At 45.2% G+C, this 57,671-nt stretch carries 47 protein-coding genes and 3 pseudogenes (1 of these 50 running past the window's edge); 24 read left to right on the top strand and 26 right to left on the bottom strand.

The genetic code is table 11. The annotated features are described in order from the left end of the window. The first annotated feature begins 72 nt into the window (after positions 1-72). The gene (locus IQ257_RS00775) at positions 73-1,560 is read left to right on the top strand and encodes a sensor histidine kinase (RefSeq protein WP_193882458.1); all 1,488 of its coding nucleotides are present in this window, start codon (positions 73-75) and stop codon (positions 1,558-1,560) included. Here IQ257_RS00775 and IQ257_RS00780 read toward each other — a convergent pair. After that, positions 1,550-1,735, bottom strand: coding sequence for a hypothetical protein (locus tag IQ257_RS00780; protein WP_193882456.1), 186 nt, complete (start codon positions 1,733-1,735; stop codon positions 1,550-1,552). The two genes, IQ257_RS00775 and IQ257_RS00780, sit on opposite strands and share 11 nt — an antisense overlap. A gap of 227 nt (positions 1,736-1,962) precedes the next feature. Here IQ257_RS00780 and IQ257_RS00785 point away from each other — a divergent pair, with 227 nt between their 5' ends. After that, the gene (locus IQ257_RS00785) at positions 1,963-2,415 is read left to right on the top strand and encodes a DUF2267 domain-containing protein (protein WP_193882455.1); all 453 of its coding nucleotides are present in this window, start codon (positions 1,963-1,965) and stop codon (positions 2,413-2,415) included. Positions 2,416-2,700: 285 nt separating this feature from the next. On the opposite strand, the gene IQ257_RS00790 is transcribed toward IQ257_RS00785, so the two are convergent. From IQ257_RS00790 to IQ257_RS30605, 4 genes and pseudogenes are all read right to left on the bottom strand, one after another. After that, positions 2,701-3,069 carry a hypothetical protein gene (locus IQ257_RS00790; RefSeq protein ID WP_193882453.1) on the bottom strand — a complete coding sequence of 123 codons (369 nt, stop codon included), beginning with the start codon at positions 3,067-3,069 and terminating at the stop codon, positions 2,701-2,703. Positions 3,070-3,099: 30 nt separating this feature from the next. Then, positions 3,100-3,303 (bottom strand): annotated as a pseudogene (locus IQ257_RS31320) (papain fold toxin domain-containing protein); the annotation flags it as partial. 162 nt (positions 3,304-3,465) lie between these two features. Beyond that, entirely contained in the window at positions 3,466-5,895 is a 2,430-nt protein-coding gene (ppsA, locus tag IQ257_RS00800) for a phosphoenolpyruvate synthase (protein WP_193873049.1), read from the bottom strand. A gap of 490 nt (positions 5,896-6,385) precedes the next feature. Continuing rightward, positions 6,386-6,514, bottom strand: a complete 129-nt coding sequence (locus IQ257_RS30605) for a hypothetical protein (RefSeq protein WP_265586106.1) — start codon at positions 6,512-6,514, stop codon at positions 6,386-6,388. A gap of 81 nt (positions 6,515-6,595) precedes the next feature. On the opposite strand from IQ257_RS30605, the gene IQ257_RS00805 reads away from it, so the two are divergent. Then, the gene (locus IQ257_RS00805) at positions 6,596-8,335 is read left to right on the top strand and encodes a serine/threonine-protein kinase (RefSeq protein ID WP_193873050.1); all 1,740 of its coding nucleotides are present in this window, start codon (positions 6,596-6,598) and stop codon (positions 8,333-8,335) included. Positions 8,336-8,541: 206 nt separating this feature from the next. Here the strand turns inward: IQ257_RS00805 and ureG are convergent, their stop codons facing one another. Continuing rightward, positions 8,542-9,138, bottom strand: a complete 597-nt coding sequence (gene ureG, locus IQ257_RS00810; protein ID WP_193873051.1) for an urease accessory protein UreG — start codon at positions 9,136-9,138, stop codon at positions 8,542-8,544. Between the two features lie 15 nt (positions 9,139-9,153). Continuing rightward, positions 9,154-9,750, bottom strand: a complete 597-nt coding sequence (locus IQ257_RS00815) for an HD domain-containing protein (protein ID WP_193873052.1) — start codon at positions 9,748-9,750, stop codon at positions 9,154-9,156. A 137-nt stretch (positions 9,751-9,887) separates the two neighbouring features. Between IQ257_RS00815 and IQ257_RS00820 the strand changes: the two genes are divergently transcribed. From IQ257_RS00820 to IQ257_RS00840, 5 genes are all read left to right on the top strand, one after another. Then, positions 9,888-11,999: a thioredoxin domain-containing protein gene (locus IQ257_RS00820; protein ID WP_193873053.1), complete on the top strand. Its 2,112-nt coding sequence runs from the start codon at positions 9,888-9,890 to the stop codon at positions 11,997-11,999. A 311-nt stretch (positions 12,000-12,310) separates the two neighbouring features. Beyond that, positions 12,311-13,801, top strand: coding sequence for a tetratricopeptide repeat protein (locus tag IQ257_RS00825; protein ID WP_193873054.1), 1,491 nt, complete (start codon positions 12,311-12,313; stop codon positions 13,799-13,801). Positions 13,802-13,910: 109 nt separating this feature from the next. Beyond that, entirely contained in the window at positions 13,911-14,384 is a 474-nt protein-coding gene (locus IQ257_RS00830) for a pentapeptide repeat-containing protein (protein WP_193873055.1), read from the top strand. Positions 14,385-14,567: 183 nt separating this feature from the next. Continuing rightward, a complete protein-coding gene (locus tag IQ257_RS00835; protein WP_193873056.1) occupies positions 14,568-15,476 on the top strand; it encodes a cation diffusion facilitator family transporter in 909 nt (302 codons plus the stop codon). 441 nt (positions 15,477-15,917) lie between these two features. Next, the gene (locus IQ257_RS00840; RefSeq protein ID WP_193873057.1) at positions 15,918-16,328 is read left to right on the top strand and encodes a hypothetical protein; all 411 of its coding nucleotides are present in this window, start codon (positions 15,918-15,920) and stop codon (positions 16,326-16,328) included. Between the two features lie 81 nt (positions 16,329-16,409). On the opposite strand, the gene topA is transcribed toward IQ257_RS00840, so the two are convergent. Next, positions 16,410-19,088 (bottom strand): type I DNA topoisomerase, encoded by a 2,679-nt coding sequence (gene topA / locus IQ257_RS00845; RefSeq protein WP_193873058.1) that lies wholly within the window; start codon positions 19,086-19,088, stop codon positions 16,410-16,412. Between the two features lie 844 nt (positions 19,089-19,932). Here topA and IQ257_RS00850 point away from each other — a divergent pair. Both IQ257_RS00850 and IQ257_RS00855 read left to right on the top strand, forming a co-directional pair. Next, positions 19,933-21,513 carry an NAD(P)H-quinone oxidoreductase subunit N gene (locus tag IQ257_RS00850; RefSeq protein ID WP_193873059.1) on the top strand — a complete coding sequence of 527 codons (1,581 nt, stop codon included), beginning with the start codon at positions 19,933-19,935 and terminating at the stop codon, positions 21,511-21,513. A 460-nt stretch (positions 21,514-21,973) separates the two neighbouring features. Beyond that, complete coding sequence (locus tag IQ257_RS00855; RefSeq protein WP_193873060.1) at positions 21,974-22,759, top strand: hypothetical protein; 786 nt, start codon at positions 21,974-21,976, stop codon at positions 22,757-22,759. Between the two features lie 103 nt (positions 22,760-22,862). Here IQ257_RS00855 and IQ257_RS00860 read toward each other — a convergent pair whose 3' ends face one another. Next, positions 22,863-23,711 carry an MBL fold metallo-hydrolase gene (locus IQ257_RS00860; protein WP_193873061.1) on the bottom strand — a complete coding sequence of 283 codons (849 nt, stop codon included), beginning with the start codon at positions 23,709-23,711 and terminating at the stop codon, positions 22,863-22,865. Positions 23,712-23,718: 7 nt separating this feature from the next. Beyond that, positions 23,719-24,813, bottom strand: a complete 1,095-nt coding sequence (aroC, locus tag IQ257_RS00865) for a chorismate synthase (protein WP_193873062.1) — start codon at positions 24,811-24,813, stop codon at positions 23,719-23,721. Positions 24,814-25,018: 205 nt separating this feature from the next. Here aroC and IQ257_RS00870 point away from each other — a divergent pair, with 205 nt between their 5' ends. From IQ257_RS00870 to IQ257_RS00880, 3 genes are all read left to right on the top strand, one after another. Continuing rightward, complete coding sequence (locus IQ257_RS00870) at positions 25,019-30,607, top strand: AAA family ATPase (protein ID WP_193873063.1); 5,589 nt, start codon at positions 25,019-25,021, stop codon at positions 30,605-30,607. A gap of 113 nt (positions 30,608-30,720) precedes the next feature. After that, positions 30,721-31,110 (top strand): response regulator, encoded by a 390-nt coding sequence (locus IQ257_RS00875; protein ID WP_193873064.1) that lies wholly within the window; start codon positions 30,721-30,723, stop codon positions 31,108-31,110. A 3-nt stretch (positions 31,111-31,113) separates the two neighbouring features. Further along, a complete protein-coding gene (locus IQ257_RS00880; protein WP_193873065.1) occupies positions 31,114-32,325 on the top strand; it encodes an adenylate/guanylate cyclase domain-containing protein in 1,212 nt (403 codons plus the stop codon). Between the two features lie 123 nt (positions 32,326-32,448). Here the strand turns inward: IQ257_RS00880 and IQ257_RS00885 are convergent, their stop codons facing one another. Next, positions 32,449-33,684, bottom strand: coding sequence for a TetR family transcriptional regulator (locus IQ257_RS00885; protein ID WP_193873066.1), 1,236 nt, complete (start codon positions 33,682-33,684; stop codon positions 32,449-32,451). Positions 33,685-33,790: 106 nt separating this feature from the next. Between IQ257_RS00885 and IQ257_RS00890 the strand changes: the two genes are divergently transcribed. Together IQ257_RS00890 and IQ257_RS00895 are read left to right on the top strand one after the other, a co-directional pair. After that, complete coding sequence (locus IQ257_RS00890; protein WP_193873067.1) at positions 33,791-34,639, top strand: acyl-CoA desaturase; 849 nt, start codon at positions 33,791-33,793, stop codon at positions 34,637-34,639. A gap of 142 nt (positions 34,640-34,781) precedes the next feature. Further along, entirely contained in the window at positions 34,782-34,985 is a 204-nt protein-coding gene (locus IQ257_RS00895; protein WP_193873068.1) for an RNA-binding S4 domain-containing protein, read from the top strand. A gap of 276 nt (positions 34,986-35,261) precedes the next feature. Here the strand turns inward: IQ257_RS00895 and IQ257_RS00900 are convergent. The 11 genes and pseudogenes from IQ257_RS00900 to tnpA all read right to left on the bottom strand — a co-directional run bounded on the left by IQ257_RS00900 (position 35,262) and on the right by tnpA (position 41,734). Then, positions 35,262-36,287, bottom strand: a pseudogene (locus IQ257_RS00900) (BsuBI/PstI family type II restriction endonuclease). Positions 36,288-36,343: 56 nt separating this feature from the next. Then, positions 36,344-36,616 carry a DNA cytosine methyltransferase gene (locus IQ257_RS00905; protein ID WP_228060313.1) on the bottom strand — a complete coding sequence of 91 codons (273 nt, stop codon included), beginning with the start codon at positions 36,614-36,616 and terminating at the stop codon, positions 36,344-36,346. Positions 36,617-36,743: 127 nt separating this feature from the next. Further along, on the bottom strand, positions 36,744-37,406 hold the full coding sequence (locus IQ257_RS00910) for a Na(+)/H(+) antiporter subunit B (protein ID WP_193932895.1): 663 nt from the start codon (positions 37,404-37,406) through the stop codon (positions 36,744-36,746). Then, positions 37,406-37,984, bottom strand: a complete 579-nt coding sequence (locus IQ257_RS00915) for a DUF4040 domain-containing protein (RefSeq protein WP_193873070.1) — start codon at positions 37,982-37,984, stop codon at positions 37,406-37,408. The genes IQ257_RS00910 and IQ257_RS00915 overlap by 1 nt, the downstream gene beginning before the upstream one ends. Further along, positions 37,977-38,255, bottom strand: coding sequence for a monovalent cation/H(+) antiporter subunit G (locus IQ257_RS00920; protein ID WP_193873088.1), 279 nt, complete (start codon positions 38,253-38,255; stop codon positions 37,977-37,979). Before IQ257_RS00920 ends, IQ257_RS00915 begins: the two co-directional genes overlap by 8 nt. Positions 38,256-38,475: 220 nt before the next feature. After that, positions 38,476-38,736, bottom strand: a complete 261-nt coding sequence (locus IQ257_RS00925) for a hypothetical protein (protein WP_193873071.1) — start codon at positions 38,734-38,736, stop codon at positions 38,476-38,478. Continuing rightward, on the bottom strand, positions 38,733-39,122 hold the full coding sequence (locus IQ257_RS00930) for a Na+/H+ antiporter subunit E (RefSeq protein WP_193873072.1): 390 nt from the start codon (positions 39,120-39,122) through the stop codon (positions 38,733-38,735). The genes IQ257_RS00925 and IQ257_RS00930 overlap by 4 nt, the downstream gene beginning before the upstream one ends. Continuing rightward, a complete protein-coding gene (locus IQ257_RS00935; RefSeq protein ID WP_193873073.1) occupies positions 39,119-40,552 on the bottom strand; it encodes a cation:proton antiporter in 1,434 nt (477 codons plus the stop codon). Before IQ257_RS00935 ends, IQ257_RS00930 begins: the two co-directional genes overlap by 4 nt. Continuing rightward, entirely contained in the window at positions 40,549-40,884 is a 336-nt protein-coding gene (locus tag IQ257_RS00940) for a cation:proton antiporter subunit C (RefSeq protein ID WP_193873074.1), read from the bottom strand. The genes IQ257_RS00935 and IQ257_RS00940 overlap by 4 nt, the downstream gene beginning before the upstream one ends. Positions 40,885-40,966: 82 nt before the next feature. After that, complete coding sequence (locus IQ257_RS30610) at positions 40,967-41,089, bottom strand: hypothetical protein (protein WP_265584453.1); 123 nt, start codon at positions 41,087-41,089, stop codon at positions 40,967-40,969. A gap of 231 nt (positions 41,090-41,320) precedes the next feature. Further along, the gene (gene tnpA, locus IQ257_RS00945; protein WP_193873075.1) at positions 41,321-41,734 is read right to left on the bottom strand and encodes an IS200/IS605 family transposase; all 414 of its coding nucleotides are present in this window, start codon (positions 41,732-41,734) and stop codon (positions 41,321-41,323) included. A gap of 67 nt (positions 41,735-41,801) precedes the next feature. Here tnpA and IQ257_RS00950 point away from each other — a divergent pair, with 67 nt between their 5' ends. From IQ257_RS00950 to IQ257_RS00975, 6 genes and pseudogenes are all read left to right on the top strand, one after another. Beyond that, positions 41,802-43,190, top strand: a complete 1,389-nt coding sequence (locus tag IQ257_RS00950; RefSeq protein ID WP_193873076.1) for an RNA-guided endonuclease InsQ/TnpB family protein — start codon at positions 41,802-41,804, stop codon at positions 43,188-43,190. Positions 43,191-43,390: 200 nt separating this feature from the next. Continuing rightward, positions 43,391-43,741: pseudogene (locus IQ257_RS00955) on the top strand (Rpn family recombination-promoting nuclease/putative transposase); the annotation flags it as partial. Positions 43,742-43,862: 121 nt separating this feature from the next. Then, the gene (locus IQ257_RS00960; protein ID WP_193873077.1) at positions 43,863-44,561 is read left to right on the top strand and encodes a Uma2 family endonuclease; all 699 of its coding nucleotides are present in this window, start codon (positions 43,863-43,865) and stop codon (positions 44,559-44,561) included. 2 nt (positions 44,562-44,563) lie between these two features. Continuing rightward, the gene (locus tag IQ257_RS00965; protein WP_193873078.1) at positions 44,564-44,758 is read left to right on the top strand and encodes a hypothetical protein; all 195 of its coding nucleotides are present in this window, start codon (positions 44,564-44,566) and stop codon (positions 44,756-44,758) included. 17 nt (positions 44,759-44,775) lie between these two features. Further along, positions 44,776-45,252 carry a hypothetical protein gene (locus IQ257_RS00970; RefSeq protein WP_193873079.1) on the top strand — a complete coding sequence of 159 codons (477 nt, stop codon included), beginning with the start codon at positions 44,776-44,778 and terminating at the stop codon, positions 45,250-45,252. Between the two features lie 226 nt (positions 45,253-45,478). After that, entirely contained in the window at positions 45,479-46,240 is a 762-nt protein-coding gene (locus IQ257_RS00975) for a Uma2 family endonuclease (RefSeq protein ID WP_193873080.1), read from the top strand. A gap of 52 nt (positions 46,241-46,292) precedes the next feature. Here IQ257_RS00975 and IQ257_RS00980 read toward each other — a convergent pair whose 3' ends face one another. Together IQ257_RS00980 and IQ257_RS00985 are read right to left on the bottom strand one after the other, a co-directional pair. After that, positions 46,293-46,550: a hypothetical protein gene (locus tag IQ257_RS00980; protein WP_193873081.1), complete on the bottom strand. Its 258-nt coding sequence runs from the start codon at positions 46,548-46,550 to the stop codon at positions 46,293-46,295. Beyond that, the gene (locus IQ257_RS00985; protein ID WP_193873082.1) at positions 46,551-46,883 is read right to left on the bottom strand and encodes a hypothetical protein; all 333 of its coding nucleotides are present in this window, start codon (positions 46,881-46,883) and stop codon (positions 46,551-46,553) included. It lies immediately after the preceding gene. A 377-nt stretch (positions 46,884-47,260) separates the two neighbouring features. On the opposite strand from IQ257_RS00985, the gene IQ257_RS30975 reads away from it, so the two are divergent. The 3 genes from IQ257_RS30975 (at position 47,261) to IQ257_RS01005 (ending at position 52,580) form a co-directional block, all read left to right on the top strand. After that, positions 47,261-49,507 carry a methyltransferase domain-containing protein gene (locus IQ257_RS30975; protein WP_322744125.1) on the top strand — a complete coding sequence of 749 codons (2,247 nt, stop codon included), beginning with the start codon at positions 47,261-47,263 and terminating at the stop codon, positions 49,505-49,507. Positions 49,508-49,628: 121 nt separating this feature from the next. Then, positions 49,629-50,195 carry a type IV pilin-like G/H family protein gene (locus IQ257_RS01000; RefSeq protein ID WP_193873083.1) on the top strand — a complete coding sequence of 189 codons (567 nt, stop codon included), beginning with the start codon at positions 49,629-49,631 and terminating at the stop codon, positions 50,193-50,195. A 153-nt stretch (positions 50,196-50,348) separates the two neighbouring features. Next, positions 50,349-52,580, top strand: a complete 2,232-nt coding sequence (locus tag IQ257_RS01005; RefSeq protein ID WP_193873090.1) for an O-linked N-acetylglucosamine transferase, SPINDLY family protein — start codon at positions 50,349-50,351, stop codon at positions 52,578-52,580. A 1-nt stretch (position 52,581) separates the two neighbouring features. On the opposite strand, the gene IQ257_RS01010 is transcribed toward IQ257_RS01005, so the two are convergent. Both IQ257_RS01010 and IQ257_RS01015 read right to left on the bottom strand, forming a co-directional pair. Next, positions 52,582-54,240, bottom strand: a complete 1,659-nt coding sequence (locus tag IQ257_RS01010; RefSeq protein WP_228060314.1) for an O-linked N-acetylglucosamine transferase, SPINDLY family protein — start codon at positions 54,238-54,240, stop codon at positions 52,582-52,584. Positions 54,241-54,248: 8 nt separating this feature from the next. After that, positions 54,249-57,671: the 3' portion of a class I SAM-dependent methyltransferase gene (locus IQ257_RS01015; protein WP_193873084.1), read on the bottom strand. Its footprint extends 300 nt past the window's final position; 3,423 of the gene's 3,723 nt are visible here — the last part of the coding sequence; the start codon falls outside the window, past its right edge; its stop codon occupies positions 54,249-54,251.

Consider the following 57,671-nt stretch of genomic DNA (forward strand, 5'->3'; position numbering starts at 1 on the left):
TTATGATTGAAACTGAGTTATGGGTAACTTTCCCATCTCCCCCATCTTCCCACTCCCCACTCCCTTCCTAAAATGTTTCAAGCAACTCGTCGGCGTCTAGCGCTTTGGTATACGACTGTAACAGCAGTACTGCTGTTAGTGTTTGCTACGGCTGTTTACTTATACGTTCGCAGTACCTTAATTGAGCGGGTTGATGATACTCTTAAACACGTGGTGGAGGTAGTAGAGCGATCGCTCGTGATTCAGCAGGTGGATGAATCTGTTATTCCCTACCGAATTAACGTTGAATCCAGTTTCCGAGATAATGTTGAAGCAGTAGAAGACGATCGCATTGAGTTGGAATGGTTCAGTCCTAGGGGTGAGTTGCTATGGTCAACTTTTTCTGAGCCGTTGGATATTCCCTTACACCCCAAACAAACTGGGGAAACTGTATATCTAGCCGATAACCACCTTTTGCGTCAGTTCACCAAACGGATGGAAATCGGGCGTTACGTTTTGGGCTACTTGCGGGTAAGCCATCCCTGGTTTGAGGTGACGAAACCGATTCGTCAGCTTATTGTAGATTTGACACTGGCAACAGTGGTCATGATTTTATCTACGGCGGCGATTGGCTGGTTGCTGTCAGAACTGGCAATGAAACCGGTGCGGGAGTCTTATCAACGTCTTAAGCAGTTTACGGCGGATGCCTCCCACGAGTTGAGAAATCCGATTGCTACCATTCAGACTAACGTGCAGGTTGCCCTTGCTGATCCGGATATGGACCCTCAATGGCAACGCCAGCAACTGAAGGTGGTGGAACGGTTAACCCAGCGATTGGGACGCTTGGTGAATGATTTGTTGTTTTTAGCTCGTGTCGATAGCGGCATGGTACAACCGGAATGGCAGACGGTTCCCTTAGATGCGTTACTGCTTGAGGTGATTGAAGAGCAACAACTCGTTGCCGCCGAAAAAGGAATTGCTTTATCTCTGCATATTGTCGAAACACCCCATCCCGATTTTGGATTTTCTATTGCCGATTTGGGGAAGTCTGCGGCTGTTGAGTTAGATGAAGTTGCCTTGCAGGGTTCAGTCTCTCAATTGAGTGCAGGTGCCACCCAAACGCCAAAAACCGATGAGGATGCATTTACCCTTCAGGGAGACTGGAACCAGTTAGCTCGTTTGTTTACTAATCTGGTAAGTAACGCCCTACAATATACTCCATCGTCTACCGAAGAATTGAGTAAGGCATGGGTGCAAGTTCAATTACAACAGCTCAAATCTCCTGGGAAGGGGGGACGCCATGCTCTATCCCTGATTCAGGTGCAAGTGCGTGACAATGGTATCGGCATTTCTGAATCTGCATTACCTCATATTTTTGATCGCTTCTATCGAGCCGACCCTGCCAGAACCTATACTACCGCAGCCGGTTCGGGGTTGGGATTAGCGATCGCCAAAGCAATCATAGAAAATCACCACGGTAATATTCAAGTTGAGAGCGGTATCGAAGGCGGCACAACGGTAACGGTGATTTTACCTGCCTATAAACCCGATGCGCATAAACGGACATATGTCAATAATTAGAGACATGGGTTAGCCCTTTCTCAAATGGCACATTGGTGAGATTGAGCCGATACTTCCACCTTCGACACCCTGTCTCTATCAAAATTTCTCGATTTTCTAAATGTACCTGAGCATATGCTTCCTGTGGTAGATGCACAGCTAACCCTTTGTCTTTTAGCTTATGAAGTATGCTCATAGAGTCAGTCGCTATCTTGAGCTAATGGTTGAATGCAAGTGATTGTTACTTGCAGCTAAAAAAGGTCGGCAAATGTGGGAGAATAGCGAAGGACAGATTGTCGGGAGTAGTAAATTTAAGATCGTTATCAATTCAGCATTTCAATTTGACTTTTGTAGAGACGCACTCTAGGGTGTTTCTTTACCCTTTTTAGACTTTCATCTTTATCACAGAAAAGGAAAATCATAATGACTGACAATACAGCATTTTTGGAAAAAGTTAAGAACCAGGGTCACTTAGAAGATATCTACGATGCCCGCGACGTTACAGAAGTCGTGTACCGCACCATGCGAGATTTGATGTCTACAGAAGCGGCTGATCGGGTTGGGAATGAATTGCGGGACAAAAAAGAAGCTGTACCGTCACCCAAAGAAGTTCCCCAAAAAGAAGTTGCCGATCTTTGGAAAGATACTAATCCCATTGTAGGTTTCTTGAGTCGCGTTCGACCCCCTCTCAATTTTGATGGTGATACCTTCCTGTTTCGGATTTCTCAAGAAGCGAGTTTACCAAAGGGTGTCGCAGCCGAAACAGTAGTACAAGCTATATTTTCTGCAACTAAAGAGCAATTGTCACCCGAACGAGTTGAGGAAATTGCGACCTTTTTACCAGACAAAATCCGGCAAATGTGGAAAAGAGCCTAGATATCGCTCTTTTGTCACTCTCCCTAGAGCAAACTCTGAAAGCCTTACACAGAGTTACTTTCACTTGTCGATAAGCCCGAAAATCCGCCCAGAGTTCAAACTCCGGGCTAATAGTTTAAGTCCACGCTTTGTGGACTAACACTCTTATCCAGTCGTATGCAAGACGAATGCAAGCTATGAGACAGTTTACACCGATTGAATGACACTAAAGAGAAGATTCAATCGTGAAGGACACAGATTGACACAGAGGACTTAATAATTAATCAGTGTTACTGCGATCGCACTTTATGCCACTTTTTCAGTATCGTTGGAAGATGATTCGACTAGCATTGGATCGATATCTTGGCTCTTGTCGCGTTGCAGAAATTCATCGAGAAGTTGGAAGAAATAATCAAATGCAGCTTTTTCATCAATACAGGTTAGTAAAATAAGTTTGTCCCAAGCGCTAACAGTACGGATGGATAAGCGGGTTTGTAGCCAGGGTTGGAAGTTTTTGTAAAAGTCACTTTCGGCTTCCGTATTTGTGATACCTGCTTCCCTTCGCGCAAAGCGATAGCCAAGAAGAAACATCCGCAAATTCGTAATGGAGGCAGTTCCCAGGTACAATCCCGGTTTTATTTGGATTTTTTCTAATAGGTCAAATAATGTACTCATTGCGGCAATTAACTCCATTGAATCGCATCTTTAAAACTCTTCAATCACTTTAACGTCAAATTCATTCGACAAGGAGGTAAAATCTTTGAGCCAAGCGTCTGGTGCTAGCCCTTCTTTTGAAAGATTGTCAAATATTTTTCCATAGACTTCAATACCATAGTAAATCCCATTTTCAGTAATGGTTTCAGCACAACCCTGTTGTTCAAGGCGATCGCTAAGGATAAAATCTTCATTGTCATATCGGGTGGAAAGTCGCCAAAGTTTTCCCGAAACTTTACGTTGTTTGAGCCATCGTTAAAGGGAGTGGGGAGTAGGGAGTGAGGAGATGGGGAAGTTACCCAGAACTCAGTTTCAATCATAATTTTTCAGGAGTCTTACCTGCACCCCAGCTAACCCTTACCCTTCAACTTCCGCTACCATCAACAGCGTCTCAAGCACCGAATCCGGATTAAGACTCATCGAATCAATTCCCTGTTCGACTAAGAACTTCGCAAACTCCGGATAATCGCTGGGGGCTTGACCGCAAATGCCAATTTTACGCCCTTTTTCTTTAGCCGTTGCGATCGCCATTTTCACCATCCGCTTGACACTCGTGCTACGCTCATCAAAAATATGAGCAACTAAAGCCGAATCCCGGTCTAAACCCAGCGTTAATTGTGTCAAATCATTAGAACCAATCGAGAAACCATCAAATACCTCGGCAAACTCATCGGCTTCAATCACATTACTCGGTAACTCGCACATCACATAAACCTGTAACCCATTCACTCCCCGTTCCAGACCATTTTTTGCCATCTCTGCCAACACCTGACGCCCTTCATCGGGAGTGCGGCAGAAGGGAATCATCGGGATAACATTCGTTAAACCCATTTCATCCCGCACCCGCTTGATTGCCTGACATTCTAAAGCAAAGGCTTCCCGGTATTTGGAATCACAATAACGAGAGGCACCGCGCCACCCCAGCATCGGGTTTTCTTCCTTCGGCTCAAAGGGCTTACCTCCCAAAAGGTTGGCGTACTCGTTGGTTTTAAAGTCAGACATTCGCACAATGACCGGCTTGGGATAGAATGCCGATGCGATCGCACCAACCCCGTAAGCCAATTTATCCACAAAAAACAGGGGCTTATTCTTATAGAGTTTGGTCTTTTTGGCAATTTGCGCTTTAACCGATTCATCCTCCAACTCGTCGTAGTGAATCAATGCCAAAGGATGAATTTCGATATGATTGGCAATAATAAATTCCAACCGTGCCAACCCTACCCCATCACAGGGAATTCCTGCCAAACCGAACGCCTGTTCTGGGTTGCCCACATTCATCAGAATTTGAGTGCGAGTGTGGGGCAAATTATCCAACATCGTCTCTTGCACCTCGAAGGGTAACAAACCGTTGTAAACCCGTCCTTCATCCCCTTCAGCACAGCAAATTGTTACCTCTTGACCTGTTTTCAAGACATCTGTAGCATCAGTGCAGCCCACAATCGCCGGAATTCCCATCTCCCGTGCAATAATTGCCGCGTGGCAGGTGCGTCCGCCTTGGTTGGTGACAATGGCGCTAGCTTTCTTCATTATCGGTTCCCAGTCAGGGTCTGTCCGATTCGTCACCAAGACTTCACCGGGTTGGAACAAGTGGATTTTGCTTGCATCCAGAATCACCCGCGCCTTACCTTGACCAATTGCCGCGCCGACACTGCGACCTGTCACTAAAATATCACTGTGGTCTTTCAGTTGGTAACTCCGCAGGACTTGGCTAGATTTCTGGGATTGTACTGTTTCTGGACGGGCTTGGACGATAAATAACTCACCCGTCGTACCGTCTTTTGCCCACTCAATATCCATCGGTGTATAGACACCCCGAACTTGGGAATAGTGGTCTTCAATCTGCACTGCCCAACGCGCCAGTTGTAGAATTTCGTCATCGGTGATGCAAAATTGTTGCTGGTCGGACTTGGATACCTTAATATTTTTCGTTAGCTTGGAACCCCCGTCATCGTAGACTAGTTTTGCTTGTTTGCTTCCCAAGCGTTTATCGATAATCGGGCGGAATTTCTCATTAAGAGTTGGCTTGAACACCAGGTATTCATCCGGGTTAACCGCACCCTGCACCACGTTTTCCCCTAACCCGTAAGCTGCGGTAATCAGTGCGGCGTTTCTAAAACCGGTTTCCGGGTCAATCGAGAACATGACGCCAGAGGATGCTAAGTCAGAACGTACCATTTTTTGGACGCCAACGGAAAGGGCAACGTCGAAATGGTCAAAATTATTATGCTGGCGGTAGGAGATAGCGCGATCGGTAAATAGGGAGGCAAAGCACTTGTGGGTAAATTCTAAAACACTTTTGAAGCTGTGAACGTTCAAATAGGTTTCCTGCTGACCTGCAAAGCTAGCATCTGGGAGGTCTTCCGCTGTAGCCGAGGAACGAACAGCAACGTCTGTCCCTTCCCCATAGCGATCGCATAATTTCTGATACGCCACACCAATCGCCGTTTTCAGTTCTGGGGGAAATTCCATACTCAGAATTAATCTCCGGGCTTTCTTGCCCCGATGTTGGAGGTTACTGACATCATCCACATCCAGGTCAGCGAAAAGTTTGCGCAACTTGGTTTCCAAACCGGCTTGTTCGATGAAGTGACGATAGGCGTAAGCGGTGATGGCAAAGCCAGTGGGAACGTTAACGCCTTTCGGCTGTAGTTGTCGGATTAGTTCGCCGAGGGAGGCATTTTTGCCGCCAACTATGGGGATATCCTCTATCCCGATTTCATCAAACCAGAGAATCAGAGCGTTATCTTTTGCGGTTTGGGTAGATGTCACTTGGGTAGATGTCAGCATAACTCTTTTCTTGTCACGACTAATTTCAGTCTAACTTTATAAAATATTTGGGATCGTTACGAAAATGTCCAAAATTAATTTGAACGCGGACAGATTTCCTATATTATTTATGCCACGGACAGACTAAAATAATTGTTTGATATAGCATCTAGCTGGTTTTACGCTTTTTTATAATTCCAGCTTTTCGTTATCAAAATTTGATAATTCTTTGCCATTGTTAACCCAATTGCAGCAAGTTAAAAATTATGATAATATTGAATGTTGAGTAAAGTAGTAGAACGTTTACCCTAGCGATCGCATTCTTTAAGAAATTACTGGAAAAACCGATAACCTATCCGCTACGTCTGCTACAAAATCCGTTACCAGTCGTTTAGAAATCCTGGCGCGACAGTAGAGACGAAGTCTCGATTAATTAGCTGTCAGGTTTTCCGAGCATAAGTGTCGGCAATAGTGCGATCGCGCCTCTCTCATCTCAAACCCAACGTCCTTATCAGAATGTCCCATCCCCTAGATATATCGCACCTCTACCAGATGTAACGCCTATGTATCGTCTTGCCAGTTTACCGACTGCAACAAATCGAGACAGAGTAGAGTGGCGATCGCTTATCGGAAAAGTCACAATGACAAATGTATAGGAAAACAATTCCCTACTCCCTCAACTCGTGGCAATCTCGCTATAGTAGCTTCATCGCCAGTCATCATGAACCACTCACCCAATCCTTCAAGCCCCTGCCCCCGCTACCAAATGATTCGAGAATTGGGGCGAAATCGTGCTGGGGGACGCATCACCTACTTGGCAAAAGACAACAAGACTCAAGAAACTGTCGTTGTTAAACGGTTTCTCTTTGCCCAAGAAAACTCCAATTGGTCGGGTTTCAAAGCCTACGAGCGAGAAATTCAGGTGTTGCAAGGGTTCGACAATCCCGGCATTCCCCGCTACCTCGATTCCTTTGAAACCAAAGCGGGATTTTGCATGGTGCAGGAGTACAAAAATGCTCAATCTTTAGCCATACCGCGCACTTTTGAACCTGAGCAAATTAAGAAAATTGCCCTCTCAATTCTAGAAATTTTAATTTACTTACAAAATCGCCTTCCCGCCGTCATCCACCGAGATATAAAACCCGAAAATATCTTAGTAGACGAGGAACTAAATGTATACTTGATAGATTTTGGTTTTGCTCGAATTGGTAATGGGGAAGCCGCAATGAGTAGTGTTGCTGCTGGCACCTTTGGGTTTATGGCACCGGAACAGATATACAACCGCCAACTTAGTGAAGCAACGGATCTTTATGGCTTAGGTGCAACGCTGATTTGCTTGCTGACAGGGACAAAATCTACGGCAATGGATACCCTCATTAACGAAGAAGGTTGCATTCATTTTCAGCATCTCCTGCCTAAACTTAGCCTACGCTTTGTCAGTTGGCTGGAAAAGATGGTAAAGCCCAAAGCCAAAGAACGTTTTATTGACGCGGCGGTAGCGTTGGACGCTCTGCATTCCATCGATTTGATTCGCACACCCGAGGTGAAATTCAGCCAAGTGATGCTGGAGTTTAATACAACCCAAATGGGAGAAAAACTCACACAAACCATTACCGTTGAAAATGCTATCCCAGAAACAGTATTAGAAGGGAATTGGGAAGTTGATCCCCATCCCAGTGATCCGCGTTTTAGAACCAAAAATTCTCATCTTTGGATTTCCTTTGAACCCGCTAGCTTTCAAGGTAATCAGGTAGATTGTAACATCACCGTTGATACCAATCGACTGATGGCAGATAAAACCTACAACCGCCGAATTTTATTGCATACGAATTCTTCACCCGAAACTTACGTTTTAGAGCTTAACGTTCATACCAATCCCATACCCCTCCTAAAACCTCCTTACATTTCCTTAGGCATAGTATTAGGTATGTCTCTAATTTGTACTCGGTTGTGGACGGAGTTAGCGTCTTTATTTGTGACACAAATACCTGCATTGGGGTACTGGCTGGGAACGGGATTTATGGTAGGTTTTCTAGGGGGAGCAGTCTTGAGTGCAATTGGAGTAAGAGGAGTACAAATTACTAAAATTGCTTCCTCTCTTATCGCTATAATGATGTTATTTGTTATCTTTGTCGCTGGTTTAATTGGTACGTTTCTGACTGCATTGGTAGGTTTGGCTGGTTTAATTACAGGATTTACGACTGGGGCAGCGATTAAAAATCATCGAGAGCGGGGCTATAACCCCAAAATGGCGGCTACTATTCCCCTATTAATGACGGGATTGGGGATGAGTTTGGCTATGGGAATAAATTTCGGATTCTTAAATTTCTGGATATTGATATCGGCGATTGGCACCAGTCTATCTCTGGTGGGAACTCTCTTCAATCCCTATTGGCAGCGACAGAAACTCTTAGAGCAATATAACCAGTCTGCTCAAAAGAGACGCTTGATTAAACCGTAGAGGGTGTTTGAAAAGCTGTGAGTACTGGGGTGTCAGACCTGATTCATTGTGAAGAGAGAAAAATTAGGGCAGCCAGAAACTTTTATAGCGGTTTGCAACTCAATAGACTATATTTTGACCCCCCTAGCCCCCCTTGTTAAGGGGGGAACTGTACCACACCGACTCGCAAAGTGCTTTAAATTTCACGCTACCGAGCCGTAGTACCCCTATCCCATCTGCAGTTTTACAAAGTCAATCACGACTGGAAGCCCTTCTTGAGTTTTCAAATTTGTAAAAACAAAGGGTTTTTTACCTCGCATTTTCTTAGCGTCACCTTCCATAACACCCAAATCAGCACCTACCGAAGGAGCTAGATCCATTTTGTTAATCACTAATAAGTCAGATTTGGTAATTCCTGGTCCTCCTTTTCGAGGAATTTTATCACCAGCAGCTACGTCAATGACATAAATTGTTAAATCGACGAGTTCCGGACTAAATGTTGCCGCTAGATTGTCGCCACCACTTTCTAAAAACACTAGATCTAAGTCAGCAAATTGCTGTTCTAGCTGTTCAATTGCTGCCAAATTCATGGAAGCATCTTCCCGAATGGCAGTGTGGGGACAACCGCCCGTTTCCACGCCCAGAATGCGATCGCTCTCTAGCGCCTGACTCCGTACCAAAAACTGGGCATCTTCTTGGGTGTAGATATCATTCGTCACCACAGCAATCTGATAGGATGAGCGCATCGCCTTACACAAAGCGTCTAATAGCGCAGTTTTCCCTGAACCCACAGGACCAGCAATTCCGACACGAAAAGCATTCATCGACCGTCTCCTGGGTCAAATACCAACAGGACTTATAAAAATGTTACTACCGACTAAACGTTCTAGTTCGCTCACAACCCGATCCAACTCCTCCACAATGGGAGTTGAACCCTGGGTGCGAAATGCTCTGACTAAAGCGCGATAGTACCACAACGTGCCATCTTTGCCACCTTTGAAACGTTGCCACAAGTCTTCCCCCGACTGACGATAATCCTTCAGAATAGACCTAACATTGTGCAGTTTATCGGCGGCTGAAACTAAACATACCGAAGCTGATGCGGTAGGGATATGAGCAATATAAGCTTCTTTGCGCTGACGCCAAGGGGGTTTGGGCGTTGTATCGGAATCGGTACACCCCTCGACAATTTCAGTGACAGTATCCCCAAAGCGACGGCGAATTTCTGCGCGGGTAGCTGCACCACCTTGGTCTTCAATGGCATCATGAAGTAAAGCGGCGATCGCTTCATCCTCATTAGCACCATAGTCTAGGGCGATACTAGCAACAGCCAGCAAATGAGTAATGTAGGGAACACCACTGCCTTTGCGAGTCTGGTTGGCGTGCAGTTGAGTCCCAAAGGTTAAGGCTTCTGTAAAGCGTTCTGAAAGTTTCATATCATAAAATACAACAAAAGTCAACACTAGCAAATAATCAGTTAAGTCTAAAGGCTCTACCTTTGTCAAGCTAACGCTATTGGGCTGACCGCGATAAACTGAAGCCAGAGAGCATCTTTAAGAGTAACTGTGCTGTCATGACTAATCGCCTTGCCCAATGCCAAAGTCTCTATCTGCGCAAGCATGCAGAAAATCCGATCGATTGGTGGTCGTGGTGCGATGAAGCCCTGGAAACAGCTAAGGCGGAAAATAAGCCGATTTTCCTGTCGATTGGTTACTCTAGCTGTCACTGGTGTACGGTGATGGAAGGGGAAGCGTTTTCCGATCAGGCGATCGCAGACTGTATGAATGCCAATTTTTTACCCATCAAGGTAGACCGGGAAGAACGCCCCGACCTTGATAGCATTTATATGCAGGCGTTGCAGATGATGACCGGTCAAGGTGGCTGGCCCCTCAATATATTCCTGACACCAGAAGACCGAGTACCGTTTTATGGCGGCACGTATTTTCCTGTAGATCCCCGCTATGGACGCCCCGGATTTTTGCAGGTGTTGCAAGCGATTCGCCGCTTCTACGATAGTGAAAAAACGAAACTGCAAACCTTTAAAGAAGAAATTTTGGGGCATCTCCAGAAGTCAGTACTCCTGCCAGCATCCGGGCAACTGAGTGCTAATTTACTCCTGTTAGGTTTGGAAAAAAATACTAGTGTTATTAGTGGTGGCAGTTACGGACCGAGTTTTCCCATGATTCCCTATGTCGAACTCGTTTTGCGGGGAATTCGTCTTAAGGGAAATTCAGAACAGGATGCCCGCCAAGCTGCAGTTGAGAGGGGTTTAGATTTAGCAAAGGGCGGCATTTACGATCATGTAGGCGGCGGCTTTCACCGCTACACGGTTGATGCGACTTGGACGGTGCCTCACTTTGAAAAAATGCTCTACGATAACGGACAAATCGTGGAATATCTGGCAAATTTGTGGAGTACAGGTATCCAAGAAGCCGCCTTTCAAAGAGCGATCGCTGGTACTGTAAAATGGCTGAAGCGGGAAATGACATCTCCTCAAGGGTTCTTTTACGCGGCTCAAGATGCCGATAGCTTCACACAACCCCAAGCAGCAGAGCCAGAAGAAGGGGCATTTTACGTCTGGAGCTATCGCCAATTGCAACAACTCCTCACCTCCTCAGAATTCGCAGAAATTCAAGAAGAATTTACCCTTACCCCGGAAGGGAATTTTGAAGGTCAAAATGTTTTGCAGCGCCATCATTCAGAACGGTTAAGCGACACCTTAGAAACCGCTTTAGCCAAACTGTTTGCAGTGCGTTACGGTTCTCCCCCCGATGGGATAAAAACCTTTCCGCCAGCACGGAACAATCAGGAGGCAAAAACAGGTAAATGGCTCGGTCGTATTCCCCCCGTCACGGATACGAAAATGATTGTAGCTTGGAATAGCTTGATGATTTCCGGTTTGGCACGGGCTTATAGCGTGTTCCATCAACCCGACTACATGAAACTAGCCGTAGCTGCGGCTAATTTTATCCTGAACCATCAATGGGTGGAGGGACGCTTCCACCGCCTCAACTACGATAATCAACCCTCCGTGCTGGCGCAGTCAGAAGATTATGCCCTATTTATCAAAGCACTGCTGGACTTGTCTCAGGCTTCGATGGGAATGGGCTTCAGCCGTGAGCGTCAGCCGAACGGGAATGGGGACAAAGCGGCTCAATTCCCAAGTCCTAACCCTTGGCTAGAAAATGCCCTTAAATTACAGGAGGAGTTTGATGAATTCCTCTGGAGTGTGGAATTAGGGGGTTACTACAACGCATCGAGTGACAGCAGTAGGGATTTGTTGGTGCGGGAACGCAGTTATATTGATAATGCTACGCCCTCTGCCAATGGAGTAGCGATCGCTAACTTAGTTCGTCTGGGATTACTGACTGAAAATCTAGCTTACCTCGACCGAGCCGAACAAGCCCTGCAAGCTTTTAGTAGTATTATGAATCAATCCCCCCAAGGCTGTCCCAGCTTATTCACCGCCCTTGATTGGTTCCGCAACTCCACCCTAATTCGGACGAGTAGCGACCAAATCACCTCTCTGATTGACCAGTATTTACCGACGAGTATGCATCGGTTAGAAACAAATTTACCAGAAGATGCCGTAGGCTTAGTCTGCCAGGGACTCAGTTGCAAACCAACAGCTCACACGCGGGAACAGTTACTGGCGCAGGTGCAGCAAAGTCAAACTCGGGGTTGAGGGATTTGCCCTGATTTACTGACAATCACTTCATGCGCCCTCACCCCCAACCTCTCTCCCTCTGGGGCAGGGGAGCCAATCTATCCGTGTCAACTTAAGCGATCGCCTTTGCTAATTGCACGTTTACATCTGGTATTATTCGGGTTAACTATCGCTAATAATAAATTTCTCCCATCGCCACGTTTTTCCCTAGGGTGCGTTTAGGTTCAGTAGGGTGTAGGGGGAAGAGCAAGAACTGCCGGAATTCACCACACCCCCTCTTTGTAAGAGTCAACCAAAACGAGGGCGACACCCGATTATTCAACAAAAAAATGGGATACACGACCAAACGGCATTGGTTAGAAATCGCCGAGTACGTTTCCCTAGCGGGTTCTGCACTCAGTACAGTTGCGGCAGCCGTTTCCCAGCAGCTTGTCTATGTGAGTGTGACAGCACCCCTAACCCTGGCAGTATTTTGCAATATCATTAACCGACAGCGATCGCAGCAACTCTACCAACAGCAAACCCATTCCCTGGTTGCAGATATACGCTCTGGGGTTGAATGCCTGCATCAGCAAATCCATTCGCCATCCAATACCCCAAACCCGCAACCGTTGCACCAAGCCCCAGTCAACTGTACAGATTTCTCTGTGACTAGCCCAGTCGAGCCGTCAGTCCGTACCTGGGCAATTCCGATTAACCAACACCTAGAACATCTTAAACCCGATGACTACTGCTTGGTGACGGGCTGTTCTGGCAGTCGTGCTGTATTAATGGAAGCGTTAGAAAAAACACAGCAACGCCTGATTATAGTCAGTCCTTGGCTGACGCAATCGAGCATTAATGGCGAAGTGGTGCAGGGGTTTGCTAAAGCGCTAGAGCGTCGGGTTAGCATCCATATCGGCTGGGGACACCTGAGTGATAGGGGTTGGAGTAAACCTTCCACCATCAATCGTCAGCAATTCCTGAAAGCTATCGTCCAAAAAAACCAGGGTTGGAAGTACAACGCCCTGCCGGAATTAGAACAGCTAGAGCAGCGGTATTTAGGACAATTTCGGCTGAAGCTGCTTTTTACCCCTGAAAAGTTCTTGGTATCGGTTAGCCCTACTTCTGCTGAATGCACCAATTCGTTTGCCTTGTTAGGAAGTCATAACATCCTCACTTGGGATGGAAACAGTAAAGAACGAGAAGTAGGATTGAGAACGAATGACCCTCGGCTTATTAGCGATTTGATTGCACGATTTGACCAAGCGGCAAACTACGATAGTACCAGTTGGGGGGTTTCAAAGCAGCCATTAGAGGCGATCGCTGCTTATCGTAGCATCGTTGAGATAGAGTCTGGCAGTGCAATAGCTTATAGCCAACTGGCTGGAGTCCTGATGAGTCAGGGGAAACTAGCCGAAGCAATTGCTGCCTACCGGAAACTATTGCAACTTGAACCCAGGAATAGTGTGGCTTATGCGAGTTTGGGGAATGCCTTATTTGCCCAAGGAAATCAATCCGAAGCCCTGGCAACTTATCAGAAAGCCCTCAAAATTGACCCCAGCTATACCTATGCTTATAACAATATCGGTAGGATTCTAGAAAATGCCGGAAACTTATTTGAAGCACTATTGAGCTACCGACAAGCCCTAAAGCAGCCAGAACAGTTGGGGAAACCTGCCAGCGCCCATGCCTTAGCTCATAACAATGCGGGTGTGGTGCTGGCAAAACTTGGGAAGTTGCGGGACGCGATCGGTGAGTTTCAGCAGGCAATTGCATTAGACTCTCATTATACGGAGGCTCGAACCAATCTCAAAAAAGCCCAATTGCTATTAAATTAGGCGTAAATTTATAAAAATAATCCTTTAGATATAGTCTGTAAAGAGGTTTAGTGAGATAATAACAGTGTGAGGAAAGAACGGAGTAAATTTTATGTACAGAGGGGGAAATATGAGGAAAGTAAAACTGTTAGGAATCCTAACCTTACTGACTCCCCTATTTTTGGTTAGTCCAGTGAAAGCAGAAAATCCGCTTCACGTCCAGCAGCTCTTATCCACGGGTGAGTGTGGTGGATGCGATCTAGCCGGGGCAAATCTTGAGAATGCCGAGTTGAGTGATACTCATCTGGTAGGTGCCGACTTGAGAGACGCCAATCTGCAAGGAGCTAACCTGACACGAGCCAACCTGGAAGGGGCAGACATTAGAGGTGCAAATTTAGCAGGAGCTAACTTAACCTCTGCCCTAGTAACCAACGCTGACTTGAAAGAAGCTAATCTCAACCGGGTGAATTTTACAGAGGCAAAAATTTACGATGCTAACGTGTATGCGGCATCAATGGATGATCTGGAATTAACGGATGCCGAAATCTACAACACCGGCATCGGTATTGGTGGAGAGGATGCCGAGTTTTCAGATTGGTATTAGGCTAGGTAATCCTACTATCAGGGATAGTTAGAAAAACTTAAGGTGATCGCAGGGGAAGAGAAGACTTGTTTAAAGGTTTGCCCCTGCGATACTTTTTTGAGGAAATTTTCGTGAGCACTGAGTTCAGAAGGCTTTTTAACTTTAACTCTATGTATGATAGATCCTAGAGAATAGCTCTCACTCATGGTAAATGACCACGGACACGAACACGCACCGACCAACTACAATCGCGCCTTTGCGATTGGTACAGCCTTAAATCTTGGCTTTGTCATTATTGAGGCGCTTTTTGGTTTTTTGACCCAATCCCTAGCCCTACTTGCTGATGCGGGTCACAATTTGAGTGATGTCCTGGGACTGTTATTAGCTTGGGGAGCAAATATTCTGGCTCAACACCCGCCGACAAAACACTACACTTACGGGCTAGGTCGTTCTTCAATTTTAGCCGCGCTGTTGAATGCGATCGTTCTGATCTTAGTCATGGGTGGGATTGCTTGGGAGGCAATCCGACGTTTTGTTAACCCTAGTCCGGTTCCAGGGATAACTATCATTGTGGTGGCAGCGGTAGGAGTTGTGATCAACACCGTAACTGCTCTATTGTTTATGTCGGGTCGCAAAGAAGATTTGAACATTCGAGGTGCATTTCTGCATATGGCGGCAGATGCTTTAGTATCAGTTGGTGTTGTCTTGGCGGGTGTTGCTATTCTCACGACAGGTTGGCTGTGGTTTGACCCTATTGTGAGCTTAATTATTGTGGTTGTTGTTGTTGTCGGGACTTGGCAACTGCTACGAGATTCCCTACGTTTGGCACTAGATGCCGTACCTGCGGGAATTGAACCCCAAGCCGTGCGTACTTATCTAACTGAACGCCCCGGTGTTGCCCAAGTCCACGACCTCCATATCTGGGCAATGAGTACCACCGAAACTGCACTAACTGCTCATTTGGTCATGCCTCAAGGGTATCCGGGCGATGCCTTTCTAACTGAAACAGTTAAAGAACTTCACGACCATTTCGGTGTTGAACACGCGACACTGCAAGTCGAAATAGGAGACCCCAATCACCCCTGTCGTTTGGAATCAAAACACAGAGTCTGAATCAAGAAAGAACAGATGTGATTTGATTTAAGGATAGACATCTGACCTAATTGGCGAGAGCTGACAGCTAAGTGCTGATTGCTGTTCGGTTAATATGACAAGATAAAGAAAGTAGCGATCGCAATCCCTATCGATGTCTTCAACCTACCCTTCTCTCGATTTTCCCTTCCAGCACCTGCGCCAGGGTTGTATTAGAAATAGGAAGATTTTACTCAGAACACAGTAATAACCCTAAGTACCATATTCCTTTTTTCTTAAAAACCTTATATAAGTTCGTTTAATTGTAAACGGTGTTACAGTACTGCTTAAAAAAGGTTATCTGTAAACTTTCTCCGAGCAATACAACCCTAGAAGCTACCACAATATATTCCAGGTTGTTTCACCTTCCAAATCTTTTCCTTTATGACAAGATGAAGAAAGTAGCGATCGCAATCTCTATCGATGTCTTCAACCTACCCTTCTCTCGATTTTCCCTTCCAGCACCTGCGCCAGGTACGTGCTGCCCTGCTCCGTCTTCATAAAGCACTGCTCCACTCAGAACGAGATGTTTACGAGCGGTTTCACGGACGCATCCAGTCAAAGGGAGAATTTTTTCAGCTTGTTGTTGGAGATGAATGGTTTAGCTGGCTGCGTCCATTCTCTCAATTCATCGTCCAGATTGATGAAGCCCTGAATGCAAAAGAACCCATAACATTAGACAGAGCTAACGAACTCTTAGACGAAGCCCGTTCCTTGGTTTCTCCCGCAGAAAAAGGAACCCTCCGAGAGCAACGTTACTATCAAGCCATTCAACGCGACCCGGATATTGCGTTCATGCATGCAGAAGTATCAAGCTTGCTCGCAACTAAGTAGTACACAAGGGTAAGATTCAGTCGTTAATTCCCCTTCTCCCAAGCTGGGGAGAAGGGGTTAGGGGATGAGGGCATCAATCAATTACGTTTTTTTACTACTGCTAGTTTTTGAACTCTTTTTCCCCGTGGTTTTCCGAGTGGTGGACGAGGTGCTGGCACTCTTGCCATTACTCGAACTCCCCCCCTTGCGCGATCGCGTCCCAGATTTTTTAGTCGATGCCTTAGCCGCTAGCGCCTCCAGTGCAGTTTCTAGAGTTATGCCTTCCACCGATTCTCCTTCTGGAATCGAAGCATTGGTTTTGCCGTGCTTCACGTAAGGACCGTAGGGTCCATCGTAAATATTCACAGGTTCTCCATCATCGGGATGAGTGCCTAATTGCCGCACCGGTTCCTTAGATTTGCTGCGGCTGCTGCCACGTCCTTTCTTCGGTTGCGCTAATAAGTCCAATGCACGCTCGAGGCTAATTGTCAAGACATTATCCTCGGCTTTGAGCGATCGGTAGTCTTTGCCCTCCTTGCCCTGATTGTGGACAACGTAGGGACCAAACCGCCCTAATCCCGCCTGGACTTTACCCTCAGTGGCTGGATGAACGCCTAGAGTGCGGGGCAGTGACAAAAGACCCAATGCCATATCTAGAGTTACATCTTCCATCTTGATCCCTTTGGGCAACGAGGCACGTTTGGGTTTTTTGTTCTCCTCTGTCACCTCACCCAACTGGACATAAGGACCGTAACTGCCAGTTAGCCTGAAAATCGGCTCCCCGGTTTCTGGGTGCAGCCCCAATTTATCAGGTCCTTCGGTTTTCTGTTTGAGCAGCACTTCTACCTGTTCGCCACTCAGTTCAGCGGGAGTCAGGTCTTTGGGGATTGAGGCAGTGACGGGACCGTCTCCATTTTCTGCTTCGATGTAGGGACCGAATTTACCAATGCGGACTTTAGCGTCCAAGTTATCCAGTGCAACGGTACGGGCTTCGTTGGGATCGATTTGGTTTTCCCGTTCTCTGACTAGGGTTTCTAGCCCTTTGTCTCCCAGATAAAATTCTTGCAGGTAGGGCAGCCATTCAGCTTCACCGGTGGAGATTTCATCCAGAGTCTGCTCCATTTTGGCAGTGAAGCTGTTATCAACGAGATCGGGGAAGTGCTTTTCTAGTAGACCCGTGACCGCGAAGGCGGTAAAGGTGGGAACTAAGGCATTGCTGTTTTTCTGGGCATAACCTTTGTCCACGATAGTGTCAATAATGCTGGCGTAAGTACTCGGACGCCCAATCCCTTCACTTTCCAGGGTTTTTACCAAAGAGGCTTCAGTATAACGTGCGGGGGGTTGGGTTTCGTGACCGTCTGCTTCCAGTTCCAGGCAGTTTGGATGGTCGCCGACCTTGAGGGGTGGCAAAATTACCTCTTGGTCTTCTAGTGCTGCCTCTGGGTCATCCGATCCTTCGACGTAGGCACGCAAGTAACCGGGAAAATTAATACGCTTGCCACTAGAACGAAACCCAGCATCTTCGACTTGCAGTTGAATCGTAATTTGAGTTTGCTGACAGTCTGCCATTTGACAAGCAACCGTGCGCTTCCAAATCAGGTCGTAAAGTGCTAGTTCCCGTCCGCCTAAACCCGTGTCTTTCGGGGTGCGGAAGGTACTTCCAGCAGGGCGAATCGCTTCGTGAGCTTCTTGAGCGCCTTTGCTTTTGGTGGTGTATTGGCGAGGTTTGGGGCTGAGGTACTCTTTGCCGTATTTTTGTTCGACGCAACTGCGGGCAGCAGAAATCGCTTGGTCTGACAAATGCACCGAGTCCGTCCGCATATAGGTAATATACCCTTGCTCGTAAAGGCTTTGAGCCGTGCGCATCGTGTCCCGTGCCGATATACGCAGTTTCCGGTTCGCTTCCTGTTGCAGGGTAGAGGTGGTGAACGGCGGTGATGGTTTGCGGGTAACGGGGCGTTCTTCGATTTCCGTTACCGTCCAAGTTTTATCAGTCAGGCGTTCTTGGAGTGTTCGGGCTTCGGATTCATTGAGCAGCCGGACATTGTGACCTGCGATAATTTGACCCGTATTGGCATCGAAGTCGCTACCCGTCGCAACTTTCGTACCCGCTACTGTGACTAACCGCGACTCAAAGGGAGTCTTTTTCTGTTCTAGAAGCGCCTTTAAATCCCAGTAACTTCCTTGCCGGAAAGCACGACGCTGGCGTTCTTTACTCACCAGCAGCCGCACGGCAACTGATTGCACTCGTCCTGCTGATAAACCCCAAGCGATTTTCTTCCACAGCAAGGGGGAGAGGGTGTAGCCGACGAGTCGGTCTAAAATCCGGCGCGTTTCTTGAGCGTGTACAAGCTGTTCGTCGATTGTACGGCAGTTCTTGAGAGCCTTGCGGATTGCTTCTTGGGTGATTTCGTGGAACACCATCCGCTTGGTGGGTACTTTGGGGTTGAGTACCTGCAACAGGTGCCAACTGATGCTTTCGCCTTCTCTGTCTTCGTCTGTTGCCAGCACCAGTTCGCTGGCATCTTTCAAGGCGTCTTTGAGTTGTTTGACGATTTTCTTTTTATCTTTAGGAACAACGTAGAGGGGTTCAAAGCCAGCCTCCACATTTACTCCCAACTGCGCCCATTTCTCTCCCTTGACGGCTTCAGGAATCTCGGTAGCAGACTGGGGGAGATCACGCACATGACCCATCGACGCCTCGACACGATAGTCAGAGGGCAGATAGTTCCGAATGGTGCGGGCTTTGGTGGGAGATTCGACGATGACGAGGGTTGTCATGGGGGTTCGATAAGTAGCAGCCTAGCTGAACAGTCTAATCTATATATTCTTTGGGCGATGTCAAGCCGCGTGTCAGGAGTCAGTCGTCACAAGTCAGTCGCCAAAACAGAAATAATGGGTGACAGACAACAGACAAAAGACTGACAACCTGCGCAGCACCCTTGGGGTATTGAGCAGGAGACCCAAAAAGCCTGATGGACTTTTGCCCAGTCTCCGGTAGCGCTAACGCAGGTAATCTCATGACACGGGTCTCCTCCATCTCTCTTATATCTGATCTATTGGAATCTAAACAGTCACCTCTCTTTTTCCAATTGTGCCAGCATGGGGGCTAACCTCCGGTAGGGTGAGGCTCCTAGGGTGGAAAACTCCAGCATAACTAAGAAAATACCCGAATTATTTTCGTAGAATCGGCGTTGCACTGTGCCTTGCTGTGGCTAACGCCGACTCTTGACAGCTCATGTGGAGAAATACTGTGGGATAATTTAGTAACGTCAAATTTTGTCAGAGTGCTAAACCAAAGCATTAATGACAAGGGAATTTACCAAGGAATAACCAGCTCCTTAATTAGACTCTTGACAAAACTACCTCTTGCAATTCAAAATCAATAAATTTGTTGAGGTGTTGACGGGCTGTTTTGCTACGTTTTCTCCCTCAGAGGGATACTCTTCAAAAGATAGAATGAGTCCTTAAACTTCTGACGTGATACCGCTGGATAAATTCCTGGGTTAGTGGCTGAAATTGGCATCTCTAGTCAACTTTACTCCCCAAGTAGTGACAATCGCCGATATGATAAAAAAGTTAATCTTAAGACCGATATAGCCATAGACCCTACTGTATAGAAACTATGGATTTTGCCAATCTTGTTGCCCAGCTAAATACTGGGATAATTTTGCCAGAGGTAATCGTACTGATTACCTTATTGCTAGTGTTGGGGATCGATCTGATTGCTGGCAAGAGTTCCACCAATACCCTTCCCTATGTGGCAATTGGGGGTCTGCTGGCTGCCCTAGTTGCCCTGTACTTTAAATGGGATGCTGCCAATCCCGTTGCCTTTCTGGGAAGCTTCAACGGTGATGCGCTGAGTATCGCCTTTCGCGGTATCATTGCCCTGTCAACTGCTGTCACGATTTTAATGTCGATCCGGTACGTGCAGCAGTCGGGTACCTCTTTACCAGAATTTATCGCCATTTTGCTCAGTGCTACCTTGGGGGCGATGTTCCTGTCTGGCGCGAATGAACTGGTGACGATTTTTATCTCCCTAGAAACCCTCAGTATCTCGTCGTACCTGCTGACGGGTTATATGAAGCGGGACCCCCGTTCTAATGAGGCGGCGTTGAAATACTTGCTGATTGGTGCCTCCAGTTCAGCCGTCTTTCTCTATGGAGTTTCGTTGTTATACGGTTTGTCTGGCGGCGAGACTAATTTAAATGCGATCGCGGCAGGGGTCGCTAGTATAGAGTCGGGTCCATCCTTGGGCATTTTAATTGCTCTGGTTTTTGCGATCGCAGGTATTGCCTTTAAAATCTCTGCTGTTCCCTTCCATCAATGGACGCCGGACGTTTACGAAGGGTCTCCCACCCCAGTTGTTGCTTTCTTGTCCGTCGGTTCTAAAGCAGCAGGCTTTGCCCTGGCAATTCGGTTACTAACCACTGCCTTCCCCTTGGTTAGCGAACAGTGGCATTTTGTCTTCACCGCCCTTGCCATCTTAAGTTTAGTGTTGGGTAACGTAGTTGCCCTCACGCAAACCAGCATGAAACGGCTTCTTGCCTACTCATCCATTGCCCAGGCAGGCTTTGTCATGATTGGTTTAATTGCCGGGACGGATGCAGGTTATTCCAGCATGATATTTTATCTGCTGGTTTATTTGTTCATGAACCTAGGGGGCTTTGCCTGTGTTATTCTCTTCACCCTGCGTACCGGCACCGACCAAATCAGCGAGTATTCGGGACTTTACCAAAAAGACCCCCTCCTGACGCTGGGTTTGAGCATTTGCTTGCTCTCCTTAGGAGGAATTCCGCCTCTAGCTGGATTCTTCGGCAAAATATACCTGTTTTGGGCAGGTTGGCAGGCAGGACTCTATGGTTTGGTCTTGCTAGGGCTAATTATGACTGTAGTCTCAATTTACTACTACATTCGTGTCGTCAAGATGATGGTCGTCAAAGAGCCACAAGAAATGTCTGACGCTGTGAAGAATTACCCAGAAATCCGCTGGACTCTTCCCGGTATGCGCCCCTTGCAAGTGAGTTTGGTGGTGTCAGTCATTATCACTTCTCTGGCAGGAATTTTATCCAACCCCCTGTTTACCCTAGCGAACAACTCTGTTGCCAACACTCCCATGTTGCAATCCTCGTTAGTACAGGTACAGACTCAACCTGTGGTATCGTTGTCAACCGATTCTCATTTTTCTTTGTCTCCACCCGATTAATTGCCATTCCATCCCCAATCTGGCAAAACGCCTGACTCTACAAGGTCAGGTGTTTTTTTTGTCCGTAAGCACTGATCAAGTGAGAATCACTCGAGTACTAATGATCAATGACTAAGTTGAAGACTTGATGAAGTTGTCTTGACATTATTGCTGATGTCAGCAGATTGTAATACGATACACACAGTGTCATACGTGTCATACGATAGTATTACAGATTGACCAATCTGATAAAGCTGGGTAAATCAGATGCTTGTTTTCTTTTGACACAAAGCACCCAGCTCCCCGGCAGTCAGTCTTGTCGGATCAGGGTTGCCTATCACAGGAAGTCTCGGACTTTCGTTACTCATTGCCTGTATCCCGTAATCTTGAGCTAAGAAAACGGGTTGAATAAGTGGACTGACAAGCGCAGTCCAATCTAACTGTTTTGGCTCATCACTCTTATCTTATTCAAGCAACTCAGATGTGTTTCGCGAAAAAAGAAATTTCAAAAAATGAAGAGAATTTACTCCTATCTTCTCTGATTGTTGAAGTCGATACAATCTTTTTCAAACTCCGTAAAGCTGATAAAGTCATTCGCCACGAACTTTCTTGGCTCAATTCCACTCCTTTCCCAGAGTTCAAAATACTGTCTCTGTCTTCTATTAATTGGGACTACTTCAAGAAAATACTTTATAAAATTCCACCTCATCATTTATTGGTGGATGAATATATCATCTATATGCTCGATGATGAAACCAACAGCCTCTTCAATCTAATCGGAAAATATAACAACTACGTGGAGCAGAGAAAAAAAGCCTGGGAAAAGAACGAACACACGGAGCTGATAAACGTTGATGATAAGCTTGCCTACTACGTCCGGCGTCTAGGAGCAATGGTTTACCATCTCAATACTCATTTGAATTTACTCAGTGTATTACTAACCAACGCTTCAATGGTTCCGGGCATTCAGCCGATCAGCGTAAATAATAAACCGGACAACTGTAATCAATGCACTAGCAATGATTGGAGTGAATGGCAACAGAATATCAAGTTTTTAGAGGTTACTATTGATGAACCCTATGCGATCACGACTTGGACGCTGGAAAATCTGACGGGAGATGCTATTTTCCGAAGGGAACGAGAGGATTGGCAACTCGTAAAAATCAGCACCAGTCAGTGTAATTTGGAAGATTTTAAGTGTCTGAATGTTTCTCTGGAGTTGGCTGAACGAATGCTTAACTTTCATCAGCAAAAGCTTGGGAAATAGGGAGTAGGGAATAGGCTTTTTTACCGCAAAGCTAGGGTAAAACTCCCCTCTCCTACGAGGAGCAGGATTGGGGCAATGCTCTTGAGTTAATCAGTTTAACGGCTCAAATTATGGGCACAACCAGTCCTTCCCGCGCCAAAAACGAACCGACGTGAGCTTCTTTGACTTCTATCTCAATTTGATCGAGATTGTTATCTGTATGATTGGGTTCGTGGTGAAAAATTGCTAGCCGCTTGACTCCTGCTTCCTTGGCGACTCGAACGCCTTCCTGCCAGGTGGAATGCCCCCACCCTACCTTGGGTGATTTGGGATGGTGGTATTCTTCATCGGTGTACATGGCGTCGTAGATGAGGATGTCGGCATCACGAGACAGGTGCAGCACATTTTCATCGAGGCGATCGGGAAAATGTTCGGTATCGGTGCAGTAGACGACTGAATGCCCCTGCCAGCTTATGCGATAACCCATCGCGCCGTTGGGATGGTTTAGGGGGCTAGTTTCAATGGTGATATCTCCTAGCTGTACCGTATCGCCGCAGATGATATCGTAAAATTTCAAATCTGCCTGGATTTCTCGAATGGGGACGGGGGAATTTAGGTGCAGCACGCGCTTCTTAAAATGCTGCTCCATGGATGCTCCCTCCGGTGCTGCGCCGTGAATGTGCAGGGTGTTTCCTGTTGTAAAGGCTGGCTCGAAAAACGGCACGCCCTGAATGTGATCCCAGTGATAGTGAGTGAAAAACCAATAGGCTTCGATGGGTAACTGGGGCTTCAGACTTTTGCCCAACATCCGCAGCCCTGTACCGCCATCAAAAATCAGGCGTTTGCCCGCAACTCGCATCTCGACACAAGAGGTATTGCCGCCGTAACGAACGGTATCTTTTCCTGGAGAGGGGACACTGCCTCGGACACCCCAGAAGTGGACTGCAAACTCAGAGGAAGGAGTGGTTTCCATCGGTAATTTAAGGCTTTAAAGTATGGCACTGACCCTGATGACGTAGAAGGTGATCGCATAATACTAAAGCGACCATTGCTTCTACCATAGGCACGGCTCTGGGTAAGACGCAAGGGTCGTGACGCCCCTTGGCAGCGAGGAGGGTTTCCTCGCCTGTGTTGGTGACAGTACGCTGTTCTTTTCGTATAGTAGCAGTGGGTTTAAATGCTACTCGTAAAATAATTGGCTCCCCGTTAGCAATGCCTCCCTGAATACCGCCCGAGCGGTTGGTGAACGTGCGCACCTCACCATTTTCGTCGATATAAAATTCGTCGTTATGTTGGGAACCCGTCAGCAAAGTTCCAGAAAAACCAGAGCCAATCTCAAACCCTTTGCTGGCAGGTAGAGACATGACTCCTTTGGCTAAATCGGCTTCTAGCTTGTCAAAAACGGGCTCCCCCAAACCCTTGGGAACGTTTCGCGCTACGCATTCGACTACGCCACCAATCGAATCACCGTTTCGTCGAACTTGCTCGATTCGTTCAATCATCTTTTCGGCACATTCAGAATCTGGACAGCGGACGATGTTGCTTTCGACTTGTTCGAGGGTGACAGTATGCGGGTCAACAACACTTTCTAAGGTGTGAATTCGCTTAACATAGCCGACAATTGCAACATTGGCAACGTGTTTGAGAATTTTTTTAGCGATCGCTCCGGCTGCCACTCTACCAATTGTCTCTCGCGCCGAGGATCGTCCGCCCCCTTGCCAGTTCCGAAACCCGTATTTGGCATCGTAGGTGGCATCGGCATGGGAGGGGCGGTATTTAAGGGTCATCTCGTCGTAATCTTGGGAACGGGTATCTTTGTTACGGATTAAGATGGCGATGGGCGTCCCTAATGTTTTACCTTCAAACACCCCGGAAATAATTTCGCAGGTATCCGTTTCCTTGCGAGGGGTGGTAATTTTGCTTTGTCCTGGGCGTCTGCGATCAAGTTCAACCTGTATCTCTTGTTCGGAAATCTCTAACCGAGGTGGACATCCATCAATAACCACACCCACACCACCACCATGGGACTCGCCAAAGGTGGTTATGCAAAACAGATGCCCGAAACTGTTGCCCATAATCGTTGAGAAGACGCCTAGAAATTCCGATTTTAACAGCTATTGATCACGAAGGACAAGTTTCAAGCCATTATTTTAATTGATAGTATAAGGTAAGGTAAAGAAAATCAAACATAGGGTGGGTATTGTCTACCCTATAACGTATTAGTTTCGGGTGCGTTGCCATGACTATGTGATGAGTTCTTGCTGATCGCTTTAAACACCGATGTTAACAATTTCCGGTTATCGAATTATAGAGAAGCTGTATGAAAGTGCTAACTCTCTAGTTTATCGGGGTATCCGAGAACAGGATAACCAAACCGTCATTCTCAAAGCTCTGAAGCTGGATTATCCCACACCATCCGAACTTACCCGCTACAAACAGGAATATGAAATTACCCGTCAGTTAAATTTGGATGGGGTAGTTAAGGCGTATGGACTAGAACCTTATCAGCGAACGTTGGTAATAATTTTAGAGGATTTTAGGGGATTATCTTTAAAGCAATGGATGAGTCAGTCTTTTGGGGCGCAAGGATTTACGTCTTTACGAGACTTTTTAGCGATCGCGATTCAGATCACGGAAATTTTGGGAACGATTCATGCTGCCAATATTATCCATAAAGATATTAATCCGTCTAATATCCTCTTCAATCCAGAAACCAACCAAGTCAAACTCATTGACTTCAGCATTGCTACCCAATTAACTCATTCTAATCCTACCCTCAAAAATCCCAACCTCCTAGAAGGCACTTTAGACTACCTATCCCCAGAGCAAACAGGACGAATGAACTGTTTCATTGATTATCGCACCGACTTTTATTCCCTCGGTGTCACCTTCTACGAACTACTGGCAGGGAAGCTACCCTTTGATACCATTGATGCTTTGGAGTTGGTACACTGTCACATTGCCAAAGTCCCGATTGCACTCGCTCAACTGAACCCGGAAATTCCTAAAGTTGTTTCCAATATCGTCATGAAACTGATGGCGAAAACGGCACAGAAACGATATCAGAGTGCTTGGGGAATTAAAGCTGATTTAGAAGAATGCCTGAATCAATTAGAGACAACTGGCACCCTTCCTGATTTTCCCATTGGCACTCGAGATAGTTCTGAAAAGTTTCAAATTCCGCAAAAAATCTATGGTAGGGAACGGGACATTGAAACCTTGTTGGCGGCATTTGAACGAGTGGCAACAGATTCTGTAACGGATGAGTTAGCGGCTACATCTGTTGCCAGAGTAAAACTGATGTTGGTGATAGGATATTCCGGCATTGGTAAGTCATCCCTTGTGGCGGAAATTCACAAACCCATCACTGCAAAACGAGGTTATTTTATTTACGGAAAATTTGACCAGTTTCAGCAGAATGTTCCCTATTCGGCTGTCGTCAATGCGTTTCAAGCATTAATGCGGCAACTGCTAACTGAAAACGAAGCACAGCTAAGGGAATGGAAAGAAAAAATTTTAGCGGCATTGGGTGCTAGCGCTCAGATTATTATTGATGTCATTCCCGAAGTGGAATTGATTATCGGCAAGCAACTGCCAGTACCAGAATTAGGGTTTAGTGAGTGTCAAAATCGCTTTAATCGGGTTTTCCAAAACTTTATTCGGGTATTTGGTGTCAAAGAGCATCCCTTAGTCATCTTTCTAGATGATCTTCAGTGGATAGATTCGGCTAGCCTCCAGTTGCTGCAATTGATAATGATGGATACAGATATGCACTATCTGTTCCTAATTGGAGCGTATCGAGATAATGAGGTCAACTCTACTCATCCATTAATGATAACCCTTGAAGGGCTACAAAAGGCAGGAATTACTGTTAACAAGATAATCTTAGCACCGTTAGAGTTAGAGTCGATTAGCCAACTGATTGCTGAGACGTTACACGTAAATACAGGTTCACAGACATCCTTTCAACAGAGCCAGGAAATTGTCAAACCTTTAGCAACGTTAGTCAAACGAAAAACTGGCGGCAATCCTTTCTTTGTTCATGAGTTTCTCAAAGCCCTGCACGGTGAAAACTTAATCACCTTTGATGGTAATTCTCGTACCTGGCACTGGGATTGGGCTGAAATTGAGGCACAGGATATCACCGATAACGTTGTTGAGTTGATGGTTTGCAAGTTAAAAAAGCTGCCTACTTCCACTCAAGTCGTTTTGCGTTTAGGGGCTTGTGTGGGGAATAGTTTTGACTTAAATACCCTCTCCATCATTTGTGAAAAACCGCAAGCCGCTCTAGTTCAAGATTTATCTATAGCTGTTCATGCTGGATTAATTTTACCCATCTCCGAGTTAGATGAAGACTTATTAATCCAAACCTATAAATTTGGACACAGCCGCATTCAACAAGCCGCCTATGCCTTAATTGACGATAAAACCAAAGCAGTCATTCACTTACAAATTGGTCAACTGCTCCTCCAAAATACTCCCACCGATGCCTTATCAGAAACGATATTTAAAATTGTAGATTATTTCAATTGTGGGATTGCAGAGGAAACTCGTCAAGAGGAACGATATAAAATTACCCGACTTAATTGGATAGCCGGAGAAAAAGCTAAAGCAGCGATGGCTTATGGCGCAGCGTTCAAGTACTTTGAGACAGGACGATTACTTTTAACCTCAGATTCTTGGCAGACTCAGTATGATTTAACGGTATCGATTTATGATTCAGCGGTTGAAGCAGCATACTTGTGTGGCAACTTTCATCAGATGAACGACTTAGCAGAAGTTGTATTGCAGAATGCCCAAACGCTGCTAGAAACGGTAATAATTTATGAAGTCAAACTCCGAGCTTGTGTTGCCCAAAGCCAACTTAAAGCAGCCGTTACCCTGGGGCTACAAGTTCTAAAGTTATTCGGATTAGAATTTCCTCCTCAGCCCAGCCCTGTAGATATTCAGCAAGGACTAGAGGAGATAACATTACGTTTAGCGGGAAGAAGCCCTGCCGACTTAATTAACCTGCCCAAAATGACCGATGCTCACCAACTGGCAGCCATGCGGATTCTGGCGCTTTTAGGGACACCAACCTTTGTCGCTGTTCCGGAATTGCTACCCCTCATCGTATTCAAGCAAATTATCCTTTCTCTCAACTCTGGAAACACGTCAGCGTCAGCGTCGGCTTATGCCTTTTACGGGTTAATTCTCTGTGGGTTAGTCGGAGATATCGAAGCCGGTTATCAGTTTGGAAAACTGGCGTTAATGCTATCAAAATGCTTCAATTCCCAAGAATTTCAAGCCAAAATTATTGCGGTTTTTAATGCCACGATTGTTCATTGGAAAGACCATCTTCGTACAACGATAAACTCCTTCCTAGAAGGTTATCAAATCGGACGGGAGACGGGAGACTTTGAATTTGCTGCTCACTGTGCTTATAATCCCTGGCTCAACGCCTATTTCATCGGACACGAACTGACTAGTCTGGTGCGAGAGATGGCAAATTACAGTATTCAAATTGCTGAACTCAAGCAAGACACCATGCTGAATTACCTGAACATCTATCGGCAGGCTGTCTTGAACTTGATGAGTTTCCCTTCCTCTTCTAATAGCACCGAGGGACAAAATCCCTGTGTTTTAACGGGTGAGGCTTACAATGAAACTCAAATGCTACCCCTGCATCAACAGGCTAGCGATCGCACTGCACTTTACCACCTCTATCTCAACAAATTAATTCTGAATTATTACTTTCAAAATTTCGAGCAAGCGGTTGACTATGCCGAAATAACTGAGCAGTATCTAGATGGTGTCACAGGGTTAGTCGTTGTGCCGCTCTTGTGTTTTTATGATTCTCTGGCACGGCTAGCCGTTTATCCCAATAGTCCTGCATCCCAGCCCACTAGCCTGCTCGAAAAAATCCGATCCAACCAAGAAAAGATGCAGAAATGGGCAGAGCATTGCCCCATGAACTATTTACATAAATTTTACTTAGTTGAAGCTGAATCCCAACGAATTCTAGGTAACAAAGCTGAAGCTATTGAGAATTATGATCTCGCCATTGCCACCGCTCGAGAAAATGAGTATTTCAACGAAGAGGCACTGGCAAACGAACTCGCTGCCAGATTTTACCAGTCTTGGGGTAAACCCAAGCTTGCCCAATCCTACAGGCTAGATGCCTACTACGGCTACGTTCGCTGGGGGGCTACCGCCAAAGTTAAAGATTTAGAGTCAAAATACCCGCAGTTACTGACAGAAATCATGGCAGCAAAAAGCCCTACAGACATTCGCACGACTGTCACCAATGTCTCAACGAGTACTCAATCCGGTGATGTATTGGATTTGGCAACCGTGATGAAAGCCAGCCAAGTCATTGCTGGTGAAATTGTGCTGGATAAATTACTCCGCAATTTGATGAAAATTCTCATCGAAAATGCTGGAGCGCAAGTGGGCTACCTGCTTTTAGAAACAGAGAATCAATGGCGGATTGAAGCCTCTGGGGAAGTAGAGTGTGATAACTTCACGGTTTTGCAATCCCTTCCCCTAGATAACCACCTCCCCGAATCCGTGATCAACTACGTCACCCGCACCCGTGAAACCGTGGTTAAGCCTAATGCAACCCGTATTGGCAAATTTACCAATGATCCCTATATTCAAAAGCATCAGACGAAATCACTCTTCTGTGCGCCCCTCGTTAATCGAGGACAACTTGAGGGCATTGTTTATTTCGAGAATAATCTGATGGAAGGAGCCTTTACCGCTAACCGACTGGAAGTTTTACAACTTTTATCCGGACAAGCCGCTATTGCCATTGAAAATGCTCGATTATATGCCCATCTAGAAGCAAAAGTTGCCGAACGTACCCAAGAACTCTCCCAAACCCTCAACTATCTTCAAGCTACCCAAAATGGACTAATTCAATCGGAGAAAATGGCAGCCCTTGGACAACTCATTGCTGGCGTTGCTCACGAAATTAATACTCCCCTCGGAGCAATTCGCGCTTCGGCGAATAATACGGCAACTGCCCTTTCGGAGTCTCTAATCCAACTGCCCCAACTCCTGCAACGGCTCAATTCCCACCAACAAGTCCATTTCTTTACCCTCCTTGAGCACTCACTTGAGAGTAACACTCACATCACGTCCAAAGAAAAACGGCAATTTAAGCGCACTCTAACCCGTCAACTCGAAGACAACGGAATTGATAAACCTAGGCGTATTGCTGACACCTTAACTGATATGGGGATTTATCAAGAGATTGAACTTTTCTTACCCTTACTCAAAGACTCAGACGCGGACTGGATGTTGCAACTGGCATACAACCTTGTTCGCCTACAAAGCAACAGCAAGAACATCCTGACGGCTGTAGAGCGGGCATCTAAGGTCGTCTTTGCCCTGAAAAATTACGCCCGCTACGACCATACCGGTGAGAAACAACTCGTGCAACTGACCGAAGGTCTAGAAACGGTACTGGAATTATATAACAATCAACTCAAGCATGGCGTCGAGGTGATGCGAGCCTACCAGCCGTTGCCCCCCATCTGGTGCTATCCCGATGAACTGATTCAGGTGTGGACTAATTTAATTCACAACGCGGTTCAAGCTATGGAGAGTAAGGGTTTGTTAGAACTTGAGGTGTTTGAATCCGAGGGTGAAGCGGTGGTGCAAGTCACCGATTCCGGTTGTGGCATTCCCCCAGAGATTCAAGTTAAAATTTTTGAACCCTTCTTCACCACGAAGCCGGCTGGAGAAGGCAGTGGTTTGGGATTGGATATCGTCTACAAGATTATTGACAAACATCAAGGACGAATCGAGGTCGAGAGTAAACCTGGGCGCACTATCTTTAAAGTCTCGCTACCGATTGAGAGCAGTCAATCGTCGGATTCTTAGGCAATGCCAATAGATAAGTAGTCTGCTATAAATCAACGCAGAAGAAAAAAAATATCGGCTACCATTGGCAGTATATCCAACCATTCACTCACGGTTTTACGGAAAAATTAATCATGTCGAACACGGCAATTTTGTGTGTTGATGATGAAGGCGTCATTTTAGAAAGTCTCAAAGAGCAACTTAAACGGCATTTTGGTAGCCAATATCTCTATGAGGTGGCTGAAAGTGCTGAGGAAGCTTGGGACGTGATTGAAGAGTTGCAGGATGAAGCGGTCAATATTTTAATCATTGTCTCGGATTGGCTGATGCCGGGAATGAAAGGGGATGAGTTTCTCATTCAAGTTCATCAAAGATTTCCGGGAATTGTAAAGGTAATGCTGACCGGTCAAGCGGATGAGGAGGCGATTGAGCGTGCTAAACAAGAGGCGAATTTATACTCTTGCTTACACAAACCTTGGACGGAAGACGACTTGACGCAAATCATTACCTCTGCCTTAGCGTAACTGATGAGTAACCTGGCAATTATATGTGTTGACGATCAAGATGTTGTTTTAGAAAGTCTCACAGAGCAGCTCAAGCGTAACATGGGGGTCGATTATGAGATTGAAGGGGCAGAAAGTGGTGAAGAAGCCCTAGAGATTATTGAGGAATTGCAAGCCGATGGCATTGAAGTTGCTTTAATTGTTTGTGACCAAATCATGCCAGGGATGAAAGGGGATGAACTGCTGATTCAAATTCACACTCAGTATCCCAAGATTTTAAAGATTATGTTGACCGGACAGGCTAATGCTCAAGCGGTGGGTAATGCTGTCAATGCGGCAAATTTGTACCGTTACATTGCTAAACCTTGGGAAGAAACTGATCTGATTTTAACAGTGCGGGAAGCGCTGCGTCGTTATACGCAAGAGCAACAATTAGCCTTACAAAACGAAGCTTTGAAAAAGTTAACGGCGTCCTTAGAACAAAAAGTGGCGGAGCGCACTGCCGAACTCACCAAAGCAAATGCCCAGCTTCAACAGGAAATTTTAGAGCGTCAGCAAGCAGAGTTAGCGTTGCGTCTTGCCCAAGAAAAGTCAGAAGCGTTAATATTAAATATCTTACCTAAACAAATCGCCGACCAACTCAAACAGTATCAAGGCTCCCTTTCTGAGAGATTCGATGATGCCACTATTTTGTTGGCTGATATTGTTGATTTTACACCCTTGGCGGCTCAAATTTCACCTTTGGAACTTGTGAGCCTGCTCGGGTCAATTTTTTCTACCTTTGACGAACTGACTGAGCAGCATGGTTTAGAGAAAATTAAAACCATTGGGGATGCGTATATGGTAGCAGGCGGTTTGCCTGTGATTCGCCCTGATCATGGTGAAGCGATCGCGGAAATCGCCCTAGATATGCAGCAAGCGATTAACCGTTTCAAAACGAACAAGGGTGAATCGTTCCAAATGCGGATTGGCATTAATACAGGTCCTGTAGTCGCTGGGGTGATTGGCACCAAAAAATTCAGTTATGATTTGTGGGGCGATACAGTTAATGTTGCTGCCCGGATGGAATCATCGGGAATTCCGGGCAGGATTCAAGTTACAGCCCAGACGTATGATCGCTTGAAGGACAAGTATGAGTTTCAGGAACGGGGTGTGATCGAGGTTAAGGGTAAGGGGGAAATGATTACTTATTGGCTGATGGGCAGAAAGATAAACAACTATATCGAACTCAGGTGAAATGCGATGGCGAGGATAGCGATCGCATCTCTAAATACGATAGATGTAGATATCCCTATAGCAGTCCTAAATGAGATACAAACACCTCTCCGTTGCCCTCATGGAAGAATAGTAAAACTTGAACTATCCTTTTTGATCCAAGCGCACCGCCCTCTCCAAGGCAGTTTTTTCTCGTGCTCTACGCACATAAGGTTGTAACTCCTCCACATCCCAACCGCTGAGAATACTTAAATCTTCCAAGCTCATACCCCTGATCAGCATTTCTACGCACCAAGTCTGTCGGGCTTGCTTGATGGATAGGGGTTGACTCTCAGGAGTGGTTAACCCCGAGGTTAATTCCTGCCATACTCTAATTAAATCGTCCTGTGATATCCGTTGACCTGTATCATTCACAAACAATGCTGATTGGTCATCTTTGCGGTTTTTGAGCCATTGAGTTAAAGGATTGCGAGTATAAGAACCGTAGCGCTTTCCCATAATCCACTGATTCACTGGCACTTGCCGTACCGCACCTTGAGGGATTTGCAACAGGTGCTGGTTTGTATTGCTGATTTGATGCGATCGCTCTAAGGCAACTATCTCCTCAGGCAGCAAACCCGTACCAAGTAGCACGTATGCCAGAGCGTAATCCCGCAATCCCCGTTTTTTGGCTCCTTGCAGAATTGAATGAACCACAGAAGCTGATAAATCCCCTACAGTCTCAGACTCGAAGGGTGAAGTGTTATGGTTGTTTTCTAAGGGCTTAACCTGCATTTGTTCTGGTGAAACAGCTCCATGCAAGACTAATTCCACTAAATTTTCTAAGAAATCCTCGCGGTTGTCCCACAGTTGATGAAACTCGCTGGTTAATTCAATCACCAAATACCCGAACAGCATCAGGTTGAGCAAACTCGCTAATTTTTCCGCAGGCAAACGCAGGTGCAAGCCATCACGCTCGATTGCCGTCGCTAAGTATTGGGCAACGTCGTAATTGGCTTGAGTCACGCCCTGTCCGAGCGCTTGGCGGTTTTCAAGGGTGTATTGACCGGCTTCACCGACGACGGAGCGCAGTAACTCTGGAATCTGTTCAAGGGCTTGAATGCGATCGCTCGCATAGGTTTTCAAAACTTGCTCAACTGAGCTGGTTTGCTTTACCTGTTCCCTCAACACTTCTCCGAGACGGGTAAACACAGCAGAATCTTCAATCACCGCCAAAAGCAATCCCTGCTTATTTCCAAAGTGGCGGAACAGCGTCACTTCATTGACTTGAGCCAATTCTGCAATCTGTCGTGTTGTTGTCTCGATGACACCCTGAGAACTGAACAACTCAAGCGCTGCTCTGATCAAACGCGCCTTGGTTCCAGAACTGGTTCGAGACATAAGTAATAAAAATGTAAGTGACACTTGCATTTTGGCATTATCTTCGTTAGTATGGGAGCAGTGCAAGTAATACTTGCATTTCAAAGCCCATATAAAGTAAGTATTTATGACCAACAACTCACTTGCGGCTACCCCAGAAAACCAACCATCACTGAAGCTCAACTGGGTTAGCTTGGGGTTTTTTGCGACGATTCACGCTTTAGCAATGCTGGCTCCCTGGTTCTTTTCCTGGTCGGCGCTGGGTATTACCCTATTTCTGCACTGGTTGTTTGGCAGCATTGGTATCTGTTTAGGATATCACCGACTTTTGACTCATCGCAGTTTTCAGGTGCCCAAGTGGTTGGAATATATCATTACCACTATAGGAACATTAGCCCTGCAAGGGGGACCGGTCTTTTGGGTAGCCGGACACCGCCAGCATCATGCTCACCCAGAAGACGAATATAAAGACCCTTACTCAGCGAAACGAGGTTTTTGGTGGAGCCATATGTTCTGGCTGTTCTATCAGAAACCGGAGTTATTTGACAGCGAATACTATCGTAAGAATGCTCCTGACGTAGCGCGAGATCCTTACTATACCTGGCTCGATCGCTACTTCCTGCTGCTTCAGATTCCTCTGGGGGTGTTGCTATACCTGTTGGGAGGATGGAACTTTGTGATCTGGGGAATGTTTGTTAGATCCGTCTTTCTCTGGCACAGCACTTGGTTAATTAATTCGGCGACTCACCTGAGCGGTTATCAAACCTATGAAGTGACTGATGGTTCTCGCAACCTGTGGTGGGCAGCACTCTTAACCTATGGTGAAGGTTGGCACAACAACCACCATGCTAATCCCAATGTCGCCCCAGCCGGTCGGAAATGGTGGGAACTTGATGTAACCTGGTGGTCGATTCAAGTGATGCAAACGTTGGGTTTAGCGAAAAAAGTCGTTATGCCTCCCAAGAGTGCAACTTAGAGATTGAGTCAGGCGATCGCTTATCCCTCTAACTCTTAACTCTTAGCAGTTAGCTGGCACCGCACAACGCTAAACCTACAGCGATGGGCGGTTTTTTGTTATCTATAAGAATAATCAGTAATTTTTCCTTGGAACCTTTAGAATGAATGATGAATCTCAGACAATAAAACTAGATCAATTTCTCAAGTGGGCTGGTGTCGTCTCAACGGGTGGTCAAGCTAAACTGCTGATTCAGACAGGTGAGATTAAAGTGAATGGCGCAACTGAAACTCGACGCGGACGTAAATTATTAGTCGGGGATTGCGTGATGGTGCAAGGGGAAACCTATAGGGTGGAACTCCAGTAAAAGTGGGTCTTCCGTACTTAGTTTGCTAAACTATCAGTTTTAATGGCTCAGAAGCAAGTCAAACAAGAACTGTAGCACCTCAGTTCCTCAAAATAACTTGAAATCCGGAAATACAGCGGTTCCCGCTGTTACGTGATACAACAAATAACAATGAAATATAATATAGCGTTTCTCATAGTCATGAGGTACAGTACGACCCCCTCGCATCCCCCTTATAAAGAGGGACTTTGAGCTTCCAGTTCCACACACCTGTGTTGGTGTCACTGCGATCGCTCATCAGGAAGATAGTGGTGGAGAATACGAACCTAAGAACTTTTCTCCATCAAAATGAATCAGATGATCGGGTGTTTCGGCAATCCAGACTTCTGTCTCCCAAGCAATATCTGAAAGAAATTGGCGGAAAGTATTACGGTCAAGAAACGCAGTGACAAAAATAATATCAGCGGTACATTCCTCAGTGAGCTTCTTTAGCTCTAAAAGACGTACAGGTGAAATCGCGCCTGAACTATGAACAGCTTCTATCAGATAGAGCCAATTTCTTTCTTATGAGTAAGCTACAATGTCAGGTAACTCTCCATGAGACAGTTCAAAGAAGTTTAGCTTCTGAAGACGTTCTCTTTCCAGGTGAAGAAATTTGTTGGCAGTATCACCTACATATAATACTGCTGCACCATAGCCATAGCGAGGGAGGAATTCCTCGATAACGATTTTTTGTAATTCATTGTGCTTGCCGGGGCTAAACTTCAAAGTTTTGCCAGAAGGGAAATTAACAGGAATTAAATTTAGATCTCGCTTGTCGGATAGCTGTTCTTCTAGCGTTACTTTATTTAATAAAAAATCATCAACGCCATCTTCCCAGTTAACAGAACCAAAAGCTTTTATCAGAGGAGCATATTCTGGATTTAACGCAAAAGCTCTTGTTCCATCGTTCCGAGCCGCATTAGGATTTGCCGCGCTAGAAATTATGATTTCTGATAAAACAATTAGTTTGAGGTCTTTCCTTCTTATATCGTCATAAGAACTATCAGAAATATTTTCGTCAAAATTTTCATTCCAATACTTGATAATTTCTCTAGTTCTTAGAGCATGAGTACCATTGAACTCTTTTACTTTTGCCCAATCACTGCTAACTTTTACATTAGCCACAGCTAAGAAAGCCATACCTATTCGTTCCAGACGTCTTTGCGTCTGTTTCTCAAGAGGAACGCCAAACCTATCAAGAATGTATAAAGCTTCATTAATAAGCTTTTGCAGTTGCTGCGACTTTTTTGATTTAAAAATATACTGTGGCAATGTACGCATCAATACTTAGTTAAAATGGTAAAGATAGCTGTAGAGGAACGGTGTGCTGTTCTATCTCATTCACCAATCAACACAGGTGCAGAAGGTAAATCAGTTTCTGGAGTGAGAACAATTTCAGTACATTGACTTTTCAAGTTTTTCCTATAAGTTGCACATGAATCAGCATCCATTTCAAAACCATGTGTTTTGAAACCCTGTGCCTCAAAACCTAGTGATAAGCCACCACATCCGGCAAATAGATCGACTACTAGTGGATGGCTAGGTGTAGCAGGAGGTTTGAGTACACGGTTAATTTTTTCGACGTAGCTCATGTGCTGTTGGTAACGCATTAGGACGTACTCTTGACCTTGAAAAAAGACTCTTTCTAGCTTATCAACCTAGTCGTAACTTGTAGGGGGTGACTTTCACAACCGCAAGAGAATCAGCGCTGGAGAGTGCTCATTGGTCAATCAACTCTCACAACAATCCTCGATAATGAATAAAAAGCAAAACAACTGCCCAAGAACCCAAGGCAACTTTTACTGCCACCAATATGTTGAGCAAAGGGATAACCCCCCCGCTAACTAGTGTGCCCAACTCTCCGTGGGGTAATTCCACTCCAGCCAGAGTGATAACTGACAGGACAATGAAAACAAGAACCGAAACCTTCTCCCATCTAGAAGTGTGCCAACGTTTGTAAATCCCCTGCATCCACTCCGTTGATGAGGTAATCGCCACCAGGCCAATCGCCGTTCCCCCCGCCACTCCTGCGGCAAAACCTCCCCCCGGACTCAAATGCCCCCGAATCGCCAGTTCAATACCCACTAACGCGGTAATAGTCGCTCCCAGACGTGCCAGAATAATTGATGGTTCATCTGTAAATTGATAAATTGTGCAGAATGGTCTTTCATCAGTTAACAGAAACCGGGTTCCCATTACCGCGATCGTAAATACCACGACTTCAAAGATCGTGTCATACAGCCGATTCCTGAGAATAATACCTGTAACTGCATTGGGTACACCACTATCTTCTACCACCGATTTGACGATAGAGATATCCCCTGAGTCTGGTGCCGGATTTGGTCTGAGCAAGAATATAACGAACAGGGCTATCCCTGCGGCAATATAGATCCATTTCATCAATGTTCCTCCCCTGAATCTGGTGCATTTATATAGGTCAAGATTGTCGCGGGTGAAGACAGTTCGGCTTGCATGATCTCGTAAAGGCGTCGAACCCTGATCTGGGTGTGATAGGGTTGGTTTTCAGACTCTTGTACTAGCTGATCCTGGTTCTGCCGTCGGGCACAAGTCCCATGGATTTCTTTCTCCATCAGCGCCCGGTGCAAAGCCTGCTTATCTGTGTAGGGAACTAGTTCAAGACGCAGATAGTGTTTACCAAAAATTGTGCGTAAATCATCCACTAATTCCCCAAAATAACCTTCGTCATCTGTCTTGATTGCTCCATCTTCGAGTACACCAAGACGCATAACTAGCGATGAACGTACCGCGATCGCATAAAGTGTAATTGCCAGCAGAGTACCCATCAATGCTTGGGTCAAAGCAACATCCGCCGCCCCCAAAACCGCAAAAACTAATGAAGCCACTGCTCCCAATATTCCCTGAATAATCAGAGCATGGTAAGGATTGACCTGAACTACCAGCATGAATGCGGACAACGGCAGCAGTGCGGTTATGACATAAATATAGCTATCAGTCATGGCTACCCTCGCTACTGGAACAATATGCCAACACATACCCCAGCACTGTATTCCAGATTGCCAACGAAATCAGTCCCAGGACAAGTAGCGGCCATTCACTGGGTATCTTTAGGAGTAACCCAACAACGATACTCATGCTCCCTAGGGTATCTGCAACCGAAAGACTATGCAGCTTGAATAATACTGAGCGGTGACCAATTAGAGGAAAGGTTCCCCAAAACCAGAAGACAATTCCTAAACCGATTAAGGTGTAACTAAGCACGTTGATCATCGTATACATAAATGTTTCTGTCTCATACCAACTTTATTCAGACCCCCTAAATCCCCCTTGTAAAGGGGGACTTTGAATCTAGTTTCCCCCTTGATAAGTTTTCCCCCCGCCATTGAATTTTTTTAAATTTGAAAAAGGGGGACTTTGAATCTAGTTCCCCCCTTGATAAGGGGGGTTAGGGGGGTAAAATGTAGCACTATTTAACAAATTTGGTACTAGTTCACTCATTCCCTAAATCATTGATTCGTTTGAGGATATGTGCCAGCAACATTAATCCGGCATTGCCCACACTCAGAATGATGACCCCAACAACACCAATCATCCAATCATCACGGAAAACCGATACGACCAGGATCATGATTGATGTCTTAGTTGCAATACTGGCAAACGCCAACATTTTTTGCCAAATATCATCATCCTGCCATGCCTCATAAATGGGGATAAGCAGAGCCAGAATCATAGCGATTAATATCAGATTCATCGCTTTTTCCTCCGTCGCACCCGGTGTACTTCATACAAGCCCCTTTCGTGGTATTTCAAAACAATGGTCTTAGGCGTAAAGGTAATCAGAAATATATCCAGGAATATAAGCCCCGGCGTGCGTTGAGGTTTGACTCGTTCCATGATTACATCTTCGTGATTATGGGGACGGAAGATGATTTCAAATGCCTCAATATACGCCTGGGGAATCGCTACGATAATCTCACCTAAGACACGCAGCCAATCCTTTAATGCTTCCGGAGCTTTGTTACGACCCGGTAAGAGGAATGCGATACTGACACCGATGATAATATTTGCCAAACTCAGATCAGAGGTAAGCAAAAACCAGATGGTCAGTCGTAATATCAGATTCAGATGCCCAATCATACTGATACCATCCAGAACAGCAAAAGTAATATCAGACTCATCACCCCGATCAGATGGTCAAATTGCTCAAGGACACGGGGTAGCTTGAGTACAGATCGTTTAAAAATCAAAAAATATGCTAACCATCCCAGTCCAATAGTTGCGAGGGGTTTCACGATATTCTTAACGGTATATGCCTCAAAATACACACCATTTGCTGCAACCAGACCACCGAGCAAGAGAATCACCGCTAACCAGAAACCGGGTTTTACATTCCCTTTGCTGTCATTCCCATGCGGCAGAAAGATGAATTTGGCAAACGATATTGCCGTTCCCAGAGCCGCAACGTTCATGCCAATCACTTGCCAGGGCAGCAGATTCTTCGTCGTCAACACCTTCGCCCCAAAGCCGGACAACAAGGGAAAGCCTGAAATTGAGAAGCTAGCTATCACCAGGGCAATCCAGATGGGGGTATTAATTGGCTTATGTTGTAGTTCCTTGAGGTTACGGCTGGGTAAAGTCCCCGCTATCAAGAAAAGTGCTGATTTGACTAGTCCGTGGGTAAGCGCATAAAAACCTCCCACTACCGGGGCGGCGAGGATAAAGCCTAACTGAGAAATCGTGTGAAACGCCAGCATCCGTTTGGTATCTTTTTCAAAGACGGCATAGCCTACTCCTAGAAGTGCTGTCCCAACTCCAAAAATCCTGACGATGGGGTCAATCTCTTCCACCATCAGCGCACAGCGCACCAACGGAAAGACACCCGTTTTTACCACAACTCCCGATAGCATGGCTGATACTGGCGTTTCGGATTCGGAATGGGTTAAGGGCAACCATAATCCTGAGACAAAGATTCCCCCTTTTACTAACAGTCCCAGGAAGATGAGTGCCAGCGCTTCGGTTGGTGCGCCGCGTAACCCCTCAAAACGAAAGGAATGATGCGCCTGATAGACTAGCACCGCGCCCACCAGATAAAACAGCATAGCCGTATTGCTGACAAACATATAGCGCAAGGCTACCCAAATCGATCTGTCGGTTCGGGGATAGGCAATCAAGAGAAACGCGGCAATACTAATTACTTCTAACGCCACGTACAAACTGATGAAATCTGCACAGATAAAAGCGGCATTGACACTGCCATGCAAAATAATGGTCTGAGTATAAAAAAAAGCGGTTTTCTCGGTGCGCCAACAGTAGAAGATGACTGCTGCTGTCACTAGCGCATTGGTCAATATAAAGTAGCCGCTTAACTGATCGACTATTAATGTGACGCCGAAACTATCGAGTAACTCCAGTTGCAGGGGTGAATGTTCGAGAAATAGCTGCGATGCATATCCAGCGGAAATAAGAGAGACACCCAGTGCCAGGTAACGGTCAAGTTTGGGGAGTAGATAAATACTGAACCCCACAAAAAACGGTAGTGCAATCCAGGCAATCGTAATGGTATTCATGGGGTATTGCTCTTTTCGATCTCACTACTTTCCAAGGTGGGATTATCCCGTGCTAGCTTCATTACACCGACCAGCATTAAGCACTGAATCGAAAAGCCGATCACAATCCCCGTCAAGATGACCGCCTGGGGCACCGGATCGGAGTAAGTGCCATTGTTGGCATTTGCCACAATTGGCGTGAATAATCCGTCTCGCGATGCCACCAGCACGTAATAGGCGATAACGCCTGTGCTCATCACATCCATTGAGATGATCTTCATGACCAGGTTTTTTTTCAGGATGATGCCGAAAAATCCGCATAATATGGTTGCGAAGACGAATGCTTCTAACACGGGAATTGCCTATGAGTAAATACCTGTCAAACGATGCTAAAACATATATAGCACTTTTTTATAGTGCCAATATATGTTAACACTATTGAAAAGTGCCAAGGTCAACGATAGACTCATGCCACAGCAACTTGTCGCCTTGAGCGCTAAACTCCTCAACAATCAGATGACCTGGTATCATAAATATTGGCTGTAAGTACCTAAACATAATTTTTGTATGCTGTACTAAGAAATGTTAACCTGTCTCAAGCTCTTGGGGAAAGGATGGAAAAATCTACTCAATAATTTACGTCTAGTTAGGCAGGCGAGAGTCCCCACACCATAATTTTTAATTTGGTGTGGCGGTGAAAGCCGTGTGAGTTGAGGAGTGCTGTCTGACCAATTTTGAGCGAAGCGAGAATAGGAAAGACAGCAACGACGAAACGAACAATCCCTTACGCTACTCAACGGGTCGGTCTTGTTCTTCGATGTACTGCTTAAGTTGCTCAACCGTCACTCCTCCACAGGATGCAATGAAGTAGCCATTTGTCCATAGAACATCTTTGCGATAAAACTTGCTGACGCGCTCTGCAAACTCTTTCCTGAGATATCGACTGGAAACCGTTTTCAGGTTGTTGATTAGCTTGCTCAGTTCAGTTTGAGGCGTGTACTGAATCAGTAAATGAACGTGATCAATCTCACCGTTAAAATCAATTAACCGACCTTCCCACTTTTCCATGAGTGTTTTGAAAATTTCCTCCAGTCGGATCAACATTGGATCATTGAATAGTTTTCTACGATATTTTGGCGTTAACACTAAATGGCATTTGAGGTCTGAAACACCCCTCGCCTTATGAATAAAACCCTTGCTCATGATATTGACACTAAACCTTTTGCTTGTGCTAGCATAACACTAAGTCAAGTGTAAGGGTCGTAACGCAATGAAGACAACATTTCAGTATCGATTCTATCCAGACACTAAGCAGAAGCTAGAGCTTAACGAATGGCTCAGAATTTCTCGTTATTGGTATAACCGTCAATTAGGAGATCGCTTTGATTGGTGGCTGATGAATCGAACTCGTGTTGACGCTTGCCCGTTGGTAAGCAGCATTGCAGACTTACGTGATAAACCAAACTTCTATGCTCAGAAAAAGCAATTACCCATTCTGAAGCAGGATTTGGTCAAGGTTTGGCATAGCGGTGAATTGCTTGATTTCTCTGGCGTAGATGCCAGCGTTTTACAGGAAGTATCGAAGCGCGTAGACAAAGCTATGAATCGCTTCATTATGGGAGATAGCAACGGCAATAAGTCAGGCAAGCCCCGATTCAAGACTGTTGCGGACTTCAGAACGCTGACGTTTGCGGATGGTAAGGCAATCAAGCTTTCTCTGATTCGTAAGCATTGGATGTACATCCGACTGCCTAAACTGGGAGTCGTCAAAGTGCGGATGCACCGGGAAATCCCAGAAGGATTCACGATTAAGCAGGTCAGTGTGACCAAGAAAGCTGACGGATGGTTCATGCAAATCATGCTGGAAGATCCAGCCGTCCCAGATTTTGTCCCAGGCGAGGTCATTCCAACTTGGGATAACTCAATGGGTGTGGATGCCGTGTTGAATGAGGATGTCTATCTGGCAACCTCAGAAGGTGAAAAACTCCCCTCCCTGAAGCCGCTCAGGAAGAATCAAGCCAAGCTTGACCGCATCTCAACCAGACGTAACAAGCGTATACGTGGATCTAAAGCACGTCGCAAACTGGCAAAACGAGAGGCAAAACAGCATCAACGGATTGCCAGATCTCGTAAAGATTTTCAGTACAAAACCGCTCACAAATTAGTAAAAACTGGAAAGAAAGTCTTCTTTCATGAAGACCTCAATCTCAAGGGTTTAACCAAGCGCAACAAGGCAAAGCAGGCGGATGATGGGATTTTCCTCCCCAATGGTCAATCCGCTAAATCAGGGTTGAATAAATCCTGGTTAGACGCCGCATTTGGTAACTTTTTTAAGACGCTGGACTACATAGCCGCAAAAGCTGGAGCAGTTGTCATTCCGCAAAAACCTGCTTATTCGTCAATGGTTCTCTGCTATCGGGATGAAATCATCTTTACTGATTGCAGCATTAGAAACTATTGGGATGAGCAACATTCTTTGAAGGTTGACCGTGATATCAATGCCGCCATCAACCTGAAAAGGCTTGGGTTGGACATTTTCCCAAGCATAAAACGCCGTAGTGGGAAGTTGGTCGTAGTTGGAACTATGGCTCAGAGTACCACGAAGGAAATCCTTCATACCCTTCATCGGGCTGTTGGAAGCCTACCCTGTAATCTCTGATTCAGGGTAGGAGTATGTCACTTATTCAACCTTACCAATTCTTTAACGGGACTTAAACCTTGGCTTACAGTTTTTCCCATTTCACATTTAGCGGTTGGCTTTTTCCCATTAATCGCATTGATGAATCGAGTGCGAGGTACTATTCCCGACACCTCATATTCAGCAGATTTCTTATTTTCCTCTGCCTAGAGTGATGGAAGAGCGATAAATGGATATATTTTATCAAAAGTGCTAGAGGATTAGAGACTATACTTGAAACAGTGGCACAGGTGCCGGAAATACGCAAAGCGTTTGAAGTGGCGAATCAAGCGACTTTGACTCGTGAAGAGTTAGAAGTGCTAGAGCAGCGAGAAATCTATATTCACGACCAACGGAATGCGATTAAACTGGCATTGAGAGAGGGCTTTGAACAGGGAATTCAAGTCGGACGAGAACAGGGTATTCAGGAATCTAAAGTAGAAATAGCTAGGAAAATGATCGGGGTTGTAGATGAAGACACAATTAGTCGTATCACTGGTTTGAGTTTGGACGAGGTGCGACGGTTGAGGTAGAAACTTAGCTGTCGTTCCCAAGTCCATTCATGCGAGAGTACAACATCCGTTACCAAATCCGTTGCCACCTGTCATAAATTTATAATGGGATTGGGATTATCAGTATCTAGAAAGCCAACTCATGCTAGAGTACGACCCATTAGATTGCCTACCCTCTGCTGAAGAGCTGCCTGATTCTGACGATACTCCTGTGGATAATGAGCTGCAAGATTTAATTCCCTCATTGCTGAAGGCGATACTGGCGCTGTTGTGGGAAGAGCGGTGGGATTGGTTTTTTGGGGTGGATATGGGAGTTTATTATCACCCAGAGGAACCTGCGATTGTGCCGGATGGGTTTTTGAGTGTGGGGGTAGAGCGGTTTATTGATGAGGACTTGCGACTATCTTATGTGCTGTGGGAAGAGCAGGTTGTGCCAATTCTGGTGTTAGAGGTAGTGTCTCATAAGCGGCGGGGGGAATATAGCACGAAGAAACGACTGTATGGAGAGATGGGGGTGCTGTACTATGTGGTTTATAATCCTCTTCGCCGTCGTAAATCGACTCTGGAAGTGTATCGGTTGGTGGATGGGGTGTACCAGTTGCAGTCGGGAAATCCGGTGTGGTTAGCGGAAATTGGATTAGGGATTGGTGCAGAGCGGGGGATGTATCAGGGAATCACGAGGGAGTGGTTGTATTGGTATGATCAGCAGGGGCAGAGATTTCTGACGCCGGAGGAGCAGATTGAGCAGGAGAGACAGCGGGTGCAAGAAGAAAGAAATCGGGTTCAATTGTTAGAGGAGCGACTCAGGACGCTTGGCGTTGATCCTGACTCTTTGTTTTGAAAATGAACAACTCAAACAACGGCAATGAAAATATTCATGCAGCAGCGTCTGAAGAAGACTGTGAGGAAATGGGTAAAAAGTATGGCTGGAAATTGATGGAAGTTAGGAATAACGGGGATAAGACCTTGCCTAAAGATTGTGTGTTTGAGGGAGAACAGAACTCGTTTCAAGATATGTGGCATGACCATCAAGACTAGATTGAGAGGCAACACAAATGGCAGAGCTAGAAGTTTACGACCATTTAGAGGGTAAAGAAACCCTGGTCATTTACATGGCGAAGTCTGGAGAAGGTCGGATTCGTCTTTCTGGTGGACTGTTGACTCAAGACCGAGAAACTCGAATTTTGAGGGATGCCTATGACTATCGACCTGTTCATCAGCGGCAGGTTAAAATTGGAGAACGCTTGATGTGTAGTGCCACTGTCGGTGGTGGTGGACTTCAAACCCGTCGAATTCTTCCTACAGATTGGGTGGTTACGGAAGTGGAAACCTATGAGCCATCGGCGGATATTCCAGGCTTTAGAGAGGTGATTATTGCTTACTGTGAACGAAAGCCTTTGAGTTTGGCAGAGTTTAAAGCTGCAATTTATGACAACAACGTGAAGGTTTCGGTTGACTCTTTTGGTGGTGATGAAAAAGCTTATCAAGAATTTCTGAAGAGTCAAAGTGCAAAGGGATATGTACAAGTGTGAATAACTTTTATCCTCATAGCAATGTTTGGGTTCAAAGATACAAAAAGAGCGATCGCGCCTTATACTCAGCTTACTCTTGAAATCGGCATCCGCTACATCTGTTACTCAATCCGTTGCCACATCATCTTCCCCTACCAGAACCCGGACTTTTCCAAAAAGTTGGGGTTCTAATTGCTGGTGTGCTAAAAGCCTACAATGAAGTTAGCTGTAGCTTCTAAGCCAACTCATGTTAGAGTACAACCTGTTAGATTGTCTGCCCTCGGCTGAAGATCTCCCTGATTCTGACGATACCCCAGTGGATAATGAGCTGCAAGATTTGATTCCCTCGTTGCTGAAAGCGGTACTAGCGCTATTGTGGGTAGAGCGGTGGGATTGGTTTTTTGGGGTAGATATGGGAGTTTATTATCACCCAGAGAAACCTGCGATTGTGCCGGATGGGTTTTTGAGTATCGGGGTAGAGCGGTTTATTGATGAGGACTTGCGCCTATCTTATGTGCTGTGGGAAGAGCAGGTTGTGCCAATTCTGGTGTTAGAGGTAGTGTCTCATAAGCGGCGGGGGGAATATAGCACGAAGAAACGACTGTATGGAGAGATGGGGGTGCTGTACTATGTGGTTTATAATCCCTTGCGTCGTCGTAAATCGACTCTGGAAGTATATCGGTTGGTGGATGGGGTGTATCAGTTGCAGTCGGGAAATCCGGTGTGGTTAGCGGAAATTGGATTGGGGATTGGTGCAGAGCGGGGGATGTATCAGGGGATTAGGCGGGAGTGGTTGTATTGGTATGATGAGCAGGGGCAGAGAATCTTGACGCCGGAGGAGCAGATTGAGCAGGAGAGACAACGAGTGCAAGAGGCGGAACAACTTGCTCAACAAGAAAGACAACGCACTAGAGAGGCGGAACAACTTGCTCAACAGGAAAGACAGCGGGTGCAATTGTTAGAGGAGAGACTCAGGGCGCTTGGGGTTGATCCTGAGTCTTTATTGTGAAAGGGAATCTAACTTTCACCATGGGCGTTGAGGGTGGATGGGATACCGACCATTAGGGAAACTGACCGTAGTTGTATTGCACCGCTACTACATCAATATGCTGGTCAGATACAGCGCGATACATCACATACCAATGCTTGAACTTAATAAAATACAAATCCGTGTATTTCTCTGAAGTACAATGCATTCCCTGACCCACAAATACCAAACTCCGCAGAAACTCGCGCAAGGGTTGACGGAATTGTTGAGGTACACCGCCCTTTTGATTCCTGATGTCATCTAGAGCGGCTTTCTGAAAGGTGACTCGCATTTAGTCTCCGAATACCTCTGCTTCTTCTTCAGGAGTGGCAAACTCCCCTCGATGGGAAGTGGCAATTGCCTCTTCTAAACGTTCAAGAGAGCCATGCTGTTGTTCGTAGGTTTTCAGAAATGCTGGGGTGATGGCTTGTTTGGTTTCAAGCCAGTTTTTGATTAATGCTTCGTAGTGGTTAGGATTGACTAGATAGGCAACAGTCTCACCATTGCGCGTCACTAACACGTCAGCATTCCTCGCCATCTCAGCAATTTTGGCGGTATTTTTGAGTTCGGTAACTTGAGCGTGCCGCAGCGGAAAATCCGGGTCTTTGACAATGATGTTACTCATGCTGATAACCTTATAAGGGTATAATTAAGTCTGTATTGTATCCTAAAAGTCCTACTTCGGGTGTCGTGGTGACATCAACACCCCGTTGCTTCAACGCTTGAGCGATCGCTCATTATACTCAGCTTACTCTTGAAATCGGCATCCGCTACATCTGTTACTCAATCCGTTGCCACATCATCTTCCCCTACCAGAACCCGGACTTTTTCAAAAAGTCGGGGTTCTAATTAGCATTGTTCAAATGCCTACAATGAAGTTAGCTGTAGCTTCTAAGCCAACTCATGCTAGAGTACAACCCGTTAGATTGCCTCCCCTCTGCAGGTGTAATAACTGGTGATACAGTTGAGATGATCAACTCAAGGGGGTTGTAGTAAAAACCAATGACGGCTGTCAAATCTCTGTTGGAGCAAGCTCGAAATCCCAACTTCTGGAGGAGCCTAAATCCTGAGTTGAGTGTCAGTGAAGATTTGCTCCCCGAATCCTTGACTCTTTTGACGGTTGAGCCAGAACAGATGAAAAATCTGTTGCTCACTCTCAAGACGGATGGTTATTTTCAAATCGATGCGATTCTGCCCGATGCAGATGTTTTACGCATGGCGGCTGGTCTGAAAAAGATACGACAGGCAGGCTGGACTCCACCGTTTGTGTTTGTCTATGATGAGTTTTGGCTGACTTTTTGCCGATTATCCCAGATATTATCCACTGTCCTGGGTCAGGACTATCAGCAGCTTCCTGACTTTTGGGCTTGGTATATTGACCCAAACAAGACGGAGACAGGATGGCGTCCCCACCGTGACAAGTCGCAAAATACATTGTTACCAGACGGAATGCCTAAAAGTTTAACGGTGTGGATTCCCCTTAGCGACGCCACTCCGCTCAATGGATGTATGTACATTCTACCAGCAGCGTTCGATCCTAATTACGGTTGTGATTTCTCAATCAATAAAATTGATACTATTCAAGATATTCGGGCATTACCTGCACCCGTGGGTTCGGTTTTGTGCTGGAATCAAGCTGTGCTGCACTGGGGAGGGCGCAGTAGTGAACGAGCAACTCATCCACGCCTAAGCTTTGCCTTTGAGTTTCAACGGGGTGATGTTACACCTTACAATACACCCTTGCTTGACCCATCTACGCCTCCAACGTTCTCTCAACGTTTGGGCTTGATTGGCAAGCAAATCCTTCAATACAAGCATATGTACCCCCTGTCCGAGCCGCTTGCTGAACTTGCTGTGGAGCTAAAAAAAATGGATATGAACGAGCCGTCAACTAATCTGCCCAATCCCCCCTTAGAACCCCGGAAAATAAACGGTCAGACTTCTGAGCTATCAGAACAAATTCGGCAGCAATTTGATTTTTCTCCTTATCCGAGAGTTCCTTTAGAGGAATCTCCAAAAGATAAACCGAGTTTGCTTTATATCTATAATATAGTCACACCTTATTATCGCAGAAATAGAAAAATTATTGATACCCAAGACAAGGTTATTTTAGATGCCGCCTGTGGCACGGGTTACAAATCGCTAATTCTGGCAGAAGCCAATCCGGGCGCAAAAATAGTGGGTGTTGATTTATCAGAAGAATCGGTGAAGTTAGCTCGTCAGCGATTGCAGTATCACGGATTCGATAATGTCGAATTTCATACTCTAGCCATTGAAGATTTACCAAGCTTGGGAATGAAATTTGACTATATTAATAATGATGAAATGCTTTATTTCTTGCCCGATCCAGTAGTGGGATTGCAGGCAATGAAGTCGGTTTTGAAACCAAAGGGAATTATTCGGACGAATCTCCATAGCTCATTTCAGCGCAGTAGCTTTTTTCGAGCGCAGACCCTTTTCAAAAAGATGGGAGTGATGGAGGAAGAACAACAAGAGTTGGGGATAGAATTAGTTCGGCAAACGATGGGAGCCTTGAAAGACGACGTGCTGCTGAAAGCGCAGACTTGGCGTCCCGACTATGAAACAGAAGATGGACTGATTGTCGTCAATCATTTACTGCGGGGTGACAGAGGCAACACTATTCCTGAACTATTTTCTGCTCTAAGAACTGCCGATTTAGAATTTGTCAGTATGGTCAATTGGTGGCAGTGGGATTTAATGGCTTTGTTCAAAGACCCAGATGATTTGCCCGTGTTTTTGGGAATGAGCTTGCCAGAACTGTCTGTAGAAGAGGAATTGCATCTCTTTGAACTCTTACATCCCGTACATCGTCTACTTGACATTTGGTGCGGTCATCCTAATCAAGCTGAATCCTTTACCCCGGTTTCTGAATGGATGGACTCGGACTGGCAAAAGGCGCAGATTCATCTCCATCCTCAGCTCAAAACACCAAAATTTCAAGAAGACCTAATCGAGTCTTTTACCCAGTTAAGAATGTTTGAAATTTCTAAGCATCTACAGCTCATTGAAACGTTTGTAACGCTAGATACCTCCATGGCCGTATGCCTCCTGCCTCTGCTGGACGCTCCCCAGTCAATGATGTCATTGGTGGAACGTTGGCAGCAGGTTAGACCAATTAATCCTGTGACGTTGGCATCGACGGATGAAGAACAAGCATTTCACCTCATCCAGCAGATGTTGACTCAGCTAGAGAGGTTAGGATACGTGCTAGTAGAACGCCAGTCTTGAGAAGCATTGGCTCTAAAAAACTAAATTTTTTGCCGCAGGTGATAGGAAACTCGTCTAAAGTGGGTAAGTTACATCCAGGAGTTATCAATCACTCATCCCACACCCCAAGGAGAAACACCTGATGAAAATAGAACTAAAGGCTAAGTTCTTACAGCACCTGAACCAGAAGAAGCAGGATGAAGGCTTCACTCTGATCGAACTGCTCGTCGTGATCATCATCATCGGTATCCTGTCTGCTATTGCTTTGCCTTCCTTCCTCAACCAAGCGAATAAGGCAAAACAGTCAGAAGCCAAGCAATACGTCGGTTCCATGAACCGAGCTCAACAATCGTTCTATCTAGAGAAGGGCAGATGGGTTACTAATGATAAAACGGACTTCGGTAACTTGGGTCTTGGTATTGCGACCCAAACGACAAATTACAAATACGTCATTGCTGGTAAAGAGACCGATGACGTGATTACTAACCAGGCACAACAAGTCAAGCCAAAAGCCCCACTCAAAGCCTATACAGGAGGTGTGGCGATAGGAACACAAGAAGGAACCGGAGAAGCAACCACGTTAGCCATATTATGTGAAGCTAAGGAAGCTCTTGTCCAAAATAATGCTTTAGATGGTAAAGCAGTAGTTGCACCACCGGCTGCGGGTAAGCAACCAGAATGTCCTACAAACTATGATCCGTTAAGCTAAGTTTTAGTGGGCAAGGCATCTTCCGGTTAGAGATTTAAACATAGCTCAATTAAATAGTGGGTGGAGTAGATGCTATGCTCTACTCACTTTTATATGGGAGTCCATGCTCGTATTAGGGAGAATCTGCGTCAGTCCTTTGTTATTATCCAGAATATGAGTGCTGAATTCTCTTCTACTGATTTAGTTAACTGGCAACAGCAAGCCTATCAATACTTAATTCAAGAAAACTATAGCAGGGCAGCCAAGTTATACGAACAGGCAATCGAACTAGAACCTAGTGTTAAGTCCTCCTACTGGTATTTAGGCTTGATATGGCTATTGCAGGGACAGGAAGCAGAAACACAAACGACTTGGCTGGTAGGGATGGCAGAGGGTGAACCGGAACAAGTTGATCAATGGACAAAGGAACTGATACAGGTTCTGGACACCGAAGCTGAACGTCAGGAAGCGCTGTCAAACTATTCAGTGGCTTGGCTCATCCGGCAGCATCTACGAGAACTTAGTCCTAGTGATATCGATAATTTATTGCAAATTATTCAATTGTCTATTCGACTGGAGAGGTTTAGTGGAGAAGACTTAACGTCTTTAGGAATTATTGATTTACTGCAATCAGAAGAAGACGTTCAAGTTAACCCAGATTTACTGCTAAAGGTTCTACAAAATCTCTTAGATTCTGCACCGACAGAACTGTCATTCCTGGAATTTGCAGAAGCTTGTCTGCCTTACATGGGTGAATCTCAGGCTTTCATTAATATGGTACTACCTGCATCTATTAAAATCGCTTATTCTCAAAAGTACCCAACTCTAGCTGCACAACTAGCCGAGTTATGCTTGCGTTTAGATGGGGAACATAGGGAAATATTAAGGCATTTGGCTAGCTTTTATCAAAATTCAGGTCAATATGATGAGAGTATAAAAACGGCTAAATTTTGCTATTCCTTAATGCAAACCCTGCCCGATAAAATTTTTGCTCTACATTTGATTTTGCGCGGTTTGATGAGTGCAGGTGGCTTGGGGCAAGAAGCCTATTCCCTGTTGCAGCAGCAGGAGTCATTGTTATTGGCACTCATAGAAAAACAACCCCTTGAACTTGAGCAAATCACTACCCTGCGTCTCTCTACACCGACCTTCTTTCTACCTTACTACAGGGATGACCTAAAAAGGAACCGCTGGATTCAGAATCAAGTGTCTTGGATTTGCCAATCTAGCATTCAACATTATGCAAAGGAGCAAGCAGAGCAATATCGTCAAAAATGCCAACTTAGTTCGATGAAGGGTACAACTGACAACCCTCTGAAAATTGGCTACTTATCCCATTGCCTGGGGCGGCATTCGGTTGGTTGGCTGGCACGATGGCTATTTGAGTATCACGATCATGATCGCTTTCAAATTCATGGCTATTTTGTTAACTATAGACAGATCGATGATTTTTTACAAGATTGGTATGTAGAGCAAGTTTTCCAAGCTCATAAATTAGGAATGGATGGGCGAGAAATCGCTGAGAGAATCTATCAGGATGAAATTGATATTTTAATCGATCTGGATAGCATCACGCTAGATATTAGCTATGAGGTGATGGCGCTTAAATCAGCTCCAGTGCAAGTGACTTGGTTGGGCTGGGATGCATCAGGATTACCCAGCATTGATTATTTCATGGCTGATCCTTATGTCTTACCCGATTCGGCTCAAGCGTATTACAGCGAGCAAATCTGGCGCTTACCTCAAACTTATATCGCTGTAGATGGCTTTGAAGTGGGTGTGCCGACTTTACGTCGGGAGCAGCTAGATATCCCTACTGATGCGGTGGTGTATCTCAGTAGCCAAGGTGGATACAAACGTCATCGTCATACCGCTCAACTGCAACTGAAGATTCTCAAAGCCGTACCAAATAGCTACTTCTTGATTAAAGGGTTTGTCGTTCAAGAAGCAATTAAAAAATTCTTTATTGAGATCGCTGAAGAAGAGGGAGTCGATTGTAATCGTTTGAAATTTTTACCTTCCGTGGCTTTAGAGGCAACTCACCGGGCTAATTTGGGTATTGCTGATGTGGTGCTAGATACCTATCCCTATAACGGCGCAACCACTACTCTCGAAACCCTCTGGATTGGTATTCCCCTAGTCACGCGAGTGGGAGAGCAATTCGCAGCGCGTAATACTTACACTATGATGATCAATGCGGGTATTACCGAAGGGATTGCTTGGACTGATGAAGAGTATGTAGAGTGGGGTATTCGCCTAGGCAAAGATGAAGCGCTACGGCAACAAGTCGTATGGAAACTGCGCCAGTCACGGCAAACTGCCCCCCTATGGAATGCGAAGCAGTTTACCCGCGAGATGGAAAGTGCTTACCAGCAAATGTGGCAACGGTATATCGATGCGAGTTAGTCTATTTGAGTCTTTCCTGAACAACCTGTTTATAGAACGCTTCTAAACCCGCAACACAGGCTTTGTCATCAAAAAGCCTATCATGTCGCTCTTTCATTCGTTCTGCAATATGATGCCGCCAAGCTGAATCTAGTCCCAACTTCACCGCAATCTCAATATAGTCCGCTTCATTTTGAGCAATAGTCTCTGTCACGCCGATCATCTTGAGAAAACTATCCGAGTGACGACCGCGCATAAATTCCCCCGGACAGTTGACAATAGGTAGATTACACGCGATCGCTTCTAAACTAGTATTCCCACCAGACCAGTCAAGCGTATCCAAATAAACGTCTGAAAGCAAGTTAATCATAAGATAGTCAAACCGCTCTGGAATAGTCAGGAACAGACAATAATCTTCATACTTAAAACCAATTGCGCTAAACGCACGCTCAAGACGCGGCTGAAGCAGCTCACCACGCAGAAACAGAAATTGAGCTTGCGGAACACGACGAGCAATTTCGGCAAAGATGTAGTCGTATTGCGGTAGATACTTAAAAGGAGCTTGGCAACACAAGTAAATAACCGCATCCTCCCGTAATTGATAATCTGCTCTAGTTTTGCTTAATGGCGGAATATAAGGCTTAGGATAAGAAACGCCAATATTCGGTAAACGAATCAACGTCTCTGTATAATGATCTTGTGCATTTTCCGATTCCATTAACTCGCTGGACAAAAAGTAATCAATCGTTGGCAAACCAGATGTAACTGGATGTCCCCATGCCACGCATTGCACAGGTGCAAGTCGTAACGCCGCCATTTGCATTGTTTGCGAGTCCATCCCAATTTCTGGGAAGACAAGAATGTGAAGTTTATCAGCCAGTATCTGCTCACAGACTACTTCTAAATTGTAAGGAATATGGTGAAAGATATCACTATCGTCATGAAACTGTTGAGTAATGGAATCAGGCTGATTTCCGGTATAGTAGCAGTAAATTTCAAACCTTTCCTTATCGCAATGACGGAGCCATCCTGTTAACCACAGTGTTCCACTATAAGAGTGCAGATAAGCTGAAGCATAGCCAATCCGAATCTTGTGATTTTCTTTGAGTAGAGGCATTTCTATGGGTACGATCCAGTTTGGGTAGTTAGCTGCCATGACCTGATGCACTAAGTTACCGTACTGGCGTTGCAACTCCCTATCATTTTGAGCCTGATAGGACAGGTAAAAGTTGGTAAGCCGACCTATACCTGCCAGAGCATTCTTCTGCTGTTCAATAGTTTCTAGTGATGTTTGCTGAATTAAATTTTGCAACCCTTGAGAAAATCGCTGACGATAGTAGAGAATTTCTGCTTGATTCTGATATAGGGTTGGTACTAATAAACTTTTGAGAATTACAAAGGTATAGTCATTATGCAATAATTCTGACGCAATATGCGCCCTTGATATTGCTTCCTGGATATGCCCGCTGACTTGCAACTGAATAATCAACGAGAAATGCAGTCGAGCATCTCTGGGATAAAGTAGAAGTCCTTCTTGAAGTGTGCTAATAACTTTATCTGAGAGATATAAATGTCTAAAACACTCACTTAAGCACCAATATACATCAGGCTCTCCTACTTGAACCTCTAAAAATTTTTGATATTGTTCAATGGCTTCTTCCCATTTTCCCTGATGAAACAATTTATGGCTCAGTTCAAAAAAAAACTGCCAGTTTCCCTATTCTGAAAGCTATCTAGATCGCAGGTAGGAATACTTTCTGCTTTAAAATAAGTGATCGCTTGTTCATTTTCCTTCTCTAAGACAATTCGACCATGGAGGTGAGGCAAGAGGCTGTTCCACTGAATTTCGCTTAACTGTCCCAACAGGGAAATCTCTGGACCCTCACTAACATCTAAATCTTCCTGCATTAGAAGATTCATTGCCACACTGGATAGAAGCATATTAGCATCATCCTCAGAAATGGCACTGCTGTCTACCAGTAGTGTCATCAGACTTCTATCAGGGTGAGTCGCGATTACTCTAATCACTTGTTCTAATTCTACACCCAGAGACTCTTCAGGTTGAAACCAATCTGGGAAAATAATCAAATTGATATCCTTCAAGTTTAACGGCAAAAGAGTAGCCTCAATCAAAGCAGAATTTACTATTTTCATCATTTTTGACCAAGAAAACTTTTTCGCTTGTTTTAAACCAGCAGCAATTAAAGATTTACGAACATCTGGCTTTTGCACATCACAAAGCGCATTAGTCAGTTCATTAATATCATCGTCATTTACATATAAAGCGGCTTCCCCTGCTACTTCAGGAATCGATGCATTTGGACAAGTAATTACTGGACAACGACAAGCCATCGCTTCAAGTATAGGCAAACCAAACCCTTCATACTTCGAGGGATAAACCAGTGCCATAGCACCAGAATAAGCTGCTCTCAATTCCTCATCAGTGAGTTGTAACATATGGACAACACTACCCGATGAATAAGCTCTCAACTCTGGAGCAAGTAGGGAACCGCTACCTGTACAGACAATATCAAATCCCTGTTTACTATAAAGTTGAGCAAAAGCCTGGAAAAATAAGCTCGTATTTTTATAACCCCCTCCAGTACCTACTAAAAGAAAGTATGGTTTTGAAATTCCATAGTTTCCGCGAAAACTATTTACCTCTTCAATACTTGCTGGGAAGAAATGACTTTTAACTCCACAAGGAGCTACTGTTACTGATTCTAGGGATATATCCGGGAAAAAGTTTACCAGGTCACGCGCTGTATTTTCTGAAATAGAAATGTAGGTGGATGCCTGTTGAATGGCATGATGCTTTTCTCGCCACATGGGATGATTCAGATCCCATCCCATCACTTCTGGAATCATGTCATACGTTATGAATACAGACGGTGTTGAGAGGGGAGTTGTGTAGTAAGTCGAAATAAATAGGTCAGCATCCTCTTCATAACACACCTGCTGTAACATTTCCCGGTCACAGTCTGTTCTACCATAGTCATAAGGTGGTACAGCACGATAACGAATACCAGGAATTTCGGGGGCAGTTCCAGCTCTATCGAGAACGACAATATGTTCAGCAAAACTGTGTTCAACCCATTCTTCTAATAACGATTTCCAAACGCGGGCTATTCCAGTTTGATAGAGCTGGAAGAATACACCATCTACGACAATTAGAGGTTTAAGTTTTACAGATTGTTTTTGCAACGTATCTATCTGTACAAATTTCCATGTATGGCTATCTTTCTCTTTCTGAGCAATTGGGACAATACCACATGACTCAGCAGTATCGATCATGGTTGCATCTTGAACCCAGGAAAAATACTGACGCAATAAAACAGGAAATATTGTCTGTTCCTGCAAAGCTTTCCATCTGGATACAGCATTTTGATAACCATAGTATTGCTCTTTAAATTTTAGTTGCTCCGGCGTTGCGTAGGCAAAATGTTGGAAAATCAGCCCTCGCTCTTCGCTTTCTTCATGTACAAAAGGATTAATTTCTGCTACATTGCGCCATTGGTTATCTGGTAGAGGTTCTATCAATACCGGAGGTTCATGGGCTGCCCACATCATACCTGGTTTAAATCTCCAAGTACGCAACCAATCTTGTTGAGGATTCTCAGCATAACAGTTACGAGTACTAATAAGCAGATTTTCTCCCACAAAGTACCAGCACCAGTAGAAAGCGGCTGTTTTCTCAGGATTGCTGATGAACATATGTCGCCCAGTACATAGTTGCTCGACTGTCCACAGTTCATCTACATCCACCTGCCAAACCAAACATTCCTCATGAATATTTTCCAGTGGCGCATTCACCATTTCAACTTTGCCATCCCAGAAAACTCCCTCTGGCTTCCGATAAACTGTGATATTTTCAGGATACTGCCGCACCAGTTCATCTAAATATTCTGTTGTACCATCCTTGCTGCATCCATTCCGATGAATTTCATCACTGATATGCCCACCCAGCTTAGAACTCCATGCCGTATCATGCTTCAAATCCGCTACACCTTCAACAATGTGCCAATGCCATTTGAAAGGCAGTTGCTTGAAAATTTCAATATGATAGCGAATAAACGGTTCACCATTCAGGACTATTGTAAAGAAGTGAACGGGTAATTGGAATGAGGAAAGGACTAAACTATTATCTTTTTGTCCACAAGCAAGACTCGATGAATATTCGTGATTGCTTAGGTAATATTTGGCAATATTTTTCCATACCTTTTCTGAACCAGGCCATGTATGTATAACGTCATGAAATGCTATCCATCCTCTATTTTTGACTAGAGGAAACGACATCTGAAAATCTTGTAGTACATCCAAATATTGATGAGAACCATCAATAAAAATAAAATCAACTTCACTATCGTTAGTTAGTTTGTGCCAACGGTTCAAAATTTCATGAGAGAAACCCTGCAACGGCACTACGTATTGTCCAACACCATTTTTTTGAACATTCCTTTGCCAAGTCTCAAAAAAATTTCTATCGGGAAAGTCACTATCATTTCCATCCCATGTATCAATACAATAGATTTTTCGCCTTGTTCCTATGCAAGCCATAGCCATAGCAATAGTAGATCGACCCTTATAAGATCCGATTTCTACGATCACTGCATCTTCTGGCAAAAGTTTTACTTTTTTGAAAAGATATTCTTCTTGCCCAGGTATCATGAAGCCTTCGATGACTTCAACTGCTGTCTGAATAGTTGTGTAACTGGCTGGTTGTACAATCTTTTCCTTAAAGATGGCATAGCCGTTACGTACTTGTAAATTGCCGCCTATGAGAGTATAGCTTGAATCATTAATAAGCCGCTGAAAATTTCTATTATTTTTATATGAATTAATATCATCTAGGAAAATATATTTGGCTCCGTAGACTTCATCCAGTTCTGCTTCACCTGTGAATTCTGATCCGTCAATTAAGACTATATCAAAACAATCAATTTCATTTTCTTGCTTTATTTTTTCAATCCCTTTATCAGGAACACCCGCATTTTTTACGTATTCAATATCCTGGCGTAACCACCCTAAGACTTGCTCAAGGGGATAATTATTTAAGGCTGTCCGATTACTATTGTAAAAACTAATAATTTCATTCTCTTTAGGGAACTCTTC

Source organism: Coleofasciculus sp. LEGE 07092 (assembly GCF_015207375.1).
GTDB lineage: Bacteria > Cyanobacteriota > Cyanobacteriia > Cyanobacteriales > Coleofasciculaceae > LEGE-07092.

What these genes read in the sequence shown, in the direction of transcription:
- IQ257_RS00970 (WP_193873079.1), top strand. Translation starts at nt 44,776, where the DNA reads ATGGCAGAGCTAGAAGTTTACGACCATTTAGAGGGTAAAGAAACCCTG.
- IQ257_RS00920 (WP_193873088.1), bottom strand. Translation starts at nt 38,255, where the DNA reads ATGATCAACGTGCTTAGTTACACCTTAATCGGTTTAGGAATTGTCTTC.
- ureG (WP_193873051.1), bottom strand. Translation starts at nt 9,138, where the DNA reads ATGAATGCTTTTCGTGTCGGAATTGCTGGTCCTGTGGGTTCAGGGAAA.
- IQ257_RS00850 (WP_193873059.1), top strand. Translation starts at nt 19,933, where the DNA reads ATGGATTTTGCCAATCTTGTTGCCCAGCTAAATACTGGGATAATTTTG.
- IQ257_RS00885 (WP_193873066.1), bottom strand. Translation starts at nt 33,684, where the DNA reads ATGTCTCGAACCAGTTCTGGAACCAAGGCGCGTTTGATCAGAGCAGCG.
- IQ257_RS00790 (WP_193882453.1), bottom strand. Translation starts at nt 3,069, where the DNA reads ATGAGTACATTATTTGACCTATTAGAAAAAATCCAAATAAAACCGGGA.
- IQ257_RS00825 (WP_193873054.1), top strand. Translation starts at nt 12,311, where the DNA reads ATGGGATACACGACCAAACGGCATTGGTTAGAAATCGCCGAGTACGTT.
- IQ257_RS30975 (WP_322744125.1), top strand. Translation starts at nt 47,261, where the DNA reads ATGACGGCTGTCAAATCTCTGTTGGAGCAAGCTCGAAATCCCAACTTC.
- IQ257_RS00930 (WP_193873072.1), bottom strand. Translation starts at nt 39,122, where the DNA reads ATGATTGGGCATCTGAATCTGATATTACGACTGACCATCTGGTTTTTG.
- IQ257_RS00785 (WP_193882455.1), top strand. Translation starts at nt 1,963, where the DNA reads ATGACTGACAATACAGCATTTTTGGAAAAAGTTAAGAACCAGGGTCAC.
- IQ257_RS00895 (WP_193873068.1), top strand. Translation starts at nt 34,782, where the DNA reads ATGAATGATGAATCTCAGACAATAAAACTAGATCAATTTCTCAAGTGG.
- IQ257_RS00805 (WP_193873050.1), top strand. Translation starts at nt 6,596, where the DNA reads ATGAACCACTCACCCAATCCTTCAAGCCCCTGCCCCCGCTACCAAATG.
- IQ257_RS00780 (WP_193882456.1), bottom strand. Translation starts at nt 1,735, where the DNA reads ATGAGCATACTTCATAAGCTAAAAGACAAAGGGTTAGCTGTGCATCTA.
- topA (WP_193873058.1), bottom strand. Translation starts at nt 19,088, where the DNA reads ATGACAACCCTCGTCATCGTCGAATCTCCCACCAAAGCCCGCACCATT.
- IQ257_RS30610 (WP_265584453.1), bottom strand. Translation starts at nt 41,089, where the DNA reads ATGTTTAGGTACTTACAGCCAATATTTATGATACCAGGTCATCTGATT.
- IQ257_RS00905 (WP_228060313.1), bottom strand. Translation starts at nt 36,616, where the DNA reads ATGCGTTACCAACAGCACATGAGCTACGTCGAAAAAATTAACCGTGTA.
- IQ257_RS00950 (WP_193873076.1), top strand. Translation starts at nt 41,802, where the DNA reads ATGAAGACAACATTTCAGTATCGATTCTATCCAGACACTAAGCAGAAG.
- IQ257_RS00925 (WP_193873071.1), bottom strand. Translation starts at nt 38,736, where the DNA reads ATGAATCTGATATTAATCGCTATGATTCTGGCTCTGCTTATCCCCATT.
- IQ257_RS00880 (WP_193873065.1), top strand. Translation starts at nt 31,114, where the DNA reads ATGAGTAACCTGGCAATTATATGTGTTGACGATCAAGATGTTGTTTTA.
- IQ257_RS00980 (WP_193873081.1), bottom strand. Translation starts at nt 46,550, where the DNA reads ATGCGAGTCACCTTTCAGAAAGCCGCTCTAGATGACATCAGGAATCAA.
- ppsA (WP_193873049.1), bottom strand. Translation starts at nt 5,895, where the DNA reads ATGCTGACATCTACCCAAGTGACATCTACCCAAACCGCAAAAGATAAC.
- IQ257_RS00985 (WP_193873082.1), bottom strand. Translation starts at nt 46,883, where the DNA reads ATGAGTAACATCATTGTCAAAGACCCGGATTTTCCGCTGCGGCACGCT.
- IQ257_RS01000 (WP_193873083.1), top strand. Translation starts at nt 49,629, where the DNA reads ATGAAAATAGAACTAAAGGCTAAGTTCTTACAGCACCTGAACCAGAAG.
- IQ257_RS00855 (WP_193873060.1), top strand. Translation starts at nt 21,974, where the DNA reads ATGTGTTTCGCGAAAAAAGAAATTTCAAAAAATGAAGAGAATTTACTC.
- IQ257_RS00860 (WP_193873061.1), bottom strand. Translation starts at nt 23,711, where the DNA reads ATGGAAACCACTCCTTCCTCTGAGTTTGCAGTCCACTTCTGGGGTGTC.
- IQ257_RS00840 (WP_193873057.1), top strand. Translation starts at nt 15,918, where the DNA reads ATGTCTTCAACCTACCCTTCTCTCGATTTTCCCTTCCAGCACCTGCGC.
- IQ257_RS00830 (WP_193873055.1), top strand. Translation starts at nt 13,911, where the DNA reads ATGAGGAAAGTAAAACTGTTAGGAATCCTAACCTTACTGACTCCCCTA.
- IQ257_RS00975 (WP_193873080.1), top strand. Translation starts at nt 45,479, where the DNA reads ATGTTAGAGTACAACCTGTTAGATTGTCTGCCCTCGGCTGAAGATCTC.
- IQ257_RS00910 (WP_193932895.1), bottom strand. Translation starts at nt 37,406, where the DNA reads ATGAAATGGATCTATATTGCCGCAGGGATAGCCCTGTTCGTTATATTC.
- IQ257_RS00965 (WP_193873078.1), top strand. Translation starts at nt 44,564, where the DNA reads ATGAACAACTCAAACAACGGCAATGAAAATATTCATGCAGCAGCGTCT.
- IQ257_RS00875 (WP_193873064.1), top strand. Translation starts at nt 30,721, where the DNA reads ATGTCGAACACGGCAATTTTGTGTGTTGATGATGAAGGCGTCATTTTA.
- IQ257_RS00820 (WP_193873053.1), top strand. Translation starts at nt 9,888, where the DNA reads ATGACTAATCGCCTTGCCCAATGCCAAAGTCTCTATCTGCGCAAGCAT.
- IQ257_RS01005 (WP_193873090.1), top strand. Translation starts at nt 50,349, where the DNA reads ATGAGTGCTGAATTCTCTTCTACTGATTTAGTTAACTGGCAACAGCAA.
- IQ257_RS00835 (WP_193873056.1), top strand. Translation starts at nt 14,568, where the DNA reads ATGGTAAATGACCACGGACACGAACACGCACCGACCAACTACAATCGC.
- IQ257_RS00775 (WP_193882458.1), top strand. Translation starts at nt 73, where the DNA reads ATGTTTCAAGCAACTCGTCGGCGTCTAGCGCTTTGGTATACGACTGTA.
- IQ257_RS00870 (WP_193873063.1), top strand. Translation starts at nt 25,019, where the DNA reads ATGTTAACAATTTCCGGTTATCGAATTATAGAGAAGCTGTATGAAAGT.
- tnpA (WP_193873075.1), bottom strand. Translation starts at nt 41,734, where the DNA reads ATGAGCAAGGGTTTTATTCATAAGGCGAGGGGTGTTTCAGACCTCAAA.
- IQ257_RS00815 (WP_193873052.1), bottom strand. Translation starts at nt 9,750, where the DNA reads ATGAAACTTTCAGAACGCTTTACAGAAGCCTTAACCTTTGGGACTCAA.
- IQ257_RS00960 (WP_193873077.1), top strand. Translation starts at nt 43,863, where the DNA reads ATGCTAGAGTACGACCCATTAGATTGCCTACCCTCTGCTGAAGAGCTG.
- IQ257_RS00915 (WP_193873070.1), bottom strand. Translation starts at nt 37,984, where the DNA reads ATGACTGATAGCTATATTTATGTCATAACCGCACTGCTGCCGTTGTCC.
- IQ257_RS00890 (WP_193873067.1), top strand. Translation starts at nt 33,791, where the DNA reads ATGACCAACAACTCACTTGCGGCTACCCCAGAAAACCAACCATCACTG.
- aroC (WP_193873062.1), bottom strand. Translation starts at nt 24,813, where the DNA reads ATGGGCAACAGTTTCGGGCATCTGTTTTGCATAACCACCTTTGGCGAG.
- IQ257_RS00935 (WP_193873073.1), bottom strand. Translation starts at nt 40,552, where the DNA reads ATGAATACCATTACGATTGCCTGGATTGCACTACCGTTTTTTGTGGGG.